Below are 55355 nucleotides of genomic sequence, written 5' to 3'. Positions count from 1 at the left end.
ACAAGACCATCCCGGAAGTCGACGTCAGCTATTTTTTCACGCCCAATTTTGCGGCTGAGCTGGTGCTGACCTATCCGCAAAAACACGATGTGATGCTCGATGGCGCCAGGATCGGCACCTTCAAGCACCTGCCGCCAAGCTTGCTGGGCCAGTACCATTTCAACCCGATCGCCCAGTTCAAGCCTTACCTCGGCGCCGGTATCAACTACACGCGCATCTCGAAGGTCAGGCTGCTGAACGGCGCCGGCGACCTGGAAAACGATAGCGTGGGACTGGCCCTGCAGGCCGGCGTGGATTACAGGATCGATAAAAACTGGTCGCTCAACCTGGATATCAAGCGCCTCGATATCCGCAGCGATGTGATGATCTCCGGCGCCAGGGTCAGCACCGTGAAGGTCGATCCGGTCCTGATCGCCGTGGGCGCCGGTTACCGCTTCTGATGTAACAGGGCGTGCCTGCCGCAGCGGGGCGCCCTTGCGGTCAGCGCAGATTGGCCTGCGGTTGTTTCGTCAGTTCCTCGACGGCCGCCAGGATCTCCGCTTCCTTGTACCCGCCGAAGCGGCGGTATCCCACATATGTGAGCGGATAGCCGCTGCCTTCGAGCGCGTTGTAGGCGATGGCGCCGGCTTCCGATGCCTCGACATCGACATCTTCGAAGGGGATCTTCTTTTCCTCGAACAGTTCACGCTGCGCCTTGCAGTAGCCGCACCACTTGGTCCCGTACAGCACCACCTTGGGCTTGTCCTGCGCGTCGAAATGGTTCGCCATGACGATCTGTTCGCGCCGGGTCAGCGCATCCTTGCCCAGCACTTCGCCGAGCATCCCGGCCAGGGCATGCACATCGTCGCCGACGGCGCGCTGCTTGCCGGTGATGACCGTTGGCAGTGCGTTCACGCGGTACTTGTTATCCGGCTCGGTGAGGACCACCTCCTGGAATGTCGGCACGCGCTTTTTCAATTCGTTGCGGATCTTGTCGCAAGGGTCGCCGCATTCGGGGCTGGTGAACAGCATCACGGTCGGCTTGCCGTCCTTGTCGAACGCGCCGCTGCCGCCGCCGGACAGGCGGCCGGTTTTGTAGGCATAGAAGGCGCCGCCGGCGATCAAGGCAAGGAACAGTATTTTTTTCATGAGGAATCTGGTGAATAACAGTGCGCGTGAAGCGTTCGCTTCACGCGCAGCCCTGCCGCCGCTCGCGCGCAGGACGCGCGGGCGGATGGAACCTTACTTGCGCCCGGCCTTGATCATGTAGTCGAGCATGGCTGCTTCGGACACCGACGCCCACATGTTCTGATCCTGGCGGAATCGCTTCCACGGCTCGTAGATGGCCTTGAACTTGGCGTTCTTGGCCGCTTCCTCGTTCATCACGTCCTGCGCCGCCTTGTAGCAGCCATCCATGATGTCTTTCGAGAAGGTGCGCAGCTTGACGCCGTTCTTGATCAGGCGTGCCAGCGCCGCCGGGTTCTTGGCGTCGTACTCGGCCTGCATGCCGATGTGCGCCTCGTACGTGGCGCATTCCAGCGCCGCCTGGTATTCCTTGGGCAGCTTTTCCCATTCCTTGATGTTCACATAGAAGGAGAAGCTCGCGCCCGCTTCCCACCAGCCCGGCGCGTAGTAATACGGCGCGACTTTGTAGAAGCCCAGTTTTTCGTCATCGTAAGGACCGACCCATTCGGCAGCATCGATCGTGCCTTTTTCCAGTGCAGGGTAAATGTCGCCACCGGCGAGCTGCTGCGGCACCAGGCCCAGGCGCTCGAGCACCTTGCCTGCGAAGCCGCCGACGCGCATCTTGGTGCCCTTCAGGTCTTCCACCGACTTGATTTCCTTGCGGAACCAGCCACCCATCTGGGTGCCGGAATTACCACCCAGGAAGTTGACGATGCCGTAGCCCTTGAAGAAGTTGCGGGTCAGTTCGCGCCCGCCGCCTTCCTGGTACCAGGCCGTGTGCTGGCGCGAAGTGAGGCCGAACGGGACCGCGCAGTCGAAGGCGAAGGTGGCGTCCTTGCCGAAGTAGTAGTAGGACGCGCTGTGGCCGATTTCCACCGTGCCGGCCTGAACCGCGTCGAGCACTTGCAGGCCCGGCACGATTTCGCCGGCCGCGAACGAGCGGATGTTGAACTTGCCGCCGGTGAGCTCGGAGACGCGCTTGGTGAGGATATCGGCCGCGCCGAAAATGGTGTCCAGGGATTTGGGAAAGCTGCTGGCAAGGCGCCAGGTGATGGTTGGATGCGACTGTGCCAGCGCCGGTGCGGCGACTGCGCCCGCTGCAGCGCCAACTGCCGCTTTTTTAATAAAGGAACGACGTTCCATATGTCTGTGTCTCCTGAAGTGTTTACGTCACGGGAAAACCACCAGTGTCATGGTGCTAGAGCTAGTGTATTTGCGTCTAGGCAAGCATGCAATGTAATTTATCTTACAGGAGTCTTACAGAGCGGAGGGGAGAATCGGGAGGGGTGTTTCGCGTGGGTACAAGGTACCCACGCGCAAGGGCATCAGCAGCGATCAGCCGCCGGCCACCACCATCTTTTCAATCAAAATCGAACCGGTCTGCTTGTTGCCACGGATGAGCACGTCATTGCCGATGGCGACGATCTGCTGGAAGATATCCTTCATGTTGCCGGCGATGGTGATTTCCTCGACCGGATACTGGATCACGCCATTCTCGACCCAGAAACCGGAGGCGCCGCGCGAATAGTCGCCGGTCACGTAGTTGGTGCCCTGGCCCATCAGTTCGGTGACCAGCAGGCCGCGGCCCATCTTCTTGATCATGCCGGCGAAGTCGTCGCCGCGTTTGGTCTGGGTCGAGCTCATGGTGAGGTTGTGCGAACCGCCCGCATTGCCCGTGGTTTTCATGCCCAGCTTGCGCGCCGAGTACGACGACAGGAAGTAACCCTGCACCACGCCATCCTTGACCACATTGCGGCGCACGGTGCGCACGCCTTCTTCATCGAACGGAGCCGAGCCGACCGCGCCGACCACGTGCGGGTCTTCCAGGATCTGGATATGCGAAGGGAATACCGATTGCCCCAGCGAATCGAGCAAGAAGGTCGACTTGCGGTACAGCGCGCCGCCCGAGGTGGCCTGCACGAAGGAGCCGAGCAGCCCTGCCGCCAGCGGCGCTTCGAACAGCACCGGGCAGGTGCGCGTATCGAGCTTGCGCGCGTTCAGGCGCGCCAGGGCGCGTTCGGCGGCATAGCGGCCAACCGCCTCGGGCTGGGCCATCTTTTTCGGGTCGCGCACCGAGGTGTACCAGTCGTCGCGCTGCATCTTGGCGCCCTTGCCGGCGATCGGCGCCACCGACAGGGTGTGGCGCGAGAACGGATAGCCGCCCGCGAAACCGCGCGAATTGGCCGACACGAAGTGCGACTGCTGCACGTGCACGCTGGCGCCCTCGCTGTTGGTGATGCGCGCATCGACGTCGAAGGCGGCCGCTTCGGCGCGCTGCGCCAGGACCACCGCTTCTTCGGTGGAGATCATCCACGGGTAGCACAGGCGCAGGTCGCGCGGCTTCATTTCGAGCATGTCGGCGTCGGCCAGGCCCGCGCAGTCGTCGTCGGCCGTGAAACGGGCGATGTTGTAGGCCGCATCGACCGTGGCGCGCAGCGCCGCCGGGGAAAAGTCGGAGGTGCTGGCATTGCCGCGTTTTTGACCGATATACACGGTCACGCCCATGCCCTTGTCTTTATTCTGCTCGATCGTCTCGATTTTGCCACGCCGGACCGACACTGACAGACCGCTGCCCTCGCTGATGTCGACGGCAGCATCGGTGCCGCCCATCTCCTTGGCAAAGGCCAAAACGTCGCGCGCCAGCTGCTGCAGCTGATCCTGGGTGTGGATAAAGACGGAGTCGTTCATGTGGTGTTTTCTTCGGCTGTCCGGTTAAACGGGTATGATAGCAGTCGTTTACAGTTTTTACTGATCGGCTTTACGCCTATCGGAACCATATCATGCCAAATCCAAACCGGGGCGCCTGCGGCTTCCAATCGTCCGAGTTCGAGCAAGAATACGAACGCCCTTCCAAGTCCGAACTCAAGCGCCAGATGAGCGAGCTGCAAAAGCTCGGCGAAGAACTGGTCGCCGAAGCGCGCGACCGCGTCAAGCGCGTTCCCATGCCCGAAGACGTGCGCGATGCGATCCTGGCCTGCCAGCTGATCACCAACCACGAGGGACGGCGTCGCCAGATGCAATTCGTCGGCAAGAAGATGCGCACCCTCGACGAGGAAGAAGTGGCCGTCATCCAGCGCACCATCGATAGCTGGAAAGGCATGTCCAAGGCCGATACCGCGGCCCTGCACGCGCTCGAACGGCGCCGCGACAAGCTGCTGGCCGACGACAAGGCCCTGACCGTGCTGCTCGAAGAAAATCCGGAACTCGATGTGCAGCACCTGCGCACCCTGATCCGCAACGCGCGCAAGGAACAGGCCGAGAACAAGCCGCCGAAGGCTTACCGCGAGATCTACCAGATCCTCAAGGATATCGACAAGAAGCGCAAGGCCGCGGCCAAGCCTGCGGACGAGGACGACGAGGACGGCGAGCCGATCGATGACGAGTCCGACGACGAGTAATCCCACCGAGCTGGTGATCGGCCTGGTGTCGGTCTCCGACCGCGCCAGCGGCGGCGTGTACGAAGACCAGGGCTTGCCGGCGCTGGCCGACTGGCTCGCCAGCGCCATCACCACTCCCTACCGCATCGAAACGCGCCTCATTCCCGACGAACGGGGGCGCATCGAAGCGACCCTGGTCGAACTGGTCGACCTGGCGCGCTGCCACCTGGTGCTGACCACGGGCGGCACCGGCCCCTCGCGGCGCGACGTCACGCCCGAGGCCACGGTCGCCATCGGCACCCGGGAAATGCCCGGCTTCGGCGAACAGATGCGCCAGATCAGCCTGCAGTTCGTGCCGACCGCGATTCTGTCGCGCCAGACCGCCGTGCTGCGCGAGATCGACGGCCATGCCGCGCTGGTGATGAACCTGCCCGGCCAGCCGAAGGCGATCAAGGAAACCCTCGAAGGTCTGAAAGATGCTGACGGCAAGCAACTGGTCGGCGGAATTTTCGCGGCCGTGCCCTACTGCGTCGACCTGATCGGCGGACCGTATATGGAAACCAACCCGGCCGTGTGCAAGGCATTCCGGCCGAAATCGGCGCTGCGTCCCGCGCCGTCTATCGAGACACAACCCATGAGCCAACTGTTAGAAAACATCGAAATCGAGACCGCCCCGAACCCGACGGTGGCGATCATCTGGATGCATGGTCTGGGCGCGGACGGCAACGACTTCGTGCCGCTGGTAAGCGAGCTGGACTTGAAAGGCTTGCCCGGCATCCGTTTCGTCTTCCCGCACGCCAACACGATGCCGGTGACGGTCAACGGCGGCTACGTGATGCGTTCGTGGTACGACATCGTCAACGCCGACATCGGCCGCCGTGAAGACGAAGCCGGCCTGCGCGCCTCGCAATTGCAGGTCGAGGCCCTGATCGCGCGCGAAAAATCGCGTGGCATTCCAGCCTCGCGCATCATCCTGGCGGGCTTCTCGCAGGGCTGCGCCATGACCTTGCAGACCGGCTTGCGCCATCCGGAAAAGCTGGCCGGGCTGATGTGTCTGTCCGGGTACGTGCCGCTGGCCGACAAGATCGCCGCCGAGCGCTCCGAAGCCAGTCTGGGCACCCCGATTTTCATGGTGCACGGGCAACACGACGGCGTGATCCCAATCGCCCGCGCCACCGCCTCGCGCGACCTGCTCAAGTCGCTGGGCTACCAGCTTGAATGGCACGACTACACGATGCAGCACTCGCTGTGCCAGGAAGAGATCGACCATATCGGCGTCTGGCTCAAGAAAGTCCTTGCCTGATGCAAACGCCGTGGTTCATCCCCCGGCGGCCAATCGTGCAACTTCAGTCCGTCTCCCCGCGGAGAGCGTAGAATGCGTTCTTTGATAGCAAAGGCAGACAATGAAAAAAACCGGCATGGCGAAGAGTGACGCCAAAAAATTGATGGGCAAGATGGTCGCCCCGGGCGCAGCCGGCTTCGGCAACGCCGACAACGCCGCCGTCGACCGCCGCGAACAGCGCAAGCGCGACCAGGCCCTCGGCCTGGTTCCCTTCGCTGTCAAGCTCAACAGCGACCTGGTGCTGCAACTGCAAACCCTGGCCAAGGAACGCGACACCGACCTCAACGAAGTCGTCGCCGACCTGCTGACCAAGGGCCTCGCGGCCTGATCGACCCAAGGTGAAAACGGTCGTTCTCGGCGGATACGGTAACTTCGGCGCCCGCATCTGCCGCGCCCTGGCGTCCAGCCCGGGCATCGAACTGATCGTCGCCGGGCGCGACCTGAACAAGGCCAGCGCCCTGGCCGGCGCCTGCGGGCACGGCGCCGCCGCGGCCCGCATCGATATCCACGATCCCCAGCTGGCGCAGACGCTGCGCGAGCTCGGCGCCAAACTCGTCATCCACACGGCAGGCCCTTTCCAGCAACAGGATTACGGTACCGCATTGGCCACGGCCGCCGCCGGCGCCCACTATATCGACCTGGCCGACGGGCGCCGCTTCGTGTGCGACTTTCCGGCCGCGCTCGATGATGCCTTCCGCCGGCAAAACCGCCTCGCCATCACGGGCGCGAGCAGCGTGCCGGCCATGTCGTCGGCCGTGGTCGACCATCTGACGGCGGGCTGGCGCAGCATTGCATCCATCGACATGTGCATCGCCCCGGCCCAGACCGCGCCGCGCGGGGTGGCCACCATGGAAGCGGTGCTGAGCTACTGCGGCGCCCCGATCCAGGTGTGGCAGGACGGCCGCTGGACAACTCAGCTGGGCTGGGCGGCTCCCAAAACGGTCGCGTACGCGCGCCTGCGCCCGCGCCTGGCGTCATTGTGCGACATTCCCGACCTCGAACTGTTCCCGGCCCATTATGCGGGCGTGCAGTCGGTGATGTTCCGCGCCGCGCTGGAAATCGGCATCAGCCAGCGCGGCATGGCGGCGCTGGCGGGCCTGCGCCGCATCGGGCTGGTGCCCCGTCCCGAACGCTTCGCCGCCCTGCTCAACCGCGCCGCCGATGGCTTCAATTTCCTCGGCTCGTCGCTGGGCGGGATGGTGGTGCGCGTGCACGGCCTCGACGCCAATGGCGTGTCCGCGCAGCGCGCCTGGCACATCGCGGCCGATCATGACCACGGTCCGGAAATCCCGTGCATGGCCGCGGTCCTGCTGGCGCGCCGGCTGGCGGCGGGCACCCTGGACAAGATCGGCGCCGTTACCAGCGTCGGCCAGCTGAGCCTGGCGGAGTTTGAACCGGAGTTTGGCAAGTGGGCGATGGTGACCGACCTGGGCGAGTGATCGGTTATCATCCGTACTCGGACAACAACGCTTGAAGAGGTAAAACCATGGCCAAGAAAGAAGAACTCGACGAAGAAACCCTGGCACTGATTCACTGGTGCATCGAGGTGGAAGGTTTCCTGGTGGCCGGCGGCGCAACCCAGAAGCAGGCGCAGGACCATATCGAGGAACAGGTCGAGTGGTTTACCCACCAGTTCTATGATGGCTTGACGCCGGAAGAAGCCGCGAAGGAAGCGCTCGCTTAACGCGGCGCTGCTGTATCGGGCGCATCCAGGGCGTCCGGGTCAGGTGGCGACGCCGACGACCAGAATGGCGCCGTGATGCGCTGACAGGCCTTGACGGTCAGGACGCGACCAGGCGCCATTCATCTCTTTCTTACCGGCCATGCCGGTGTCTGTTGCCGATGCCGGACGCAACTATTCCCGATGGCACAAATGCTACTCTTCATGGTTATGCACTTTTGAAGGCATTCGGGCGATCAGTTACTCCCGCCTACGGTTTTGAGCGAAATGATGCTATATGGGATTCCCTCGGGGATATTGCACGAGGCTTTGGAAAAGGGTTTTGCTTTAGACTTTCACGTGATGATTTGGCGGAATATGCATTTGATGATATTTGGTCGCAAATCATTGAACGAACTGCTCAAATGCGTTTGGCGCAACATGAAGTAGACTTGCTGTTAGACATGAGACACATCGATGGAGAGGATGCTGCTGTTCTAGCCGAGAGCATAATTTCGTTCCTGTTCCATAACCCGAATGTTGGTGGCTACAGATCGGTTGTCATAGCTGGTTCTTCAGCCTTGAAAAATGTTGGAAGTATCGAAAAAGAAGGGACAAGAGAGGTCGTTCGTCAAGAGCTTCATCTCTGGTCAAACTTGTGGCGTGACATGCCAGACACGGTCAAACCTACATTCGGGGACTATGGTGTCATACACCCTGATTTTAGTGATCAAGCTGCAAGTCCTAACGTCAACGCAAAGATTCGCCATACAGCAGGCGATAAAATTATTTATTATCGAGGACATGCTCTTCACAAGCCGGTGAAAGACTACGCTCAATATCACAAGCTTGCACGTCGGGTCATCGCTGATTTCCGCCATTTTAATCCGGCCCGAAGTTACGGGGATCGATACATCAGTGACTGCGCGAAGGAGGAGATAAAGCCAGGCTCTCTTGCCACATGGGTCATTGCAGATATGAATCATCATATTTGTTATACGGCACGCCAATTATTAAGGCTTACGCATGAGTTGGCGAACGCCGCTACTGAGCGTGAAGCCGATCTTGCGTTGTTGGCTGTGTAAATCAGATGGCACTATCTTCGGGACGGCTCTATAGAATTCTCAGCTTTGATCGAGTGGTTCAGATATTTGAGAAGCGCGAGTTACATTTTGCCCATCCATCAAGCTGGTCTGATCCGTATGAAGTGAGACTCCATCATGCAGGCAGTCATCAGGTATTCGGTCAGTGCTGGTGTACTAAGGGGGTCTCCGACGCAATGTGGCGAATTTATTCGTCGAATCACCTTGGTGTTCGAATCTCTACAAGCACACGTAAGCTTCGAGAAGCTTTACAGCCTTCCGCAAAAGCGCTTGGCTACACCCTCAGGCTCGGCGAAGTTAGGTACGAGAGCCAGCAAAATATCACTGAGGAATTGCGTGATATCCATAATGACCTCAAGGAAAAATTTGACGTTGCTAGAGCTGTAGATGCGCTATTCCTGAAACGAGACGCTTTTGACCATGAGTCTGAATATCGGGCCGTAATCCATAACCCTAATGTGGCAGATGGTGAAGTATTAACTGGACTGAAGCTGCCAATTGATCCATACAAATTCATTGATAGTATTTTGCTAGATCCACGGGCACCAGATGAGCTTGTGGATGCGCTTGGCTTCTACTTCAAGGAAAAAATAAAACTTAACAAACGCGTTACCCGATCGGTATTATATAAATCACCTTCACCGCTTATTGTTGCAGATCCTGATGCATAAGCCAATTCCGGCGGCACCGAAGCTTTAGCTTCGATGCCGGCCCGCTGCCGATGGTCAGATTTCGATGATCTGGTGGACGATGGCTTGCACTTCGGGGCCGCTCTTCTTCAGCAGTGAGGCGAAGCGGGCGACGATCAGGCGGTTCTTCTTCGTTTCCAGCTTATTGATCTCGCGGACGACGCTCAGGTCGAGCGGCTTGCCTGGCTTGATGTTCTCGATGGTGTTTTTGACCAATTCGGTGCGCTCAGCATCAAGGGCCTTGTTTGCTTCGCGCAGACTTTCGGAAGCGTTCTTCTCAGGTGGCGTGGAAGTGCCGGATTGGTTGGCGTCTGCCAGTGGTGAGCCAGTGTCGGAAGCGGTTGCCTTCTTGTCGAGGGTGATCGTAGGCTTTTTGTCGGTGGCTGCGTTCATTTGAATCTCCTGTGTATTTGTCAAATCGACAAGATAAATTCTATCCAGCCTTTCGGAAGTCGTACACAGATTTATTGCTTTGTTTCAATTATTTGCATGCTTGGGCGGAAACCATACGACCGACCTACTTGCGCTACCGGTGCTAACACAATGTCAATTCAGTTAAATACTAGTCAGCTTGGGTTAGCACTTTGTGGCTGATGTGGCATGATGAGTCTGCTCGCAAGGGTACATTCCGACCACTCCAGAGTGCTTGAGCAGCAGATTGCAACCAACAAACAATCGAGGTTATTAATTTGAAAAAGTCACTTTTTGATCCACATACCAGTTTGCTGGAGCTGGAAATCATTCGCGTCACCGGAGGAATTTTGCTCTTGGTAATTATTTTCTCAATTGGCGCTATTGTTTTCAATGGTGATTTTTTCTGGAAGTTAGACTATACCGGTTTTAACTTTGCGATTGAGGCTTTCCGCGTACCAATAGGAGTTGCAGCCCTCTCAATTCCTATAATGGCAATCTTGGCAGCAAATCATAGATCAGAACAGTCAAGAGAGCAAATGCGACTAACATCTCTGCAAAACATATTTGCCAACCACTATAAACATGTCGAGGAATTTGAAAAGTATTGCATTCGACATTTTGATCGGATGTTAGATGATGATAAGAGCACAAGGGAATTTTACGAGAAAAGTGGCGGGGTCATGAAGTTTATGGCTTCGGAAAGCTTTATACATACGCACGTTGATCCACAACATAGTCGACTACTGCATAAGCTAATTTATCCATACTCGGCCGCCGGTGACTTTGGAATGTCACGAGATTTCATTAAGTCGTTGGACTCATTTGTGTCGGAAATGATTGAAGGGTTTCAAGGCTTCGGCAGTGAGAATAAAGCGGATTGGTACTTTCCCATTGAGAAGTTAAATCAAATCGTAATTGAATATTCCGAAAAAAATTATGTCAACTTGCATCGAGTGAGCGGCACTAAGAATTTAAACATCAACGATATCGAAATTGCCATTCCCGGTGGGGATGTAATGAATTTTGTTCGGCGGGTTCAGGATGTTATCTATGCACTTGAACAGGTTTTATCATTTGATATTTCCTACATTCCAAGTTCGTTAGTGAAGAAGGTTGGGCGCGCTAATTTCAATGAGTTACCAAGTTGGGATGTTGACAGTGCATCCGATTGGAAGTCCGTTAATGTCTCCACCTTTCTCGCTGCCACGTCCCATGTCTGATCGTCTTCCCCCAATACCTTTTGACCAATTGAGTGCTGCTCAGCAAGTGGCCGCACAAGCCGTAATCGACGGTCCACGTGGCGCACTGTATGGGCCCTTTGTGCCGTTGATTAGAAGTCCTGAACTAATGTCGGCTACCCAGCGTTTGGGGGAGTACCTGCGCTACCGTAGCGCCATCGGTACACGGCTTTCAGAACTGGCAATTCTAGTCACAGCGAGACAATGGGACCAGCAGGTGGAATGGGCTATCCACGTTCCCATCGCACAGAAGAACGACATCTCGGATGATGTCATTAATGCAATATCGCTTCGTCAACGGCCATCGGCGATGTTGGATGATGAGGCGTTGGTACACGACTTTTGCATTGAGTTGCATCAGCAAAAGCAGGTCAGCGACCGAACGTATTTAGCCGCGCTTGAGCGGTTCGGTGAGCAGGGCGTAGTTGATATGGTGGGCATCAATGGCTACTACACGTTATTGGCGATGGTTATGAATACAGCACGGACGGCTGTTCCGCTAACGTCAGCAACACCCTTACCAGAGTAAGAGTAGCCATTGCACATGTAAGCTGGATATAGCCAACCATTACCAGCATCATGTATTGATGGCCCGGCTATTATCAGCTCCGGGCTGCGCAGCAGCGGCACGAACGGCCCGTACAGCGCCCCCCGCGGGCCGTCGATGATGGCTTGGGCGACGGCCTGCTGCTGCGGCGCGAGCTGCTCGAAGGGGATGGGGCCTAGTCTTTCTCTCATCAAAGAATGTTCCCAAAGGCAGAAATATTTCGCAAATGCATAGCAAAATTAATTTTAAATTCATCGTACTTTGTTTTGCTTTTTCGAGGTGTGCAGATTCATGAAAAAATTTCATGCCCCCCGAAAATGTGTGTTCATGGCGACGCTATACTGGACTCAGTGGCTCCGGCCGAACACCTCGTTGCCGGACCACCAGCTTCCAAGTGTAATGGATCTCGATGACAAAAATACTGAGGAGATATTGAGATGTCGAAAACGGCAAAGGCGATATGGGGCGGTATTCTGATGTTGGCGGCAGGCGGGGCATCTGCCCAGTCGTCGGTAACAATCGGTGGATTGGTCGATCAGTATGTTGGATCGTTGCAGTATAGCGGTGAACCTGCACGCCGCACGGTGGTGCAAAATGGCGGCATGTCGACCTCGTGGTTTGGCTTTCGCGGCGTCGAGGATCTGGGCGGCGGCCTGAAAGCCGAGTTTATGCTCAACGGCTTCTTCCTTGCCGACACCGGCGCCTCGGGACGCTTCGGCGGCGACAACCTGTTCTCGCGCGACGCCTTCCTCGCGCTGTCGGGCAGTTTCGGAAAAATCACGGTGGGGCGCACCAGCGCGCCGAGTTTCCTGCCTGCCGTGCTATTTAACCCCTTCGGCGATTCCTTCCAGTTTTCCCCGCTGATCCTGCACACCTACGTGCCGACCGGAACTGTCGGTGCGCGCAAATGGGTCGCCACCACGGCTGGCGATAGCGGCTGGAGCAACCAGATCCAGTATTCCACGCCGGTGGTGAATAACTTCCAGTTCAATTTCTATTATGCGCCGGGCGAGCAAGCCGGCAAGAGCAGCAACAAGAACGTCGCAGTCAACGCTTACTACAATAATGGTCCGCTCGGCTTGACCGCGGTCTACCATACCGTGCGGGTGAGTAATCCGAATGGGGGCCTGCCGATCCTCGACGCCACCAAAGCGCCAAACGATTACAGCAGCATCGAAAAGCAAACCGGCTTCTACCTGGGTGCACGCTACGATTTTTCGGTGCTTAAGGCATTCGTCACTTACCGAAAAAACAATGACGATGCCGCCGCCGCCCGCGAGATGGACGACAAGACATTTACCTTGGGGGCAAGCGTGCCGACCGCCAGCGGCGCCATCCTGGTCGGCTATGCCAATACCGAACGTGGCGGCAACTTGCTCGCGGCAGACCTCAAACGCGATACGCTCAGTGTTGGGTACGACCACAACCTGTCCAAGCGCACCGACTTATACACGATCTTCATGTCCGACAAGATCACCGCATCGTCGCGTGCCCGCAGCTTCGCGGCCGGGGTACGCCACCGGTTCTGAGTTGGGTTTGGAGCACGGCGTGGGGACCGCCGTGCTGGGATTGCCTTACTTGTAGATGCCGCAAGCGATCAGGATATCGTCGACCTTTTCAATATAGGCCGACTTCGGTTGCAGCGCTCCCGTTTGCGGATGGGGCCAGACGAAATCGACCCAGCCGCTGCCTTTCTGTTGTGCCACGTCGATGTAGCTCTTGACGGTTCGCACACCATTCTGGTCTTTCACTTCATACATATTGCGGCCAATAATTTTTGGATTGGGGCTGGCCAGGTTGATGCCCTTCATGTCGTAGGCAAAGATATACAGGCTGCCGTCGACGAACTTCCCTTTGGGGTCATTGAATGCGGCTATAGCTTTTTCACGGCCCACTTCCTTGTAATACGCAACCCCTTTTTTTACCATGGCGATTGCTTCCTCCGGCGTGCGTTTCTCTTCCGCGACGGCGCCGGCTTGCATGCCGATGGCAAGAACAAACATCGCTAACGCTTTGAAAAAAATCTTCATAATGCCCCCTCCGGTTTGGCGTCATGGAGCCCGATTCTGGCCCGGTGAACCTTGCAGGTTCTCATTAATATTAGCAGCTTTTTTTACTAGAAACGACGGGCAACAGCGATTTGTCCGTCCGGTGCGACAGCAATCCCTTACCCAATGACAGCAGCGCCGCCGCGACCAAGCCCTGGGCCTGGTGCCTTTCGCCGTCACGCTCAATAGCGAGCTGGTGGCGCACCTAGTTGGCGGCGCTGAAACGCGTCGGCGGGCAGGGCGTCATTGACCTGGCAGGCATCAACGGCTACTACACCTTTCTGGCGACGACGATTCATGCGGCGCGGACGGCTGTCCCAGTGTCGCCTGCCAAGCCGTTACCTGAGTAGACCTCCTTGCGCTTGGACTGGGAGCGATGGTCGCCAAGTAAATCATGTATTGATGGCCCGTCTATTATCAGCTCCGGACTGCGCAGCAGCGGCACGAACGGCCCGTACAGCGAGCCGCGCGGCCGGTCGATGATCGCCTGCGCCGCCGCCTGCTGCGCGGCAGTAAGTTGCTCCGGTGCCAGGGGCCCGAGTCGGTCCGTCATGGTGCCTGCCTTTCGTGTGTTGCGTTTATTGCTGTGGGTAAAAATATTCGCACAGCCCCGGGGATAAATCAAAAGAATCGGGACGTTCTCCGTTTATTGTCAAGCATCAACAATTTCAGCGATGAGGAAGCCATGAGTCACATGATGCACCGCAATCTCGGGCAAACCCCGCCGGTTGCCGTCAGCGCCCAGGGAATGCTGGTGCGCGACAGCGAGGGAAAGACCTATATCGATGCCTGCGGCGGCGCGGCGGTGTCCTCGCTCGGGCACGGCCATCCGGACATCCTGAGCGCGATGCACCGCCAGATCGACCGCAACGCCTACGCCCACACCGCCTTCTTCACCACCGACGTGGCCGAGGAACTGGCCGACCGCCTCATCGCTGGCGCGCCCGACGGCTTGAGCCAAGTGTACCTCGTCTCGGGCGGCTCGGAAGCGATGGAAACGGCGATGAAGCTGGCGCGCCAGTATTTCGTCGAAACCGGCCAGACCCAGCGCACCAAGTTCATCGGGCGCCGCCAGAGCTACCACGGCAACACCCTCGGCGCGCTGGCCGTGGGCGGCAACGAGTGGCGGCGCCGCCATTTCGCGCCCCTGCTGATCGACGTGGCGCGCGTGGCGCCCTGCTACGAATACCGCGACCGCCTGCCCGACCAGACCCAGGACCAGTACACCAGCGCCCTGCTGCGCGAACTCGACGAGCAGATCCACGCGAGCGGCCCGCAGAATATCATCGCCTTCGTGGCCGAACCGGTGGTGGGCGCGACCGGCGGCGCGATTCCGCCCACGCCCGGTTACTTTCGCGGCGTGCGCAGCCTGTGCGACCGCTACGGCATCCTGTTCATCGCCGATGAAGTCATGTGCGGCATGGGCCGCACCGGCACCATGTACTCGATCGAGCAGGATGGCGTTGCGCCCGACATCGTCACCATCGCCAAGGGACTCGGGGCCGGCTACCAGCCGATCGGCGCGGTGCTGGCCCAGCGCGCGCTGGTCGACCAGCTGCGCAAGGGCAGCGGCGCGTTCCAGCACGGGCATACCTACATCGGCCATCCGGTGGCCGCCGCCGCCGCGCTGGCAGTGCAAAAGGTGATCGAGCGCGACGACCTGCTGGCCGCGGTCCGGCTGCGCGGCGAATCGCTGCGCCGCATGCTGCAGGCCGAATTCGGCTCGCACCCGAACGTGGGCGACATCCGCGGGCGCGGGCTGCTGATGGCGCTCGAACTGGTGAAGGAGCGCGACAGCAAGCAGCCGTTCGACCCGGCGCGCAAGCTGCACGCATCGGTCAAGACCAAGGCCATGGCCAATGGCCTGATGGTGTACCCGATGGGCGGCACCATCGATGGCGTGCACGGCGACCATATCCTGCTGGCGCCGCCGTTCATCGCGACCGAAACGGACCTGTCGGAGATCGTGTCGCGCCTGTCCGATTCCATCGCCGCCGCGCTCGACTGAACCGGGCGGGCAAGCGGCCGGTGCCCGCCACGGCGCCGGCCGCTGTGCCAGCCAGCCTAGTCGGCCGGCGTCTTGACGATCATGTCGACGATGGTCCACGAGAAGTCGGAGCGCAGCGTGCCGTCGAAGATCGGATCGGTAATACTCATGTAAAAGTCGCTGGCGTACGGCATCACGGGTTTCGGCTCCGGCGCGTACGCCGCCATGTTGTGGCACGTCATGCAGTTCGACTGGATCCCCGTGTTGGCATTGATCGTGCCATTGATCGGGCGGCTGATGTCGGCAAACACCTCCGGTCCGAAACCGGCCTCCAGATACGGATTGTAGCCATACACCGGCGCGCCGACATTCTTGCCGCCGGTAATCGGCTGCGCGGGCGAGACCGTGGAATACGCCAACGCCATCGCATAATGCCGGGATGCGCTGTCCAGATACGCCATCGGCCGCGCACCGGCGATGGTAGCGGAGCTGGGCGCGAACGGACGGTCGGCATTGGCGGACCACCAGTAGGTTTGCCAGGTCCACATCCTGTTTTCGCGCGTGGTGACGTGCATGCCGATCAGGATCGCGATGTCGCCGGCGGCGACCGGCCTGTTGAGCTGGGCCGACAGGAAGGCCGCATTGTCGTGGGTGACCCGGCTATGGATGAAGTCGCTCAGATAGAAGGTGCTGGCCGGCGTGCGGCCTTTGCATCCGATATCGTTGCTATTGCCGCTGATGCCGAGGGGACGGCTGGTGTCCACGTACACGCAGCTGTTCCAGTCCGCTTCGCCGAAGCCCGTGTCCGGCTTGGCGGCGCCCGGCCCGGGCCAGCCGGGGAAGGTGTAGATACCGCGCGGCGAGTGCTTGGGAATGATCTTGTACACCGGCTTGATGGCGATCGCATTCGTCGGGAAGTTCGGCAGCTCCGTGTAGCCTTGTGCCATCAGCTGCTTGAGCGTGCTTTCATAGAACAGACGGTGGCTGATCGCATGCTGCGCGGCCGGCGGGTTGTAGGCCACCGACACCAGGATGGCCGTGTCCGGCGCGGCGGGAGGGGTGGCGGAACGTGCGCCGGGGCGCTCGGCGGAAGGGGCGGCCGCCGGCGCCAGCGGTTTGTTCTTGCCCGGCCGCCGGTGGCCATGCTGGAACTGGCGCGGCCGGTGCAGGTCGAGCGTGGGACGCGGAATCGGGCCGCGCTTGCCATCTTCACGCGGGCGCTGGGGCGCGCTGCGGAAAATGATGCTCGACGGCGTAGTCCAGGTCTCGAAAGCGCGCACCGCCGCCCCGTCGACCGTGCCGACGGGTTGGGTCAGTCCGGCCCACAGCCCCCATGCGTGCTGGTGGATATGGCTCTCCTGGCCGCCGAAAATCCATTGGTTCAGCTGGGTCTCGGGCTTGGGAAAGACAAACGCCGGGTTGGGCCGCGGCAAGTCCGGCAGGCACACCAGGTTGCCGTCGATATTGCCGATGTCGCCGTACTGGCGGATCGCGTTCAGGCAGGCATCGACCTTGTCGAGGGTGCTCATCTGCTGGGCGCCGCTGAGTTTCCTGCAACTGGCCTTGAGCGAATCGCCGTGGACCATAATATGATTGCAAGAAAGTTGATAGCTGCCGTGGGGAATGACCTGGGCGACGCCGGGCAATGGAATCGCCCAGCTCGCCAAGGCAAACAGGATGGGGGTGCGATAGCTGGTCATAGTCTCTTTCTTCTGTCAGTTGAAAGGAGAAAGACCGGCATGGCTGGAACGACGTCATGCAGGCCGCGCACGCCGGTTTTCAGGCGTGCTGGTCTGCATGGTGTGCCTGAATTCGCAACCGAATATAACGAAATGTCACGCTTGCGCGATGCTATGTCTTTACGCAATAGAAGCGTCGCCCAGGCCCGGGGCTGGCGAAGATCAGCCTGTCCGGTTCAGGTGCTGGCGTAGGCGATGACATCCTGCTGCTGTTCGCCAAGGCCGGCAATGCCCAGGCGCAAGGTGTCGCCTTTTTTCAGGAAGCGCTGCGGGCTGCGCGCCATGCCCACGCCCGGCGGCGTGCCGGTGGCGATGATGTCGCCCGGTTCGAGCGTCATGAAGCGCGACAGGTAGCTGACGATCTGCGCCACGGTGAAGATCATGGTCTCGGTGCAGCCGGTCTGCATGCGCTTGCCGTTCAGTTCCAGGTACAGGTCGAGGCGCTGCACGTCGATCACTTCATCGCGCGTGACCAGCCACGGGCCGACCGGACCGAAGGTGTCGCAGCCCTTGCCCTTGTCCCACTGCGGACCGCGTTCGAGCTGGAACGAGCGCTCCGAAACGTCGTTGACGACGCAGTAGCCGGCCACGTAATTGAGCGCGTCTTCTTCCGTCACGTACTGCGCGCGGGTGCCGATCACCACCCCCAGTTCGACTTCCCAGTCGGTCTTTTTGGACCCCTGCGGCAGCATCACCGGGTCGTCCGGGCCGGACAGGCAGGTCACCGCCTTCATGAACACGATGGGTTCCGCCGGCGGGGTGGCGCCGGTTTCGGCGGCATGGTCGGCGTAATTGAGGCCGATGCCGATGAATTTTCCCACGCCCTTGATTGGCACGCCCAGGCGCGGCGTGCCGCGCACCAGCGGCAGCGTTTTGTAATCGATCTTGGCCAGCTTGCGCAGCGCCTTGTCCGACAGCAGCGAGGCATCGATGTCGGCAACGACGCCGGACAGGTCGCGCAGGCGGCCTTCTTCATCGAACAAGCCGGGTTTTTCCTTGCCGGGACGGCCGTAACGGACCAGTTTCATGTGTATTCCTTCAGATGGGGGACAGCGCAAAGTCGCCCGCGATTGTAGCGCAGGCCGGCAATGCGTATCAGCGCAGGGTCAGGAGATAGGCGCTGATGTCGACCGCGTCGGCCTCGCTCACGTCCTGCACCGGCATGGCGGTGAGCGGATCGATGGCGTGCGGATCGCGGATCCACCGCACCAGGTTTTCCTGCGTGTTGGGCAGATGGCCGGCGATGAAGCGGCGCTTGCCAAGGCCGCCCAGCGGCCGCCCGACATAGGTCTCGGGACCGGTCACGCCAGGCACCACGTGACAGGCGTTGCAGGCGTACTGGGTCAGCGCGATGCGTCCGCGCGCAGGGTTGCCCGGCCAGCGCGCCGGCGCCGCACTCGCCACCGGCGCCGACGCGGACGACGCGGTCATGGCGGCGTACGCGGGCGGCGCCAGTTCCGGCAGCTTGACCATGAAGGCCACCACCGACCAGATATCGTCATCGGCCAGATGAAATTCCCAGGCCGGCATGCCGCTCATCTTGATGCCGTTCTTGGTGATCCAGTACAGTTCCGCCGCCTGCCAGCGGCGCGCCGCATCGACCAGCGGCCCGGGCACCGGCTGCATGCTCTTGCCGAAGTCCTGTTGCGCCACGCCCGGCGCGCCGTGGCACTGCACGCAGTGGTCGCGGTACAGCAGCGCGCCCTGGGCGATGCGCGCGGCGTCGAGCTTCGGCACCGCCACGCCGCGCGCGTGAAAGCGCACCGAGTCGCGCATGCCCTGTTCTAACAGCGTGTGGACGAACTGGAAGTGCTGGTCGGTCGAGGCCACGTTGTACCAGCCGCTTTTGAGCACGAGCGCCGTTCCGGCGGCAGCGGCCAGCGCGGCGCAGGCGAGGGTTGCGGCAGCGGTCTTGAGGATGAGGCGGACGCGGTTGGAAGGCATGGTCGGGCACCGCCAGGGGCGCGTTCTGTTGGAAAAAAGCCATCAATGATTTCTTGTATTATATCGATCCAAGTCGCTTTCGCAGGATCGTAACGTGCGCGTGTTCCCCTTCCAGATCGCCGTGGCGGCCGTGCTGTGCGCCGCGCTGGCCGGCTGCGACAACCGCGCCGAACCCGTGCCCGTGACCGGCGGCGACGCCACCCTGGGCAAGCGCCTGATGGAGCAGTACCAGTGCGGCTCCTGCCACGCCATCCCCGGCGTGGGCGCGGCCACCGGCACCGCCGGTCCCCCTCTCGACAAATTCGGCCGGCGCAGCTACATCGCCGGGCGCATTCCCAATTTGCCAGGGCCGCTGGCCGACTGGCTGGTCGATCCGCCCGCCATGAAGCCCGGCACCATGATGCCCGGCATCGGCGTGTCCAGGGCCGAAGCGCGCCACATGGCGGCCTACCTTTACACCTTGCGATGAGCGGGATTTCACTGCAATCCGTGCTGCACCCGGCCGGCCCGGACGCGGCCATCATCAGCCAGTTCGCCTGGGTGCTGTTCGGCGGCGGCGCGCTGGTGTTCGCGCTGGTGATGGGGCTCACCGCCCTGGGGCTGGGGCGGCGCGCGCGCACGGTGCGGCCGATGTTCTGGATCGCCGGCGCCGGGGTGGCCTTTCCGGTGACGGTGCTCACCGTGCTGCTGGCGTGGAGCACCTGGCGCAGCGGCCAGATGGCGGCCCAGACCTCGCAGCACGCAACGCGGGTGGCGGTCAGCGCCAACATGTGGTGGTGGGAAGTGCGCTACCCCGACCCCGGCGGCGGGCCGGATATCGTCAGCGCCAATGAAATCCATATTCCAACCGGGCGTCCGGTGTACCTGGGCCTGACCGCCAGCGACGTCATTCACAGCCTGTGGGTGCCCGCGCTGGGCGGCAAGATGGACATGGTGCCCGGGCGCGTCACCGGCCTGACCCTGCAGGCGGACCAACCCGGCGTGTACCGCGGCCAGTGCGCCGAATACTGCGGGGAACAGCACGCGCGCATGGCGCTGCATGTCGTTGCCCACACCCCGGCCGATTACGCCGCGTGGCTGGCGCGCGAGGCCAGGCCGGCCGCCACGCCATCGGAAAGCGCCGGTGGGACCATCCTTGCACGCGGACGGCAAGCCTTCATCGACCAGCGCTGCGTGGCCTGCCACACGATTCGCGGCGTGAGCGAGGTAACGAGTCTGGGGCCGGACCTGACCCACGTCGGCGCTCGCCTGCACATCGCCGCCGGCACGTTGCGCACGCATCGCGGCACCCTGGCCGGCTGGATCGCCGACCCGCAAAGCATCAAGCCGGGCGCGCGCATGCCGCCGGCCAGCATGGACGGCGACACCTTGAGCGCGCTGGCCGCCTATCTTGAGCAGCTCAAATGACCAGTAGCGCACTTCCCAACACCCTGCCGCGTCCTCCCGGCGAACTCGAACGGCTTGAAGCGGCATGGAAGACGCCGCGCGGCTGGCGCTATCTGACCACCGTCAACAACACTAATATCGGGCTGCTGTACATCGGCACCTCGCTGCTGTTTTTCCTGCTGGCCGGCGTGCTTGGCCTGCTGATGCGCATGCAGCTCGCGGTCCCCGAAAACACGTTTCTGAGCGCCTCGACCTACAACCAGGTGTTCACCATGCACGGCACGGTGATGATGTTCCTGTTCGCCATTCCCGTGGTCGAAGCCATCGCCGTCTACCTGCTGCCCAACATGCTGGGCGCGCGCGACCTGCCATTCCCGCGCCTGTCGGCCTACGCCTTCTGGGCTTACGCCATCGGCGGCCTGGCATTCTTCTGCACCCTGTTCGTGGGCCTGGCGCCCGACGGCGGCTGGTTCATGTATCCGCCGCTGACGGGCAAGGCGTATTCGCCCGGGCTGAACGCCGATTTCTGGCTGCTCGGAATCGGCTTCATCGAAATTTCGGCCATCGCCGGCGCGATTGAACTGATCGTCGGCATTTTGTTTACGCGCGCGCCCGGCATGACGCTGGGCCGCATGCCGGTGTACGCCTGGGCCATGCTGGTGGTGGGCGTGATGATCGTGTTTGCCTTCCCGGCGATCATCGCCGGCACGGCGCTGCTCGAACTCGAACGCGCCTACGACTGGCCATTCTTCATCGCCGACCGTGGCGGCGACCCGATCCTGTGGCAGCACCTGTTCTGGTTCTTCGGCCATCCCGAGGTGTACATCATCTTCCTGCCGGCCGCCGGCATGGTCTCGACCATGATCCCGACGATTGCCGGCGTACCGCTGGTGGGACGGCGCGCGATCATCGTGGCGCTGGTGGCGGTGGGCTTTTTCAGCTTTGCGCTGTGGGCCCACCACATGTTCACGGCCGGCCTGGGCGTGCTGAAAATGAGCTTCGTGTCGGCCGCCAGCATGGCCGTCGCGGTGCCGACCGCGATCCAGGTATTCGCCTGGATCGCCACCATGTGGCGCGGGCGCGTGACCATGTCGGCGCCGGCGCTGTTCCTGCTCGGCTTCATGTTCATTTTTGTCCTCGGCGGGCTCACCGGCGTGATGGTCGCCGTGCTGCCGTTCGACTGGCAGGTGCACGACACCCATTTCATCGTCGCCCACCTGCACTACGTGCTCATTGGCGGCATGCTGTTTCCGGTGTTCGCGGCGCTGTATTACTGGATCCCGCTTATCAACGGCAACCAGCTCTCGGAGCGCCTGGCACGCTGGGTATTCGGCTTGATGTTCGGCGGCTTCAACGTGGCCTTCTTCCCGATGCATATCAGCGGCCTGCTCGGCATGCCGCGCCGCGTCTACACCTACAGCAGCGAGATGGGCTGGGATGGTCTGAACCTGCTCTCTTCCGTGGGCGCCTTCGTGTTTGCCTTCGGGGTGCTGCTGTTCCTGTTCGACCTGGCGCGCACGCTGCGCCTGCCCGCAAAAGACATCGGCAACCCGTGGAACGCGGCCACGCTCGAATGGCTGCCGTCGGAAGACTATGGCAACCGCAGCATCGCGCGCATTACCTCGGCCGATCCGCTGTGGGAGCAGCCGACGCTCGCGCGCGAGGTCGAGGCGGGCCAGCATTACCTGCCCGGCACCGTCAGCGGACGGCGCGAAACGATTGCCACCAGCGCGCTGGGCGCCGTGCCGCGCTATCTGATGATCCTGCCCGGAGACAGCTGGTGGCCACTGATTGCCGCCGCCGGCACCGCGGGCTTCTTCCTGCTGCTGACGGTCAAGCTGACCTGGACCGCCTGGGCTTGCGGCATCGCGGCCATTGTCGGCATCGTGGCGTGGCTGTGGCAGTCGGACCGCCCGCCGCCGCTGGCGCACGCCAAGGTCGCCGACGACCTGACCCTGCCGGTGGGCGCACGCGGCACGGCCTCGCACTCGTGGTGGGCCACCCTGATCATGCTGGTGGTCGATGCGACCATTTTCGCGTCCTTCGTGTTCGCCTACATCCACATCTCGATGCGCCTGACCGTGTGCCCGCCGCCGCAGGCCGCGCTGGCCGCGCCGCTTTGGCCGCTACTTTCCATCGCCCTGCTGCTGGCCAGTTCGGCCCTGTTCTGGCTGGCCAGCCGCGCGGTGCAGCGCCGCCGCCTCACGCCCCTGGTGCTGGCGGCGCTGGTGTGCATGCTGGCCGCTTTTGCCTGCGACTTCAACGGCCAGCGCCTGGCCGGACTCGAACCCACGGCGCAAGCCTGGAGCGCGACGGTGGCGACCCTGCTCGCTTACCAGGGGCTGCATGTGATCGTGCTGGTATTGGCGGCGCTGTATTTGTGCGCGCGCGCCTGGCGCGGCCACCTCACCAGCGCCAGCCGGGCGACTTTGGATAACACAGCGCTGATGTGGCACTACACCAGCATGCAGGGCATCGCGGCGGCGGCGGCGATCCACCTCGTGCCATGGCTGATGGACTGATATGCGCGAACACCTTTTCAGCAAACTCCTGCACGCCTGCGCACCGCTGCTGGTGTGGGCGCTGCATTTTTTCTTTTGCTATGTGTGGGTGGCGGCGCTGTGCGCGCCCGGCATGATTGACGGCGAGGCGCCGCGCCGGTGGGTGGTGGGGATGGCGTCGGCGCTGGCGCTGGGAGTGTGTTTGTGGCTGGCGTGGCGCGCGCGCCATGTGCTGGCCAATGCGTCGGAGGCGACGCGCCTGCTGGACTGGGCCAGCGCTGGCAGTGCCGTGCTGGCCGTTGCCGGGGTGGCGTGGACCAGTTTGCCGGCGTTGATGCTGGATGGTTGCGGCTAAGCTGCACGTCGTTCCAGCGCTAAGGCGACACTCGGTGGGAATCCAAGCTCATTGAGCCGCCCGTGGCTGCGGTACGAAATTGGATTCCCGCCTTCGCGGGAAAGACGGTTTTGCGGCTAGTTGGTCACCGCTGGAACCGCGGCGGGCGCGCTTACGGGCGCTGGCGCCGTCGGCGTCACCCGCCAAACCACATTACCCACATCATCGGCCACCAGCAGCGCGCCGGCCTTGTCGACCGCCACGCCAACGGGACGGCCGTAGGCGTCGCCGTCCTCGTTCACAAAGCCGGTCAGGATCTCGATCGGTTTCCCTTTCGGCATACCTTTGTCGAAAGGCACGAACACCACGTTATAGCCGCTCAGCGGTTCGCGGTTCCACGAGCCATGCTGGCCGATGAACGCGCCACCCGCGTACTGCGCCGGGAACAAACTGGCTTCATAAAACACCATGCCCAGCGGCGCCACGTGGCTGCCCAGCGCGTAGTCGGGCATGATGGCCTTGGCCACCAGCTCCGGCTTGGGCGGCTTGACCCGCTCGTCGACGTGCTTGCCGTAGTAGCTGTATGGCCAGCCGTAAAACCCGCCATCCTTCACCGAAGTCAGGTAATCGGGCACCAGGTCGCTGCCCAGCTCGTCGCGTTCATTGACCACCGTCCACAGGGCGCCGCTCTGCGGCTGCCAGCCCATGCCGTTCGGATTGCGCAGACCAGAGGCGAACAGGCGCGTGGCCTTGCTGGCCAGGTCGACTTCCAGGATCGCGGCGCGGTTGACCTCGTTCTCCATGCCGTTCTCGGCCACATTGCTGTTGGAGCCGACGGTCGCGTACAGCTTGCTGCCATCCTTGCTGGCGATGATGTTCTTGGTCCAGTGATGATTGATCGGCCCGCCCGGCAGGGCGGCCACCGTTTCGGGCGCGGCACTGATCGCCGTCTCGCCGCTGCGGTAGGGGAACTTCACGATGGCGTCGGCATTGGCGATGTACAGCACATCGCCCACCAGCGCCATGCCGAACGGCGAATTGAGACCCTTCAAAAATTCGGTGCGCATGTCGGCCACGCCGTCGCCATCGGCGTCGCGCAGCAGGGTGATGCGGTTGGCGCTGGGCACGCCGGCGCCAGCCTTGGCCATCACCTTCTTCATCACGAAACCCTTGATGCCCTTGCCATCTTCAGGCTTGGGCGGCGCATTGGTTTCGGCCACCAGCACGTCGCCATTGGGCAGCACGTACAGCCAGCGCGGGTGGTCCAGGCCGCTGACCAGGGCCTTGACGGCAAAGCCGGGCGCGGCGCGCGGGACCACGCCCGCGGGCCAGCCCTTGGCGGGCGCGATATTGACAGTCGGAATGAGGGTCTTGTTCGGCGCGGGAATGACTGGCGCCGGGCCGACGCCATCGCTGGCCGGCAGGATGGACTTTTCGCCGCAGGCCGCAAGGCCCAGCAGCATGCAGCCTGCGAGCAGGCGAACGGACGGATGGTCGCGCATGGGAAATCTCCTTGGATTGGACGGAAAGCGGTCCCGGGGATTCTAGACGAATCATCCAAGCCGGCTCGCCCGTTACGCCACCGCGCCCTCCGCCTGTGCCTGCACGGCTGCCGTGGCCGGTGCACGTCCGCGCCGCCGCACGTACAGCACCAGCCCCGGCAACTGCAGCAGCACCAGAATGCCGAACGCAGCCTGGTAGGCGCTGACCGGATACTGGTGCAGCACATTGGCTTGCCACAAGCCCAGCACCTGGCCAAAGCCGGCCTGCACCAGGAAGGCGCCGATGAAGATCAGCAAGTTGAGGCAGGTAGCGGCGCGCCCGGTCAGGGCGGCGGGCATGCTCTGGGCCACGATCGCATACTCGATGCCGGTAATGGTGCCGATCAGGGTAAACAGTACCGAGAGCGTCTGGAAGCTCGGTTTGAAATTGAGCACGATGCCGATCTGCACCAGCAGGAACAGGCCGATGCCGGCCGCCGCCACGTCGAGCAACTTGACGCCGCGCCGTCCGGCCCACTCGGTCAGCATGCCGACCGCGATGGCGCCGAAAATGACGGCGGCCATGCTCAGGTACAGCAGGTACGCCACGGCGGCGTCGGAAAAATGCGCCACGTCGGACAGCCAGCGCCCTATCCACAAGCCCTGCAGACCGAAGAACACGGCATGCGGAATGAGCATGAGCGAAATGGTCTTGCGAAACGCCGGATCGCGGTAGACATCGAGGATCGATTGCAAGGTCGGCGCCGGCGTCTTGGGCGCGGCGGCGGCGGCGCGCGGGGTCACCAGCCAGATCAGCAAGCCAACGCAGGCGGCCAGCGCGCCGAGCAGGATGAACAGGCCGCGCCAGTCGGTGAACTGCAGCGCCAGGCGCACCGGCAGGGTGGCCGAGGCCGCGCCCAGCCCGCCCACCGCGATCAGGTAGCCGTGTACCGACGGCAAGCGGTCCGGTGCGATCCAGCCGGAAATCGACTTGACGGCCGACATGAAGCAGCCGCCCAGCCCGAAACCGATGACGGCGCGCGCCACCACCAGTTCCGCAAAGCTGTTGCCATGGGCGAACATGAGGGCGCCGCTGCCGGCCAGCAGCATCAGCACCAGTTGCACCTTGCGCGGTCCGTAGCGGTCGAGCGCGATGCCGACCGGCAGCTGCACCAGCGCGAAGGAAAAGAAAAAGGCACTGGTGAGCAGCCCCAGCTGCCCGGAGGTGAGCGAGAGCGATTGCACCAGGTTGGGCGCCAGCACGGCGTTGACGGTACGCAGCAGCGAGGACAGGTAATGCCCCAGCGCAAACGGCAGGAACACGGAGAAAAAAATGGCCAGACCGGACAATCCCTTGTGCTGCTGCGCGCCTCCCATCATGCTTCTCCCCGGCCTCAGGCGGCGTCAGTCTGTTTGCTGCAGCCGCCCGCGCCGGCCCGCTGCGCCGTCGTGATCGGAATGACCTTGCCGGTCGGCGCATGCACGGCGCCATCGTCCTCGCTTTCAAAGAAGAATTTGCTCTTGCCGAAGGCCGGCACCAGGTGGTCCATCCAGGTTGCCTTCTCGTCGAACTTGGCGAAGAAGGGCTTGCGCACCCAGTCCGGATTACGCGCCTGCAAAAATTGCAGGGCGAACAGTTTTTCGCCATTGATGGTGACCACGCCATCGATCACGACCTTGCCGGGGAAGGCGCTCATGGATGGGCCGCGCACCGTGCGCGACAGGCCCGACACCATCTGGTAAGCCGACTGGAAGATGTCATGGGCGCGCGCCAGCGGCAGGGAAAAATACTCGCTGGGGCCGGTGTCGCGTTCGACAAACATATAGTAGGGAATCGCGCCCAGGCGCACGCCGGTGGTCCACAGCTCGGCCCAGCTGGCGGGGTCTTCGTTGATGTGGCGGATCAGCGGGCCTTGCATGCGCAGGGTGGCGCCGGTCGAGACGATCCGTTTGACCGCCTTTTGCGCCATCTCGTTGCGCAGTTCGACGGCGTGGCTGTAGTGGCCCATGATGGCCAGGTTCTTGCCGGAGGCGACCACTTTCTCGAACAGGCGCATCAGGTCGTCGGCATCGCGGTCGGTGACGAAACGCTGCGGCCAGTACGCCACCGCCTTGGTGCCGATGCGGATGTTCTGGATGTGCGCCAGCTCGGGTACCAGCAGCGATTCGAGGAAGCCGGCCAGCGAACGGGTATTCATGATCATCGGGTCGCCCCCCGTGATGAGCACGTCGGTCACATCCGGATGGGTGGCCAGATAGGCAACCAGTTCGGTCGTCTCGCGCGCATCGAACTTCATGTCGTCCATGCCGACGAATTGCGGCCAGCGGAAGCAGAAAGTGCAGTAGGCGTGGCAGGTCTGGCCGGCGCTGGGGAAGAACAGCACCGTTTCCTTGTACTTGTGCTGCAGGCCGCGCAACGGAGCGTCGTTCACGCGCGGCACGTTGTGGGTCATCTGCCCGGCCGGATGGGGATTCATGCGCATCCGGATCGTGTGCACCAGCTGGTTGATGGCCGTTTCATCCTTCTTGTACAGCACCAGCTCGCGCAGCCGGGCGTATTCCTGGGGCTGCAGCATGTCGCGGTGCGGAAACACCAGGCGGTAGATCGGATCGTCCGGAATATTGCTCCAGTCGATCAACTGGTCCATCACATATTCATTGGTGCGAAACGGCAGCACCCGCGAGACCACTTCCACCGCTTCCTGCAGCTCGGGCGACATGAATTGCCACTGACGCGCATTGGCGATCGACTGGCGGGTGTAGGGCTTGAATTTGGGGGACGAAAGATCGGTCACGACGGGCTCCTGAACAGGGTGGGAAGGCAGAAAATCATCATATGCTTGCCTTCAAGAATCAAATTGCCCTACATCAATATGACGAAGCAACGTTGTTCTTGTGCCCGCACAAACGGCCTGGAGTGTGGCGTGCGCGCATCCTTCGCCTCGGCCTTGACATTGCGCAATCGGCGCCGGGAGCGGGGGCGTAGATTACGCAATGCACCTAAGCAACAGCCCTCCATTCCTGAAAGGATCTGCCATGAAATTGCTGCTGACCGCCACCGCCCTGTGCTTCACCTTTGCCGCCGGCGCCGCCTGCGCCGCCGAACCCACCGAAAAAGACGCGATTGCCATGGTCGAGCGCGGCGTTGCGCTGATCAAATCCAAGGGCAAGGAAGAAATGGTCAAACGCATCAACGCCAAGGACAAGGATTTCGTCCAGGGCGAGCTGTACATCGACATGCGCGACCTGCAGACCGGCATCGTGCTGGCCCACCCGATCAACCCATCGATCGTGGGCAAGGACCTGACCGACGTGCCCGATGCGAGCGGCAAGAAATATCGCCGTGAAATCATCAACCTGGGCCAGTCGAAGGGCAAGGGCTGGGTCGACTACCAGTACAAGAACCCCACCAACGGCAAGATCGAGCCGAAAACCACCTACATCCAGCGGGTCGACGATGTGGTGCTGGAAGCGGGCATTTACAAGAATTGATGCACTTGGAAAGCGGGCGGCATCTGCCGTCCGCGCAACGTACTATCGGGAGTAAGGCATGCTGAACAAACTGCGTATTGGGCCCAAGCTGCTGCTGGCCCCCGCTCTGGTGCTGATTTTGCTGATGCTGGTGGCCGCGGGAGCCTGGTACGGCATGGTGCGCCAGAATGCTTCCCTGGAAAAAATGGTGCAGGTGCACGCCACGCGCCAGAAAGCCGCGGCCGACGTCGCCGGCGACGCCAAGCATGCGCACGCCAATATCTATCAATTGCTGGCCTGGATCAACGGCAGCTTCGCCCAGTCGCGCGTCGATGCGCTGACCGCCGACATCGGCAAGAAGCACCGCGCCATCGCCGACCAGCTGACGGCGCTGGGGCAGATGGCCGAGCCATCCGAGAAAAAGCTGATCGAGGCGTCCGGCGTCACGCTGGCGGCCTACCGCAAGGGTGTGCTGGAAACCATCGAAATGGCGCAGATGGACCAGTCGATCGCCACCAACTCGATGCAAAAGGCCGAAAAGGAATTCGTTACCCTCAGCGCCAGCCTGGGCCAGCTGGCGACCCTGGAAAAGACCCGGGCCGAGCACGCCTACGCCGAGGCGCGCGAAGAATTCCGTTCGCTGGTGGGGGCGATGGCGGCCCTGGTGCTGCTCTCGATCGGCCTGTCGCTGCTGGCCACGATGCTGGTGCGGCGCGGCATGCTGGCCGACATCCGCGCCATTGCCGGGGTGGTGGGCGACCTGGCCGAGGGGCGCCTGACGGTGGGCACGCCGAACCGCGGCCGCGATGAAATCGCCGACACCTCGCGCGCGCTGGACCACACCATCGCCAACCTGAACCAGACCTTGCGCACGGTGCTGACCTCGGTACACTCGATCGACACAGCCTCGAAGGAAATCGCCACCGGTAACCTGGACCTGTCGAGCCGCACCGAAATGCAGGCCGGCTCGCTGGAACAGACCGCCAGCGCGATGGAAACGCTGACCCTGGCGGTGAAGGAAAACGCCAGTAATGCGCGCCGCGCCAACGATCTGGCGTCCAGCGCCGCCACCCTGGCCGCGAGCGGCGGGCAAGCGGTCGAACGGGCGGTGACGACCATGGCCCAGATCAAGGCCAGCTCGGGCAAGATCGTCGACATCATCGGCGTGATCGACGGTATTTCGTTCCAGACCAATATATTGGCGCTGAACGCGGCGGTGGAAGCGGCGCGCGCCGGCGAGCAGGGCCGCGGCTTTGCCGTGGTGGCGGCCGAGGTGCGCACCCTGGCGCAGCGCTCGGCGGCGGCAGCCAAGGAAATCAAGACCCTGATCGCGGCCTCGGTCGCCATCATCGACGGCGGCAGCGCCTCGGTCAATGAAGCGGGCAGCAGCATGGGCAATATCGTCGCCTCGGTCAAGCAGGTTAACGAGATCATCGAGCGCATCAGCCTGGCCAGCTCCGAGCAGGCCGAAGGCATTGCCGAAGTCAATATGGCGGTCGGCCAGATGGATTCCATGACCCAGCAGAACGCGGCGCTGGTGGAGCAAGCCGCGGCCGCGGCCGAGAGCCTGCACGAGCAGACGGTGAACCTGTCGCGGGCGGTATCGATCTTCCAGATCGATGCCGATCCGGAAGACGAGGAGCAGGACTTCGAGCAGGCCGACCTGCATGGCGACCCGGATGCCGACTACCGCGAACCGGCCGAGCGGCGCGCGGCGTCGAGCAAGATGCGGGCGGTGGGTGCGCGCGGACTGTCGTCGGCGGCGCGCGAGGCGGCCGGACGGCGCGCACTCTGACGTTGGCCCGGCTCAGCGGAACGGCTTGCTCACGAAGCGCGAGCCGGCCAGGCCGAAGCGCCAGGGCACGTCCATGGCCTTGGAAATGCCGATCCGCGGCCCGGCCACCACCACGACCGGATCGCCCGGTGCGCTAAGGGCGAACGGCGGCGCATCCAGCGCCAGCGCGTTGTGGGCGCGCGTCACGCCCAGCGCCTGGCATAGCTTGCCGGGTCCGGAACACAACAGGCGCACATCGTCCAGAGCGCGCCGCTCGCGCATCACGTCGATGCCCGCCAAAGGCTCGAGCGCGCGGATCAGTACCCCGGCGCCATGGCCATGGTCACGGCAGACGAAGTTGAGGCACCAGTGAATTCCGTAGGAGCGGTACACATAGGCATGCCCGGGCGGACCGAACATGGCCAGATTGCGTTCGCTCGGGCCGGAAAAGCTGTGCGAGGCCGGGTCGTCGCGGTCGTAAGCCTCGGTTTCGACGATGCGCCCGCCCACGCCATCGACCAGCAGCACCACGCCGATGAGCTGGCGCGCCACCTCCTGCGACGGCGCATGAAAATCGATACCCGCCAACTGTGTCTTTGTCTGCATTTTCATAAGAAACAATATTACCTTGCCAAACTGGCGCGCAATGTGCGGCCGGGCACCAAACAGATCCGTCCGGTGTGACGGTGCCCCAACACTGAAGAAAGATTCTTTTTTGAATGCGACAAGATCAGCCGCAGCCAGGCAGACTGGTTTATAGTGATCCATTGCAAGAGATTCCACACGGAAATTAATCTTCGATATCATATGAGCAACCCAGCCGCCCTAGCCACCTCCTCCGACGACCCGGTCGACGCCCTGATCAAGTCGATCCGGATTCCGCCGCGTCCGAGCCTGCTGGCCGATCTGCAGCGCGAACTGATGTCGGAAGACCCGTCGCCGGCCACCATCGGGCGCATCATCGCCAGCGACGTGGGCATGTCCGGGGCACTGCTCAAGCTGGCCAATTCCTCCTTCTACGGCGGCAAGCGCAAGGCCAAGTCGATCGAGCAAGCGATTTTGTTTCTTGGAATCAACCAGGTGGCCGCCCTGATGACCGGCCTGCTGGCGCGCCGCACCATCGGCGCCGACCACGCCTCGCTGGCCAGCTTCTGGGACCTGTCGACCCGGCGCGCCCAGGCCATGGTCTACCTGTCGCGCCGCCTGGGCATCGGCGAAGCCGACGTGGCCCATACCTTCGGCCTGTTTTGCGACACCGGCGTGCCGCTGCTGATGCAGCGCTTTCCCGGCTACGCCGCCACCTTCGCCGACGCCGCCAACGACCCCGTACGACCCTTCACCGCGCTCGAAGATGAACGCCACAGCACCAACCACGCCGCCATCGGCTGCCTGCTGGCGCGCAACTGGGGCCTGTCGAGCGAGGTAGTCTGGGCCATCCTGCACCACCAGGACTACAGCGTGCTCGAAGACGAAGCCACCGACGACGCCGTGCGCGCCCTGGTGGCGCTGTCGCTGCTGGCCGAAAGCGCCATCCAGCAGTACCAGGGCCACGGCGGCTCGCTCGAATGGGACAAGGGCGGCGCACGCGCCAGCGCCTACCTGGGCCTGTCGGACGACGACATCACCGACCTGCTCGACGAACTGCACGATTCCTTCCACGGCGAGCACTAGACTTTCGTGCGCGCGGCGACGATACTGAAAGCCAGACTTCAGGAGGCGACGATGAAACGACTTGCCAGCTTGGTCATCTGTACCCTTTCCTTGCTGGGCAGTGGCTGCGCAGGCCTGCGCGTGCCGGCCCCGCTGCCGCTGCCGGCGGTGTTCAGCGATGCCTCGTTCGCGCTGCCGCCGGCCGCGGTCGGCCCGGAACAGCTGTTCGTGCTCAGTCCCGCCATGCGCGCCTACATCGAGAGTCCGGAATTTACCACCGTGATGCGCAAGCTGGGACCGGAGCGCGGCCTGGTCGAGGCGCTCTACACCAAGGGCGAACTGAAACTCGAATACGACGCCAGCGTCACCCGCAACGCCGCCGAAACGTTCGACGCGCGCATGGGCAACTGCCTGTCGCTGGTGCTGATGACGGCCGCTTTCGCCAAGCACCTGGGACTGGAGGTGCAGTACCAGGACGTGATGACCGAGGAAGTCTGGAGCCGCAACGCCGGCCTGTATTTCGCCAGCACCCACGTCAACCTCTCCATGGGCAAGCGCCGCACGGCGCAGGCGCGCGGCGTGGCCGCCGACGAACGCATGCTGACCATCGACTTTTTGCCGCCCGAAGACAGCGCGCGCTACAACACGCACACGATCGAGGAGCGCATGATCGAAGCGATGTTCATGAATAACCGCGCGGCCGAGGCGCTGTCCGAGAAGCGCCTCGACGAAGCCTACTGGTGGGCGCGCGCGGCGGTAACGCACCTGCCCACCTTCGCCACCCCATACAACACGCTGGGCGTGATCTACCAGCGCCATGGCGACGTTGCGCTGGCCGAACGCGCGTTCAAGGCCGCCCTGACCCTGGAACCGGAAAGCACGATCGCCATGCACAACCTCGTGCCGGTGCTGTCGACACTGGGCAAGGCCGAGGAATCGAAGGTGCTGGCGGCGCGCCTGGCCGCGCTCGAACCGACCCCGCCCTTCCACTACTTCCACCTGGCGATGAAGGCCATGCAAGAGGCGCGCTATGGCGAGGCGCGCGACCTGCTGCACAAGGAAGTGCGGCGCGCGCCCTTCAACCACGAGTTCCACTTCTGGCTGGCGATCGCGCACTGGCGCCTGGGCGAAGGCAGCGCGGCGCGCGACGAACTGGCGCTGGCGCTCGACAACAGCACCACGCGCGCGGCCACCGAGCGCTATTCGGCCAAACTGGCCTTCCTGCGCTCCCAGATCGGCAACCGCCAGCGCGCTTACTGAGCGCCGCTTCCTGTACGTAGAAGTCGCAGCTGGCGCGCCCGGCGAGCGCCGGCCTATAATCGGTGTTCGTCCATTCTTAGCGAGCCTCCATGCGCAGCGACCTGCCCGCCCTGATCATCATCGACATGCAAAAAGCCATGGCCAATCCGGCCGCGGGCCAGCGTAACAACCCCGATGCCGCGGAGCGCACCGCGCGCCTGCTGGCAGCCTGGCGCGCCGCCGACGCGCCGGTGGTCCACGTGCGCCATATCTCGCGCACGCCGGGCAGCCTGTTCTGGCCCGGCCAGGCCGGCGTGCAATTCCAGGATGCGCTCGCGCCCCTGCCATCCGAACACGTGGTCGAGAAAAACGTACCCGACGCCTTTATCCATTCCACGCTCGAACGCTGGCTGCGGGTGCGCGGCATCGGCCGCATCGTCATGGCGGGTGTGAGCACCAACAATTCGGTCGAAGGTAGCGCACGCAGCGCCGGCAACCTGGGATTTCACACCACCGTGGTGGCCGACGCCTGCTTCGCCTTCGCCTGCACCGACTACGCCGGCCAGGCGCGCAGCGCCGACGAGGTGCACGCGATGGCGCTGGCCAACCTGAACGGCGAATACGCCACCATCAGCGACAGCGCCAGCGTGCTGCGCGCCCTCACTGGCATGTGACGATTCCCCGCCAATTCATCAATAGGTCATAAACAGGCTCTAGACTTCCAGCCATCGTTCACTGGAGCCTTCATGACCTCAACACTTTCACGCCGCGGTTTTCTCACGCGCGGCGGCATCCTCGCCGGCGGCACGGCGCTCAATGGTTCGCTGCTGCTCTCGGCCTGCGGCGGTTCGGATTCGCCCGCCCCTTCCGTGATCCCGAGCGACGCCGAACGGCCCAAGCTGCCCTCCGGAATCCAGTTCGGCGACGTGACCGGCGAGCGCGCCGTCATCTGGAGCCGCAGCGACCGCAACGCGCAAATGATCGTCGAATACGATACGAGCGAACGCTTCACCAACGCCAGCCGCATTGTCGGCCCGTACGCCACCGAAGCCACCGACTTCACTTCGCGCGTCGACTTGTCCGGCCTGCCCGCCGGCCAGACCGTGTTCGTGCGCGTCAAGTACATCGACCCGGCCAATGGCCGCATCGAGAGCGAAGCGGTGGCGGGCCAGTTCCGCACCATGCCGCAGGCCGACGGCAAGCGCGCTATCCGCTTTCACTGGAGCGGCGACCAGGCCGGCCAGGGCTGGGGCATCAACCCCGACTTCGGCGGCGTGCGCATGTACGAATCGATGCGCAAGCGCGATCCGGATTTCTTCATCCACAATGGCGATACCGTCTACGCGGACGGCCCGATCGCGGCCGAAACGAAGGCCGAAAACGGCCAGATCTGGAAAAGCCTGGTCACCGAGGAAGTGAGCAAGGTCGCCGAAACGCTCAAGGAATTCCGCGGGCGCCATGCGTACAACACGCTGGACCTGAACTTTCGCAAATTCGCCGCGCAGGTGCCGCAGATCTGGCAGTGGGACGACCACGAGGTCACCAACAACTACAGCGGCGCCAAGAACCTCTCGGCCGACGCGCGCTACAAGGAAAAGAACGTCGCCACCCTGGCCGAACGGGGCCGCCGCGCGTTCCTGGAATACGCGCCGATGCGCTATTACAAACAGGCCGAACCCCAGCGCATCTACCGCAGCATTTCGTACGGCCCGCTGCTGGACGTGTTCGTGATCGACATGCGCAGCTACCGTGGTCCCAACAGCACCAACCTGCAGACCGAGGAAAACGCCAGCTCGGCGCTTCTGGGCTCGGCGCAGGTGGACTGGCTGATCGCCGAACTGACTGCCTCGAAGGCCACCTGGAAGGTCATTGCGTCGGACATGCCGATCGGGCTGGAGGTAGCCGACGGCAAGGACGCCAAGGGCGTGGCGATGTGGGAAGCAGTGGCCAATGGCGTGAGCGGCCCGGCGTCGGGACGCGAGCTGGAAATGGCGCGCCTGCTCAAGGGCATCAAGGCGGTGCCGAACGTGGTCTGGATCACGACCGACGTGCATTACTGCGCGGCCCATTACTACGATCCGGCCAAGGCGCATTTCACCGACTTTGCGCCGTTCTGGGAGTTCGTGGCCGGCCCGATGAATGCCGGCGCCTTCGGCCCGGGCAAACTCGATACGACATTCGGCCCGACCGAAGTGTTTTCCAAATCGCCGCCAGTCCAGAATGCGTCGCCGTTCGCCGGCTACCAGTTCTTCGGCGAAGTCAATATCGACCCGCAGTCGAAAGCGATGAAGGTCGAACTGCTGGACCTGAACGGCGTGACGCAGTTCAGCAAAACCCTGCCGGCGGCCGGCATTTAAGCCGCCACTGGCTGCGCGCGCGCGAGCTGGTGGCGCATCAGGTGGAAATACAAGCCATCCTGCTGGGCCACCAGCTGCGCGTGCGTGCCCTGCTGTGCCAGCCGGCCCTGATCGAGCACCAGGATGCGGTCGGCCTTGACGATGGTGGAAAAGCGGTGCGCGATGATGATCGTGGTGCGCCCTTCCATTAGCGTGTCGAGGGCGCGCTGGACCTGCAGTTCGCTGGCCGAATCGAGCGCGCTGGTCGCTTCGTCGAGAATCAGGATGCGCGGATCGCGCAACAGGGCGCGCGCAATCGCGATGCGCTGTTTCTGCCCGCCCGACAGTTGTGCGCCGCGCTCGCCGACCACGGTATCGTAGCCGTCGGGGAAGCCGCTGATGAAATCGTGGGCGAAGGCCAACGCCGCCGCTGCCTTCACCTCGTCCAGCGTCACGTCGCGTTCGGCGACCGCAAACGCGATATTCTCAAAAATACTGCCTGAAAAGAGCGACGGCTCCTGCTCCACGATCGCGAGCTTGCTGCGGATGCCGGCCAGCGGCATGGCGCCCGCCTCGATGCCATCGAAGGCGATGCTGCCGCTGTCGGGCTGGTAAAAGCCCAGGATCAGGCTCGCGATGGTCGATTTGCCGGCGCCGGACGCGCCCACCAGCGCAATGGTTTCGCCGGCGGCGATCGAAAAACCGATGCCTTTGAGCGCTTGCGCGTCGGGCCGCTCGGGATACGAGAACACCACATCGTTAAAGGCCAGATTGCCCTGCAAGAGCACCGCGCTGTGTGTTTCCGCTTGCGCCGCCGTCTCCGGTGCGCGGTCCGAGTTGATGACCTCGAAAATCCACTCGGTGGCGCCGATGGTCCGCATCCACGCGTTCCAGAATTCACCGATGGCGCCGGCCGCTTCCGTCACCATGCTGGCGTACAGGATGAAGGCGGTCAGGTCCCCCACCGACAGCACGCCCTGGCCGATCAGGCGCGCGCCGAACCACAAGGTGCCCAGCAGCGCCAGGTATACGAGGAAGGACGAGCCGCCCCGAAACAGCGCAAACAGCGCGCTGCTCGACACCGACAGCGACAGCGCGCGTTCGGTGGCGCCGGCATAACGGGCGCGCGCGGTGCGCTGCTGGCTGAAGGCGTGCACCAGGCGGATGTTGGAAAAATGTTCGTGCGCGACCTTGCCGCATGCAGCCTGCCCATCCTGCATCAGGCGCGCGCGCTTGCGGTATACCTTGCCCGTCATTTTGCCGATGATGAGGGTGGCCGGCAGAAAGAACACCAGCATCAGGCACAGCGCCGGCGAAATCGTCAGCAGCATCACCACCCCGCCGATGAACACGCACAGGCAGCGCAGCGACACCGCCATTCCCATGGTCAGGGTGTCGTGCAGGACTTCGACATCGGCCGTGAGGCGGTTATTCAGTTCGCCGACATGGTGCTTGTCGAAGAAGCGGATCGGCTGGTTGATCAGCGCCGCGTACAACTGGCGCCGGATGCGCGTGACGATCATGTAGCCGGTCGACTCGAAAATGTAATAGCGCGCGGTGGCCGCCACGGCCTGGATCGCGAGCACGGCCAGCATGATCAGCGCCAGTGAGCTGAACCAGGCCATGTCCTTCTGCACATTGATGTTATCGATGAAGTACGACAGCGCCTTGGGATAAGCCAGCTGGATCAGCACCGTGACGGCCATGCACACAATCCCGGCGCACAGGCGCGCGGCAAAGGGGCGCAAAAGACGCAGGCGGTCGAGGTGGGGCGACGGCCGGCTCACGCGCTTGCCTCGCTGGCGATGCGTACCTCGTCCATCTGTTCGGAAAAACTGCGCCAGTCGTCGTCGCCGATCATGCCGCGCGCGTCCAGAGTGCCGGCCTGGCTGATGAACAGATACGACGGCGACGACATCACGGGATTGAGCATCTCGTAGTCGGTGGCGGCCACGCGCAAGGTGCTGCCAGCCAGCGAGCTCGCCTGCAGGAAGCGGCGCAGGCGCCATGCCGGTTCCAGGCTGACCAGCCAGATCGCCACACCGGCGTCGCGCGCCAGCGGCGCCAGGCGCTCGATGCCGGGCAGCTTCTGGCGGCATTTGGGGCAGGCGCTGGACAGGAACAGCAAGACCGCCGGCTGGCCGTCGCCGCCAACCGTAAGCGGCGCGCCACCGGCCAGCGGCTTGCCGGTGAAGGCGGGAACCGGTTCGCCCACCGGCAGCATCGACGCCGCCCTGGCGGCCGCGCTCAGGCTATGGACGACTTTCGACAGATGCAGCGACAGCTTGAGGTTCAGCGCCACGCTCAGGGCCAGCAGCAGCAGGATGAGAGCCAGGACGTCGCTGTCCATCATGTGCTCCGCTGCATGGCGCGGGCCAGATCGTGAAAGCCGATGGCGCCGATCGTGCCGATGAGTGCCAGCGCGGCGGCCAGCACGCTCTCTTTCTTGCCGAAAGCCGCATCGCCGGAAAGGGCAAGGCCGGCGCCGATGCTGGCGATGATCAAGCCGTTGCGCAGCAAATCGTAGCCGGAGACCGGCCGTTCGCTCTCGCCGAAGCAGCTGCATTTGACGCTGCCTTCGACCACGTAGCGATAGCCCACCAGCGCCGTCACCAGCACGAACAGCACCAGGGCGCCGGCCATCCCCGCGCGCCCGATGCCGCCGCCGGCGAGAATGAGGGTGGCGAGCAGCGCTTCGGCCGCGACCACCGCGGGCGCCAGGATCGTTGCCGCCTGCCGGGGCAGGCCGAAGGAGTCGGACAGGTTATGTGCGAAAGCGGCCAGCGTGCGTAATTTGCCGAGGGCGGCGCAAGCGAGCAAAAAGGCGGTGAAGAAGCGGATGATCTCCGCGAGGTAGGGCGCGGCGCTCATACGGCTCTCTGGCTCCAGCGCGGCAAAAAGCCGCCGCTGCGGTGCTCGCGCAGCATGCCGCCGTCGCGTGTGGCCAGCAGCACATCGTTCCACGGCGCCTCGGCCGATTCGCGCAGCCCGCCGCCGACCAGCGCTTGCAGCGCGCGCGAGATCGCCCAGGCGCGTTCCTCCACTTCCGGATCGCGCCGGATCGTCAAGCCGAGTTTTGCAAGCTCCTCGCGGGTCAGCGCATAGTTATGCGAGTAGTAGCCGAACATCAGTTCCTTGATGACGTCCCGACGGAACGTCTCGGTTTTGTCGGGCAGCTGGAAGCGCAGCAGCTCTTCGCCGATCTGCATGACTTCCTGCGTGGTGCGGTAGAACGCGGTGAGGGTCGGCGGGAAGATGCTGTTGCACAGAAGGCCCAGCGACTGCAGGCGCGCCTCGTCGGAGCTGACCCCAAACCATTCCTCGCCCATGGCGCCGAACATCTTGATGTCCTGGCACGAGAACGAGGAAGCGGCGCTGTCGTCCCCGGTGCCGCCATGCAGGTGCGGATCGATCGGCGAGAACATGGCCAGGTCGCCGGCGATGATTTCGTCGGCCGCCAGCGCCAGGATGGTGGCCGAGGACTCGCAGTGATAGGGCACGATGATGCCCAGGTGGTCCGTGAACTGGCGCAGCAGCAGGGCAATGCGGCGCGCTGCGTTGACGATGCCGCCGCGGCACTGCAGCACCACGTCCAGGCGCGGCACGCGACCGATGGCGCGGCACTGTTCATACAAGGCAGGCAGGATCTCCAAGTCCAGATTCGACGCCGCGAACACCAGCACGCGGCTGGTGCGCAGCGATTCGATCTCCTTGATGTGGTCACGCACGGGAAAGCGGGCCGGCTGGGTCATGCGCACTCCTGAATGAGTCGGTCGGCCAGGGCGTCGAGCATCGCGAATTCGGGAATCAACTGCTCGACATAGAGAAACTGGCCGACGGGATTATTTTCGAGAAAAACGTAGTCCTGGTCGGGCGTGACGATCAGGTCCAGCGCGCTGTAAGGCAGGTCGTAGCTGCGCGCGAACGCCAGACAGCGCTCGCGCACCGCATCCGGCAAGATGGTCGCCTCGTACAGGATATCGGCCGACATATCGCGCGAATCGATGGCGGTGCGTTGGTCGTCCTGCGAATGAATCTTGGCGGAGAACACGCGCTCGCCGATGATCGTCACGCGCAGTTCGTATTGCTTGGGGATGTACTGCTGAAAATGGCAGGCCAGTTCGCCGACCGATTCGAGCTGTTCAAGCATGGCATCGTCGACCAGCGTGGTGCCGATGCCGGATGCGACGCGCTCGCCGTCGGCCAGGTCTTCGCCGCCGAGGTTGGGACTGGACAGGGCCTTGAAAATCATGGGGCCGTCAAAACTGGCGCGGAAGGCTTTGACCTCGGCCGGCGAATTGGTCGTCAGCGAGGCGGGAATGCGAAACCCCATGCGCGCGGCGCGCTGCAATTGCTCGCCCTTCCACATGGCGCCGCGCAGGGCCAGCGGATGGCTCATCCAGAAGCAGTCGAGCGTGTAGAACATGCCGAACAGGGCCTGCTCGGTTTCCCCCTTCGCGTAGATGCGCTCCTGGATGCCGAGGTCGGGACTGAGAAAGGAGAATTCGGCCGGCTTGCGGCTCCAGACCGCACCCACGTCGGCCAGATCGAGCGTCACGCCCGACGGCAGGTGGCGTATCGACTGGCGCAGGGAGCCGGCGGCAAACCATTGGGACGTCTGGTAATCGCGCGGGAAGGCGTCCAGATCGAGGCGGAAGGCCGCATATCCCTTGGCCTGCAAAATGGGAATGAGCAGGTCGACGTGCAGGTCCGAGCTATTACTGACAATTAAAACCTTTTTCGGCATATGCCACTTTGAAGAGGTCCACGGAAACAGCCCTGCCCGCAGGGGGCAGGGCTGGGCACATTCAATCGCTTAGCACCATACGCCCAGATCGCGGCCCCAATAACCGTCTGCACGCTGATCTTCGCCGGAGCAGCCGGCACTGGCGACGCCGTCGCGCAATTTCCATTGCGGCGCCGGTTTGGCTTCCTTGGCTTTCTTTTCTGCCAGCGTTTCCGCGAGTCTGAATGCAAACAGTTTGGTGTTCTCGTGCTTTTCCATTGACCGATCTTTCAAAGAATAGTGAAGGAGACGACAACGCTGCGGATAAAAAAAGCCCTGCAATGAGCAAGGCTTTTTATCCGTCGAATCTGTCAGCAATAGATGCCGTTGTCGCGGCCCCACAGGCGGTCGCCGCGTGCATCCGGACCGGAGCAGCCGGCGGTGGACACGCCTTCGCGCGCCTGCCACTGCGGTGCAGGTTTTGTTTCTTTATTTTTTTTCTCGGCCAGCTTGAACGCGAACGTTTTCATTCCATTTTGATTTTTCATTTTCGTATCTTTCTAAAAATAGCGAAATTCAATCCAACGGTGTACCACTTCTAGTGGCAGAGAAATGCTAGTCGCATGCAAACCTTGCGTCAAGATAAATATTATTCTTTGTTTAATGCAAATTGCATATATTCACGCCAAACGCCCACGAGGGAAACACCATTGCGGTCCATGCGGCTCAGGTCTAGCATAGGTGTATCTGACCAATCGAGACCGTCATGCGAACTAGCATTGTGATTGATGACAAATTGATGGAGGACACGCTCCGTTTGACTGGCCTGAAGTCCAAACGTGAGGTAGTGGAACTAGGATTACGAACGATTCTGCGTCTTCATCAACAGGAAAAGATACGCCAGCTTCGAGGCAAGCTGATGTGGGAGGGTGATCTTGATGCCATGCAGACCGACCGGTGACCATCGACACTGTGATTGCGACTGGCTGCATCATGGATGACTACGAACTGCTGTACAGCCACAGGGATTTTGATCCATTCGTAGCGCACTTCGGCCTACGCTCGGCGATTCCGTCATCGACTGCATATCGCGCAGCTGGTTTGCAACCGGAAGAAGGTGCGCTCGCGCTTGCACTGCTCTCGCACCGGCTTGCATTAGCCAAAGGCCCTGCCGGGATATCCTTGGTGCCGCCGTGTGAAATGCGCTCTCAACATGCCAAATCTTCACCCAACGTTTTCCACACCAACAATTTCTCTGCATACGGCGCCGTGTACGCCGGGCTGCTCGACGGCAAGGGCACGATACGGTAGCGCTGCGCGTGTTCGCCCAAGGCTTTCATGCCCAGCCGCGCGGCCGTGCCGCCATTGAACGCAATCGTCCTGAGCTGCGGCAAGCTGTCAACCAGCCCCACCAGATCGTTACCGACATGGCCGCGAATCTGGCTGTCGAGACTGCCTTCGCGTTTGGCTTGCGCCACCACATCCCACAGGCCGATTGCATGCGCCAGCAAGGCCTGCAGACGCGCCTCGTAATCCAGCGCCACCAGATCGACGCCGGTGATCTCGGACATCAGCGTCCAGAAACGGTTCTGGCGGTTGCCATAATATTGCTGCTGCGCGAGCGAGCGCTCTCCCGGCAGGCTACCGAGCACCAGGATGCGGGTGCGCGCGTCGACCACCGGCGCGAAACAGCGCTTGAGCGCCGCCGCGTCCGCGTCGTCCGTGGAAGGCAAGAATTCGTTCATGGCAGCGATTCTAGCAGCCCGCCGGACAGGTGTAGAATCGACCGGCAAGCCAACCACAACAACAAAATCGGAGACTCCCATGGACCAAGCTGACCAGCCGCGCGCCATCGATATCTTGCTCGCCAAATATAGCGAGAGCCACCTGAACCATACCAACGAACTGATTCACTTCGTCTGCGTGCCCGTGATCGTGTTCACCCTGCTCGGCATTGTCTGGTGGATACACCCGTTCGCGGCCGTGGCCGTCACACTGCTGTCGCTGTGCTATTACTTCAAGCTGTCCAAGCCGTTCGCGGCCGGCATGCTGGCGATGTCGGCCGTGATGCTGGGCCTGCTCAGCTTGATGCCGCCGGCCGCCGTGCTGCCGCTGTCGCTGGCCATCTTCGTGCTGGCCTGGATCGGCCAGTTCATCGGCCACAAGATCGAGGGCAAAAAACCATCGTTCTTCGATGACCTGCGCTTCCTGCTGATCGGCCCGCTTTTCGTGCTGAGCTTCCTGTACCGGCGCCTGCACCTCGCGTGGTAAGTCTTTTCGCGCCCTGACGGATTTATGGCGATGACGGGCAGGAAGTCGCGAATGCACATATACTTTCCGCATGTCATCCCCACTCCTCTTCGCGATCGCGGCCCTGATCTGGGGCTCCACCTTTTTTGCCATCACCTTGCAGCTGGGCGAAGTCGCGCCGGCGGTATCGGTGGTATACCGCTTCGGCCTGGCGTCGGCCACCCTGTTTGCCTGGTGCGTGCTGCGCGGCGACAGGCTGCGCCTTCCGTGGCGCGCCCAGCGCTGGTTGATGCTGCAGGGGTTCTTCACCTTTGCCCTGTCGTATGTGTGCACTTACGGTTCCGAGCAATACCTGGTGTCCGGACTGGTGGCGGTACTGTTCGCGCTGATGGTGTTCTGGACCCCGATCTGCAGCCGCATCGCTTTCGGCACGCCGATTTCCTGGCGCACCTGGGCCGCCGGCATGATCGCCTTCGTCGGCGTGACGATGCTGTTCTACCACTCGATTGCGGGCGCCTGGAAAGAGATCGTGGGTGGCGGCACCGGCCACTTCCTGCTTGGGCTGGTGCTGGCCCTGGTCGCCACCATTGCCAGCTCGGCCGGTACAGTGGTGGTGGCCAAGGTGCGCGAGCAATCGTCGAACCTGTTGCTGACCATGGCCTGGTCGATGTTCTGGGGCACCTCGATGGTCATCGTCTGGGTGCTCGCGACCGGGCAGCCATTCGTGCTGCCGAGCGCGCCGCGCTACTGGATGGCACTGCTGTACCTGTCGCTGTTCGGCTCGGTCATTGCCTTCCACGCCTATTTCACCCTGATTAACCGCATCGGCTCGCAGAAGGCCGTCTACATCGGCGTGGTCACGCCCGTCATTTCGGTATTGCTGTCGATCCAGCTTGAACATTACCGGCCCGGCCCGGTCGAATGGCTGGGCATGGCCGTTTGCCTTGCCAGTGTTGCCTGGGCGCTGCGCTCACCTGGCCCCGCCGCTGCATCTTCGTCTTCCACCACACCCGCGCCGGACGCCAGCCTGGCCGCCATTCCCGAGGTTCCATGAATACCGACAACACCTTCACCATCCGCCCGGCGCAAGCGTCCGACGTTACCCATATTTACGGCATGATCGTCGAACTGGCCGTGTTCGAGAAACTGGAACACCTGGTCGTGGCCACCGAAGCGCAGCTGCACGACGCACTGTTCGGCGCCCGTCCCTCCTGCGAAGCGCTGGTCGGCGTGGAAAATGGCGAGGTAGCCTGCTTCGCCTTGTTCTTCCACAATTTCTCTACCTTCCTCACGCGCAAGGGCCTGTATCTGGAAGACCTGTACGTGAAGCAAGTGCACCGTGGAAAAGGTTACGGCAAGCAAATGCTCGCCGCGCTGGCGCAACTGGCGGTGGAACGTCAGTGCGGCCGCTTCGAATGGTCGGTGCTGGACTGGAATGAAAACGCCATCAACTTTTACAAAAACGTGGGCGCGCAAATCTTGCCGGACTGGCGTATCTGCCGCGTCGACGGCGACGCGCTGGGCAAGCTTGCGGCGTCCTGAAAAGAAAAAGCCCACGGGATAAATTCACCGTGGGCAAACCCATTTTTTTAGAATGGGGAGGGGAGACTGGAGTCAATCTACGGCTTCACTATAGTTGCCGGTTGCCGTAAATTCCTGTGCCTTTACAATTGCTTACCTCTGTTTAAAGCGGTAACTTGTTGTAAGCAATTATTATCCTCCTGAAAACGGCGCGTTTGACGCGGCGCAAACGATGGCACGCGCGTCCGCGCCGCGCAACGCTAGCGGCGGCGCGCGATCAAGCGTTCTCCTGCTTCAAACAGCCCCTGTGTCAGCAAAGCCAGCAGCGCTGCCGGAATTGCGCCGGCCAGCAACATATCGTTATCGTTGAGTGCGAGGCCAATCGTGATGCGCTCGCCGAAACCGCCCGCCCCGATAAAGGCCGCAATCGTGGCCGTTCCCACGCTCATCACCGCCGCTGTCTTGATGCCCGCCAGAATCACGGGCAGCGCCAGCGGCAGCTCTACATCGACCAGCGTCGCGCGCCGCCCCAGCCCCAGCGCCTGCGCGGCCGTGCGCAAGCCCGGCGGCACGCCGAGCAGGCCGGTGCAGGTATTGCGCACGATCGGCAGCAGCGCGTAGACGAACAGCGCCACCAGCGCAGGCACGGTGCCGATCATGCCCAGCAGCGGAATCAGGATTGCCAGCAAGGCCAGCGACGGCACCGTCTGCAGCACGCCGGCCAGCGCCAGCACCGTTTGCCGCAGGCGCGGTACGAAGGCGGCGACGATCCCGAGCGGAATACCCACCAGGCAGGCCAGCACCACCGATACCAGCACCAGCACCACATGCTGGCGCGTCAGGCTCCACAGGCTGGCGTCGAACATCTTGCTCATCAGGCCAGTGCGCGCTGGCCCTTTCGCAGCCGCGACCGGGGTCAGCCAGTTTTTGGCCACGGCCGCGAAACTCTTCCCTTCCAGTTCGGCTTGCGCGTTCATGGCGATCATCTGTTCGGCCGTGATGCGCCCTTCCAGTTGTGCGATGGCCGCCCACGCCTTCGGAAAGCGCTGAGGCGCATCGAGCCGGTACAGCAGCATGGCGTCGTAGCGCGGAAAATAGCCCAGGTCGTCCTTGAGCACGCGCAAGCCGTATTGGCCAATCTTGGCGTCGGTCGAGTAAATGTCGATCACGTCCACCTGGCGCTGCGCCAGGGCCTCGTAGGCGATGCCGTGATCGAGGCCGCGCGGCGTATGCGGCAGGCCGTAGCGCTGCTTCAGACCCGGCCAGCCATCGGCGCGGCCGATGAATTCGTGCGACAGGCCGAACTTGAGAGCGCCCTGGCGCGCCAGGTCCGACAGGCTGTCGACATCCTTGCTGTCGGCCCGCATGGCCAGCGCATAGGTATTGTTAAAGCCCAGCGGCACCGCCACGCCCAGCCCCATCGGTTTCAGGGCCGCGCGCATCTGTTCGAGCGAACTGGCGCTGGTGTTCTTGAGGATTTCGAGATCGATCGTGCCCATATATTCGGGATACACATCGATGCTGCCCGCCTGCAGCGCGGCCAGCACGATGGCCGTATTGCCCAGGCCCTGGCGGTGCTCGGCCCGGCCGTGGGCGGCCGCGGTCTGGGTCAGCACCTCGCCCAGGATATACGACTCGGTAAAGCGCTTGGAACCCACGCGCAGGGGTTCGCTGCCGGCCGCCGTGGCGGCGCCTCCGAGGACCAGCGTAAAGACAGATAGCCAGCGCAAGGCCGTGGCAAAAAAGGTGCGCACGGCACTCTCCCGAAAATTTAGTCGGGCAAGCTTACCACCGGTTTGCGCAGCACGCCCGCATTGACCACCGCGCGGCAGGGATTGAAACCGATGGCGTACGACAGGTCGGCCGGACGGGCAATGTCCCACAGCGCGAAGTCGGCGCGCTTGCCGACCGCCAGCGAGCCGATGTCGGCAGCGCGGCCGAGCGCGCGCGCGGCGTGGATGGTGGCGCCGGCAAGCGCCTCCTGCGGCGTCACGCGCCACAGGGTGCAGGCCATGTTCAGCGCCAGCAGGATCGACGTCATCGGCGAGGTGCCGGGGTTGCAGTCGGTGGCCACCGCCATCGGCACGCCGGCCGCGCGCAGGGCCGCCACCGGCGGCGGCACGGTATCGCGCAGGAAGTAGTAAGCGCCCGGCAGCAGTACCGCCACCGTGCCGGCGGCCGCCATCGCATCGATGCCGGCGGGGCTGAGGTGTTCCAGGTGATCTGCCGAGAGCCCTTTGAAGCGCGCAACCAGTTCGGCCCCGCCCTGGTCCGACAACTGCTCCGCGTGCAGCTTGACCGGCAGGCCGTGGCGCCGCGCCGCCTCGAAAATACGCTCGGTCTGGGCATTGGAAAAGCCGATGCGCTCGCAAAAGGCGTCGACCGCGTCGGCCAGGCCCAGCGCCGCCAGCTGCGGCAGCATGCGCTGGCAGATCTCGTCGACGTAGTCGTCGGCGCGGCCCGCGAATTCCGGCGGCAGCGCGTGCGCGCCGAGGAAGGTGGTCGCCACGCTCACCGGCAGCACCTGCCCCACGCGGCGCGCGACGCGCAGCATCTTGGCCTCGTCCTCCAGGCTCAAGCCGTAGCCGGACTTGATTTCGAGCGTGGTCACGCCTTCGGCCAGCAGGCTGGCCACGCGAGGAAGGCTCTGGCGCAGCAGTTCGTCTTCCGACGCGGCGCGGGTGGCGCGCACGGTGGACATGATGCCGCCGCCGGCCTTGGCGATGTCTTCATAGGTGGCGCCATTGAGGCGCGCCTCGAATTCGTCGCTGCGGTTGCCGGCGTGGACGATGTGGGTGTGGCAGTCGACCAGGCCGGGGGTAAGCCAGCAGCCGCCGCCATCGTGCACGGTGGACGCCGAAGGCGCCTTGCCGCGCGGCCCGAGCCAGGCGATGCGCCCGTCGGTCACCGCGATCGCGCCGTCACGCAGTTCGCCGTAGCCGTTCTCCATGGTGGCCAGGTGCACATTGGTAAAGAGCGCGTCGCATCGCGCGTCGCAAATCGTCATCGGCTAGTCCCGGTCAAAGTAAATATCGACGATGAAGATCGTCGCCTGGCCCGCTTCCAGCGTCCAGATGGAGTCGCCCTCGAACAGCACCGCGTCGTAGCGCACCATGCCGATCCGTTCGTCGTCGCTGCTCACTTCCAGGCTGTCGCCTTCGGCCAGGAACAATACCGTCACGTCGGCGCGTGTGGCAAAGCCGGACATGCCCGACAGGCTGCGCCTGCCCATCTGGTGATGGCAGCGCTCGCGCCGCGTCATGACATTAAAATCCGTGGTGGGCTGCGCCCCGGCGGTGGCAATCACCTGCGATTCGCCGGCAAACTCCACTACCGGCTCGTCGTCGCCGAGCACGAAGCGGCCGTCGCCATCGATATCGAGCGTCACGCCCGGGCCGTCGACCAGCGCCAGAGTGCGGTCGATGCCGGGAAAGACCGAGAACGGTCCGCTGCCGGCAATGGTGGCGAGACTGATGCGCCAATCAAAAGTGTCGAGCCCCGCCTGCGGCGGCGAGATCGCGATTTCGGTGGTACTGCCGCCGCCGTTTTTCCACGGCGACGCTTCCAGGCTGGCAAAAGGAATCAGGACGGTCATGGTCGTAGCTTGCGCAGTTCGGCGATGGTCTGTTTGTAGCGCTGCGCAATCGCCGTTTGCGCAATGTGCTCGTGATGGCGCACGACCCAGCGGCCGCCCACCATCACATCCCGGACAAGATTGTCGTTACCGCAGAAAACCAGGCTGCCCAGCACATCGTCCGCGCCGATGCCGGCCAGATTCGCCGAATCGCTGTCGAGCACCAGCAGGTCGGCCCGTTTGCCTGCCGCCAGCGCGCCCACCGGGCGCCCGCTGGCCAGCGCGCCGCCCTGCAAGGCGCCCTGCCACAAAAAATCGCCAACCCGGCGCTGGGCCGGCGACGACGCCACATTGCGCTTCTGGTGCAGCAGGCGCTGGCCGTATTCGAGCCAGCGCAGTTCCTCCACCGGCGACTGCGACACGTGGCTGTCGCTGCCGATGCCGATACGCCCGCCGGCGGCCAGGAATGGGGCGAGCGGGAACAGGCCGTCGCCCAGGTTCGCCTCCGTGGTCGGGCACAGGCCCGCCACGGCGCCGCTGGCGGCCAGCGCGGCCACCTCGCCATCGTCCAGATGGGTGGCGTGCACCAGGCACCAGCGCGCGTCCAGCGCAACTTGCTCCATCAGATGCCGCACCGGGCGCTGCCCGGTCAACGCCAGGCACTGCTCCACTTCGCCCTGCTGCTCGGCGATGTGGATGTGCAGCGGGCGACTGGCCGGCAGCGCCGCCAGCACCTCGCGGATCTGCCCGAGCGAAGCGGCGCGCAGCGAATGCGGTGCCACGCCGACTTCGACCTGGCCGCTGCGCAAAGGTTCAAGCGCGTCGACAATGCGCAGCACGTCGGCGGCATCGGTACGGAAGCGCTGCTGCTCCGGCGCCAGCGGTTTTTCTCCAAAGCCGGCGTAGCTGTACAACACCGGCAGCATGGTCACGCCGATGCCGGCCATTTGCGCGGCGGCGACGACGCGTTCGGCCGTTTCGGCCGGCCGCGCATACATCGCGCCGTCCTGGTCGCGCTGCACGTAATGAAACTCGCACACCGAGGTGTAACCGTGGCGCAGGCATTCGGAAAACAGCTGCGCGGCGATGGCCTCGATATGTTCTGGGGTGATATTGCGCGCGAAGCGGTACATCAGCTGGCGCCAGGTCCAGAAACTGTCCGGCCCCTCCCCTGCGGTTTCGGTCAGCCCGCCAAGGGCGCGCTGGAAAGCGTGCGAATGCAGGTTGACCATGCCCGGCAAGACCAGGTCGGCCAGCGGCTCGCCGTCGTGCTGCGCGCCGGGCGTGACGGACAGCAGCGTGCCGCCGCCATCCCACTCGAGGCGCACATCCGCCTGCCAGCCCTGCGCCAGCAATGCCTGGCGCGCGAACAGGACGCGCGGCTCGCTCATGAGCGCACCCAGCCCACTGCGGCTTCGGTGAGTTTGCGCAGCAGCGGCTGGACCTCGGCCGCAATCTCGGGACGGTATGCGAACGGCGCGCTTTCATCCATGTACAGGACCTGGCACATTTCGAGCTGGATCGCATGCACGTTCACGTCCGGCTGGCCGTAGTGGCGCGTGATGTAGCCGCCCTTGAAGCGCCCGTTGACGGCGACCGAAAAACGGTCCTGCGCCTGCGCCACGCCCACCACCGCCTGCTCCAGAGCCGGCGCGCACGAGGTGCCCTGGGCAGTACCGAAATTGAGGTCCGGCAGGCGCCCCTCGAAAAAGCGCGGCACCACCGAGGCGATTGAATGGGCGTCCCACAGCACCACCCTGCCGTGCAGCGCCAGCAGGCGGTCGATTTCCGAACGCAGCTGGCGGTGATACGGCTGCCAATAGCGGATCAGGCGTCCGCGCACGTCGTTCTCGTCGGGCGCCTGGCCTTCCTGGTACAGCGCCGTGTTGGCGAAGGTGTCGACCGGACAAAGTCCGGTCGTGTCCAGGCCCGGATACAGGTTGGTGTCTTCCGGCGGGCGATTGACGTCGATCACATAGCGCGACCAGCGCGCCGCCAGGGTTGACGCGCCCATGTCTTTCAAAAAGCCGTACAGCTGCGCCAGGTGCCAGTCGGTGTCGGGACGGGCCAGCGCGTCGGGCGACAGGCGCGCGGCGATGTCGTCCGGGATGTCGGTACCCACATGCGGCATCGACACCAGCAAAGGAATACTGCCCGCCTTGAACTCAAAATCCATGATCACCCACCTTTACCTTTTTTACATTATGGCCCGATTATCCATTCGAGGGCACAGCGGTGTACAGCGCCGCGAACAGCGGCTTGCAGGACGCACTCAACTCGCCGTCCAGCACCATCTGGCGCGCGGCCTCGATATCCGGGGCAAAAAAGCGGTCGGCGTCGAAGAACGGCACCTTCTGGCGCAACTGCTGATGCACGTGCTCCAGGTGCGGCGAGGAGGTGAGCGGACGGTGGAAATCGATCCCCTGCGCCGCGGCCAGCAGCTCGATGGCGACAATCACCGCCGTATTTTGCGCCATGTCGTCCAGACGGCGCGCCGCAAAGGTGGCCATGCTCACATGGTCTTCCTGGTTGGCGGACGTGGGCAGGCTGTCCACGCTGGCCGGATGGGCCAGCGACTTGTTTTCCGACGCCAGCGCGGCGGCGGTGACGTGGGCGATCATGAAGCCCGAATTGACGCCCGGCTCGCGCACCAGGAATGGCGGAAGTCCCGACAAGGTGGCGTCGATCAGCAGCGCGATGCGGCGCTCGGCCAGGCCGCCGATTTCGGCGATCGCCAGCGCCAGCGTGTCGGCCGCAAAGGCGACCGGCTCGGCGTGGAAATTGCCACCCGAGATAATCTCGCCGGTGTCGGCGAAAATGAGCGGATTGTCGGTCACGGCATTCGCTTCGATCAGCAGGGTGCGCGACACGTTCGCGATCAGGTCCATGATCGCGCCCATGACTTGCGGCTGGCAACGCAGGCTGTAAGGGTCCTGCACGCGCTCGTCGCCGACCAGGTGCGAGGCGCGGATCGCGCTCGAGGCCACCAGCTGGCGGTAGATGGCGGCGGCCGCGATCTGGCCCGGCTGGCCGCGCACTTCGTGCACGCGGGCGTCGAACGGCGCGTCGCTGCCCTTGGCCGCGTCCAGCGACAGGGAACCGGCCACCATGGCCGCTTCCAGCAGGCGCTCGGTCATGAACAGGCCATGCAGCGCCAGCGCGGTCGAGACCTGGGTGCCGTTGATCAGCGCCAGCCCTTCCTTGGGGCCCAGCACCACCGGTTCGATGCCGGCCGCCTTGAGCGCGTCCGCCGCCTCGAGCAGTTCGCCGTTCACGCGCACCTGGCCCACGCCCAGCATGGCCAGGGTCATGTGCGCCAGCGGCGCCAGGTCGCCCGAGGCGCCGACCGAGCCCTTGGCCGGAATGGCGGGCATGATGCCGGCGTTGTACAGCGCGATCAGGGTGTCGATGATGAGCGGACGCACGCCCGAAAAGCCGCGCGCCAGGCTGCCGATTTTCATCAAGACGATCAGGCGCACCACCGCGTCCGACAGCAGCGCGCCGGTGCCGACCGAGTGCGACAGGATCAGGTTGCGCTGCAGCTCTTCCAGTTTTTCGTCCGGAATGCGGGTCTTGGCCAGGATGCCGAAACCGGTGTTGATGCCGTAGGCGGCGTCGCCCTTGGCGACGATGGCGTCGACCGCCGCGGCCGAAGCCTTGATGACCGGGTAAGCCGAAGGCGCCAGCGTCAGCGTGCCTGGCGCGGCCCAGACGGCGCGCAGGTCGGCCATGCTCATCGCGCCGGGAGTGAGGGTCCAGCCCTTGTTCGAAGTCGTGTTCATGTTTGCTCTGGTTAGATTGTGCGTGGAGGTTACGGAACCATCGGCAGGTTCAGGCCATTGCGCTTGGCGCAGGCGACCGCCGTCTCGTAGCCGGCGTCGGCGTGGCGCATGACGCCGGACCCGCTGTCGTTGACCAGCACCCGTGCCAGCCGCTTGGCGGCGGCCTCGGTGCCGTCGGCCACGATGACCACGCCCGAATGCTGCGAGTAGCCCATGCCGACGCCGCCGCCGTGATGCAGCGACACCCAGGTGGCGCCGCCCGCGGTATTGAGCAGTGCGTTCAGGAGCGGCCAGTCGGAGACCGCGTCGGTGCCGTCGCGCATGGCTTCGGTTTCGCGGTTCGGGCTGGCGACCGAGCCGGTATCGAGGTGGTCACGGCCGATGACGATGGGCGCTTTCAGCTCCCCCGTGCGCACCATTTCATTGAAGGCCAGGCCGGCGATATGACGCTCGCCCAGGCCCAGCCAGCAGATCCGCGCCGGCAAGCCCTGGAAGGCGATGCGCTCGCGCGCCATGTCGAGCCAGTGGTGCACCTGCTTCTGCTCCGGGAACAGCTCCTTGATCTTGGCATCGGTCTTGTAGATATCTTCCGGGTCGCCCGACAGCGCCACCCAGCGGAACGGGCCACGGCCCTCGCAGAACTGCGGCCGGATATACGCCGGCACGAAGCCGGGGAAGGCGAAGGCATTCGCCACGCCCTGGTCCTTGGCCACCTGACGGATGTTATTGCCGTAGTCGACGGCCTTCACGCCCATGGCGTGGAAGTCGAGGATGGCCTGCACATGCACCGCGCACGATGCCGCCGCCTCGGCGGTCAGGCGCGCATGCTGGGACGGATCCTTCTGCGCCGCCTTCCACTGCTCCACCGTCCAGCCGCGCGGCAGGTAGCCGTTGATCAGGTCATGCGCCGAGGTCTGGTCGGTCACCATGTCCGGCATCAGGCCGCCCGCCCTGGCGCGCCGCACCAGCTCCGGCAGCACGTCGGCAGCGTTGCCCAGCAAGCCAATCGATACCGCTTCGCGCGCGGCCGTGTGCTGCTTGATCAGGGCGATGGCGTCGTCGATATCCCTGGCCTGCTTGTCCAGGTAGCGGGTGCGCAGGCGGAAGTCGATGCTGCTTTGCTGGCACTCGATATTGAGCGAGACCGCGCCGGCGAAAGTGGCTGCCAGCGGCTGCGCGCCGCCCATGCCGCCCAGGCCAGCGGTGAGAATCCAGCGTCCGCCCCAGTCGCCGCCGAAATGCTGGCGGCCTGCCTCGGCGAAGGTTTCGTACGTACCCTGCACGATGCCCTGGGTGCCGATGTAGATCCAGCTGCCGGCCGTCATCTGGCCGTACATGAACAGGCCCTTGCGATCGAGTTCATTGAAGTGTTCCCAGTTGGCCCACTTGGGCACCAGGTTCGAATTGGCGATCAGCACGCGCGGCGCGTCCGGGTGGGTCTGGAACACGCCGACCGGTTTGCCGGACTGGATCAGCAAGGTCTGATCGTCTTCCAGTTCGCGCAGCGATGCCAGAATCTGGTCGTAACAGGCCCAGTTGCGGGCCGCCCGGCCGATACCGCCGTAGACCACCAGGTGCTTCGGGTTTTCCGCCACCTCCGCGTCCAGATTATTCTGGATCATGCGGTAGGCCGCCTCCGTCAGCCAGCTTTTGCAAGCCAGTTCGGTGCCGCGCGGGGCGCGGATCGTGCGGCTGTCGTCGAAGCGGGGATCGTCATCGAAACTGGTCGGATCGGTGGTCATGGCATCTCCTTCAAGAGTTTAGGGGCAGGCGCGTGCGCAAGCGGCACGCGCCCCGTGCAGTTTCAAAGTCTAAGTTGTATATACAACCAAGTCAAATCATTTATGCGCCCCTTCGGGCTTACTCTTTTTTGAACACCAGGCGCCCTGCGACCCAGGTTTGCAGCACGCCGACCTTGTGGATATCGGCCGCCGGCATGGTGAACAGGTCCTGGTCGACGACGATGAAATCGGCCCATTTGCCCTTCTCCAGCGAGCCGGTGGTTTTTTCCTGATGGCCGGCCCATGCCGCGTCCAAGGTAAAACAGCGCAGCGCTTCCTTGAGCGTCATCGCCTCGTTGGCGTACCAGCCGGCGGCCGGCTGGCCCGCCGCATCCTGGCGCGTGACGGCCGCGTGGATGCCGAAGAAGGGGTTGGACGACTCCACCGGAAAGTCCGATCCGCAGGCGATGCGCGAGCCTTGCTTGAGAAAAGTGCGCCAGGCGTAAGCGCCCTTGATGCGCTCCGGGCCGACGCGCTGTTCGGCCATGTTCATGTCGGACGTGGCGTGGGTCGGCTGCATCGACGGCACGATGCCGATGGTCTTGAAGCGCGCGATATCGGACGGCGCGACAACCTGCGCGTGCTCGACCCGGTGGCGCAGCGCGGCGCCGCCTTTGCTCTTATAGCGCGCGATCAGCTGCTGGTAGCCATCGAGGATCTGGCGGTTGCCGGCGTCGCCGATGGCGTGCACGTTGACCTGGTAGCCGCGCCGCATGGCCTTGTCCATCATTGCGTGGATGTCCGCGTTCTGGCGGAACAGCAGGCCGTGCGACTTCGGTTCGTCGCTGTAGGGCGCGATGAGTGCCGCGCCGCGGCTGCCCAGGGCGCCGTCCGCATACAGCTTGACCGCGCGCAGTGCATACAGCTCGTTGGCGTAGGTCTTGAGCGGGCCCTTGGCCGAGAGCTGGTCGAAGTCGGCGCCGACGTCGCCGATCATGCCGTACACGCGCGCCGTCAGCTTGCCCTGATCGGCGTAGCTGCGGTAGAGGGCATCCTGGCCCACGTTGACGCCCGCATCGTGCACGCTGGTCAGGCCCATTTGCGCGATCTGCTTGAGGGCGCGGTCGAGGACGACGCGAGCCTGGGCCTCGGACTGCTTTGGCAGGACCTTGGCGACCAGGTCCTGGGCGGCGTCGATCAGCACGCCGGTGGCGTTGCCGTCGGCGTCGCGCACGATCTTGCCGCCGGCCGGGTCGGGGGTATCCCTGGTGATGCCGGCCAGTTGCATGGCACGCGTGTTGGCCCAGCCGGCGTGGCCATCGACCCGTTCGAGCCAGATGGGGCGGTCGGCGACGGCGCCATCGAGTTCGGCGGCGGTGGGGAAGCGGCCCAGCTTCCAGATCTCCTGGTTCCAGCCGCGTCCGCGCAGCCAGGCGTGCAAGGGATTGGCGCGCGCGTAGTCGGTAGCTGCTTTCAGGGCGTCGGCCAGGGTGGCGCTGCCGGCCAGGTCGAGCTGGGTGAGCATCTCGCCCAGGCCGAACACGTGGCCGTGGGCGTCGATCAGGCCGGGGAGGACGGTTTTTCCCTGCAGGTCGATATGGCGCGCCTTGGGCGCCTTGGCACGGGCCCGGGCGGCGCTGCCGACGGCCAGGATGCGGCCCTTGTCATCGAACGCCAGGGACGTGAAGCGCAGCAGCTCGTTGCGGCTGTTGAGGGTATAGCCGTTGGCGTTATCGAGGACGGTGTCCGCCTGCGCCGGCGCGGCCGCCCCGAAGGCGGCGAGGATGGCGAGGCAGCACTGCAAAGGGATCGGACGCATCATTTCTCCATTCGTTGGGCAAGCCCAAAGTGTAGCGCGCTTTGCCTCCTCGTCAACTTGTTGCTTAACCGGGGTCAGAGCTCTGACTAGCAATTAAATTCCCAATCACACGCTGTTACAACACTGGTGCAACATCGGGGTCAGAGCTCTGATTAGCAATAAAACGCACGCAATTGATGCAGCACCATGATCACACCGTCTAAGGCGTTACGCTGACGCAGGTTGTTTATGCCCACCATTTTTCCGGAGCACCTTATGCCCCGCCGAACCCGCTTGATTATCCCCGACATTCCTCTTCATATTATTCAACGAGGCAATAACCGCACGCCCTGTTTTTTTGCTGAAGCGGACTATCTCGTGTATCTCGATATGCTTCGACTATCAGCTCAACAGGCAGGATGTCGCGTGCATGCGTATGTGCTGATGACGAACCACGTGCACTTACTGATATCTCCGCAGTCTTGCTCATCACCAGCGACCATGATGAAGACGCTGGGAGAGCGCTACGTTCCGTATGTCAACCGGCGGCGCAACCGAA

General features: G+C 63.4%; 56 protein-coding genes and 1 pseudogene (2 of these 57 cut by a window edge). 28 read left to right on the top strand and 29 right to left on the bottom strand.

Annotated features, from left to right (window positions below; all coding sequences use genetic code 11):
* On the top strand, positions 1 to 440 hold the 3' portion of the coding sequence (locus tag RBA40_RS05400; RefSeq protein WP_306646574.1) for an OmpW/AlkL family protein. 172 nt of this gene lie to the left of the window's left edge; 440 of the gene's 612 nt are visible here — the last part of the coding sequence; the start codon falls outside the window, past its left edge; it ends in the stop codon at positions 438 to 440.
* Between the two features lie 40 nt (positions 441 to 480).
* Here RBA40_RS05400 and RBA40_RS05395 read toward each other — a convergent pair whose 3' ends face one another.
* The 3 genes from RBA40_RS05395 to pmbA form a co-directional block, all read right to left on the bottom strand.
* Positions 481 to 1128: a glutaredoxin domain-containing protein gene (locus RBA40_RS05395; protein WP_306646572.1), complete on the bottom strand. Its 648-nt coding sequence runs from the start codon at positions 1126 to 1128 to the stop codon at positions 481 to 483.
* Between the two features lie 93 nt (positions 1129 to 1221).
* Positions 1222 to 2307 (bottom strand): TRAP transporter substrate-binding protein, encoded by a 1086-nt coding sequence (locus RBA40_RS05390; RefSeq protein WP_099875121.1) that lies wholly within the window; start codon positions 2305 to 2307, stop codon positions 1222 to 1224.
* Positions 2308 to 2499: 192 nt separating this feature from the next.
* On the bottom strand, positions 2500 to 3852 hold the full coding sequence (pmbA, locus tag RBA40_RS05385) for a metalloprotease PmbA (RefSeq protein ID WP_306646570.1): 1353 nt from the start codon (positions 3850 to 3852) through the stop codon (positions 2500 to 2502).
* Positions 3853 to 3944: 92 nt separating this feature from the next.
* On the opposite strand from pmbA, the gene yjgA reads away from it, so the two are divergent.
* The 8 genes and pseudogenes from yjgA to RBA40_RS05345 all read left to right on the top strand — a co-directional run bounded on the left by yjgA (position 3945) and on the right by RBA40_RS05345 (position 9317).
* The gene (yjgA, locus tag RBA40_RS05380; RefSeq protein WP_306646568.1) at positions 3945 to 4562 is read left to right on the top strand and encodes a ribosome biogenesis factor YjgA; all 618 of its coding nucleotides are present in this window, start codon (positions 3945 to 3947) and stop codon (positions 4560 to 4562) included.
* A pseudogene (gene mog, locus RBA40_RS05375) lies at positions 4540 to 5157 on the top strand (molybdopterin adenylyltransferase); the annotation flags it as partial. The gene yjgA and the pseudogene mog, both read left to right, overlap by 23 nt.
* An 18-nt stretch (positions 5158 to 5175) precedes the next feature.
* Positions 5176 to 5844: an alpha/beta hydrolase gene (locus RBA40_RS05370; protein WP_306646787.1), complete on the top strand. Its 669-nt coding sequence runs from the start codon at positions 5176 to 5178 to the stop codon at positions 5842 to 5844.
* Positions 5845 to 5944: 100 nt separating this feature from the next.
* Positions 5945 to 6211: a hypothetical protein gene (locus RBA40_RS05365; RefSeq protein ID WP_306646566.1), complete on the top strand. Its 267-nt coding sequence runs from the start codon at positions 5945 to 5947 to the stop codon at positions 6209 to 6211.
* Between the two features lie 10 nt (positions 6212 to 6221).
* Complete coding sequence (locus RBA40_RS05360) at positions 6222 to 7322, top strand: saccharopine dehydrogenase family protein (protein WP_306646565.1); 1101 nt, start codon at positions 6222 to 6224, stop codon at positions 7320 to 7322.
* Positions 7323 to 7369: 47 nt separating this feature from the next.
* Positions 7370 to 7567 (top strand): hypothetical protein, encoded by a 198-nt coding sequence (locus RBA40_RS05355; protein ID WP_306646564.1) that lies wholly within the window; start codon positions 7370 to 7372, stop codon positions 7565 to 7567.
* Positions 7568 to 7725: 158 nt separating this feature from the next.
* Positions 7726 to 8628: a beta family protein gene (locus tag RBA40_RS05350; RefSeq protein ID WP_306646562.1), complete on the top strand. Its 903-nt coding sequence runs from the start codon at positions 7726 to 7728 to the stop codon at positions 8626 to 8628.
* Between the two features lie 5 nt (positions 8629 to 8633).
* On the top strand, positions 8634 to 9317 hold the full coding sequence (locus RBA40_RS05345; RefSeq protein ID WP_306646560.1) for a DUF2971 domain-containing protein: 684 nt from the start codon (positions 8634 to 8636) through the stop codon (positions 9315 to 9317).
* A 54-nt stretch (positions 9318 to 9371) separates the two neighbouring features.
* On the opposite strand, the gene RBA40_RS05340 is transcribed toward RBA40_RS05345, so the two are convergent.
* Positions 9372 to 9728, bottom strand: coding sequence for a hypothetical protein (locus tag RBA40_RS05340; protein ID WP_306646558.1), 357 nt, complete (start codon positions 9726 to 9728; stop codon positions 9372 to 9374).
* A 296-nt stretch (positions 9729 to 10024) separates the two neighbouring features.
* Between RBA40_RS05340 and RBA40_RS05335 the strand changes: the two genes are divergently transcribed.
* The 3 genes from RBA40_RS05335 to RBA40_RS05325 all read left to right on the top strand — a co-directional run bounded on the left by RBA40_RS05335 (position 10025) and on the right by RBA40_RS05325 (position 13063).
* Complete coding sequence (locus tag RBA40_RS05335) at positions 10025 to 10969, top strand: hypothetical protein (RefSeq protein WP_306646557.1); 945 nt, start codon at positions 10025 to 10027, stop codon at positions 10967 to 10969.
* Positions 10962 to 11516, top strand: a complete 555-nt coding sequence (locus tag RBA40_RS05330) for a carboxymuconolactone decarboxylase family protein (protein ID WP_306646555.1) — start codon at positions 10962 to 10964, stop codon at positions 11514 to 11516. Before RBA40_RS05335 ends, RBA40_RS05330 begins: the two co-directional genes overlap by 8 nt.
* Positions 11517 to 11971: 455 nt before the next feature.
* Positions 11972 to 13063: a porin gene (locus RBA40_RS05325; protein ID WP_206090393.1), complete on the top strand. Its 1092-nt coding sequence runs from the start codon at positions 11972 to 11974 to the stop codon at positions 13061 to 13063.
* 45 nt (positions 13064 to 13108) lie between these two features.
* On the opposite strand, the gene RBA40_RS05320 is transcribed toward RBA40_RS05325, so the two are convergent.
* A complete protein-coding gene (locus RBA40_RS05320) occupies positions 13109 to 13564 on the bottom strand; it encodes a cache domain-containing protein (protein ID WP_306646553.1) in 456 nt (151 codons plus the stop codon).
* A 313-nt stretch (positions 13565 to 13877) separates the two neighbouring features.
* A complete protein-coding gene (locus RBA40_RS05315; RefSeq protein WP_306646551.1) occupies positions 13878 to 14135 on the bottom strand; it encodes a hypothetical protein in 258 nt (85 codons plus the stop codon).
* Positions 14136 to 14267: 132 nt separating this feature from the next.
* Here RBA40_RS05315 and RBA40_RS05310 point away from each other — a divergent pair, with 132 nt between their 5' ends.
* Complete coding sequence (locus RBA40_RS05310; protein ID WP_306646549.1) at positions 14268 to 15590, top strand: aspartate aminotransferase family protein; 1323 nt, start codon at positions 14268 to 14270, stop codon at positions 15588 to 15590.
* Positions 15591 to 15646: 56 nt separating this feature from the next.
* Here the strand turns inward: RBA40_RS05310 and RBA40_RS05305 are convergent, their stop codons facing one another.
* The 3 genes from RBA40_RS05305 to RBA40_RS05295 form a co-directional block, all read right to left on the bottom strand.
* Positions 15647 to 17269, bottom strand: a complete 1623-nt coding sequence (locus RBA40_RS05305) for a hypothetical protein (RefSeq protein ID WP_306646547.1) — start codon at positions 17267 to 17269, stop codon at positions 15647 to 15649.
* Between the two features lie 215 nt (positions 17270 to 17484).
* Positions 17485 to 18336, bottom strand: coding sequence for a fumarylacetoacetate hydrolase family protein (locus tag RBA40_RS05300; protein ID WP_306646546.1), 852 nt, complete (start codon positions 18334 to 18336; stop codon positions 17485 to 17487).
* Between the two features lie 67 nt (positions 18337 to 18403).
* The gene (locus RBA40_RS05295) at positions 18404 to 19252 is read right to left on the bottom strand and encodes a c-type cytochrome (RefSeq protein ID WP_306646545.1); all 849 of its coding nucleotides are present in this window, start codon (positions 19250 to 19252) and stop codon (positions 18404 to 18406) included.
* 94 nt (positions 19253 to 19346) lie between these two features.
* Here RBA40_RS05295 and RBA40_RS05290 point away from each other — a divergent pair, with 94 nt between their 5' ends.
* The 4 genes from RBA40_RS05290 to RBA40_RS05275 are packed head-to-tail and all read left to right on the top strand — an operon-like array spanning position 19347 to position 23494.
* Positions 19347 to 19721, top strand: coding sequence for a c-type cytochrome (locus RBA40_RS05290; RefSeq protein ID WP_306646543.1), 375 nt, complete (start codon positions 19347 to 19349; stop codon positions 19719 to 19721).
* Positions 19718 to 20659, top strand: a complete 942-nt coding sequence (locus RBA40_RS05285; protein ID WP_306646542.1) for a cytochrome c oxidase subunit II — start codon at positions 19718 to 19720, stop codon at positions 20657 to 20659. The genes RBA40_RS05290 and RBA40_RS05285 overlap by 4 nt, the downstream gene beginning before the upstream one ends.
* Positions 20656 to 23160 carry a cytochrome c oxidase subunit I gene (gene ctaD, locus RBA40_RS05280; protein ID WP_306646540.1) on the top strand — a complete coding sequence of 835 codons (2505 nt, stop codon included), beginning with the start codon at positions 20656 to 20658 and terminating at the stop codon, positions 23158 to 23160. Before RBA40_RS05285 ends, ctaD begins: the two co-directional genes overlap by 4 nt.
* Position 23161: 1 nt before the next feature.
* Complete coding sequence (locus RBA40_RS05275) at positions 23162 to 23494, top strand: hypothetical protein (RefSeq protein WP_306646538.1); 333 nt, start codon at positions 23162 to 23164, stop codon at positions 23492 to 23494.
* Positions 23495 to 23610: 116 nt separating this feature from the next.
* On the opposite strand, the gene RBA40_RS05270 is transcribed toward RBA40_RS05275, so the two are convergent.
* The 3 genes from RBA40_RS05270 to RBA40_RS05260 form a co-directional block, all read right to left on the bottom strand.
* Positions 23611 to 24975: a PQQ-dependent sugar dehydrogenase gene (locus RBA40_RS05270; RefSeq protein WP_306646537.1), complete on the bottom strand. Its 1365-nt coding sequence runs from the start codon at positions 24973 to 24975 to the stop codon at positions 23611 to 23613.
* A gap of 72 nt (positions 24976 to 25047) precedes the next feature.
* On the bottom strand, positions 25048 to 26334 hold the full coding sequence (locus RBA40_RS05265; RefSeq protein ID WP_306646535.1) for an MFS transporter: 1287 nt from the start codon (positions 26332 to 26334) through the stop codon (positions 25048 to 25050).
* Between the two features lie 14 nt (positions 26335 to 26348).
* Positions 26349 to 27749: a KamA family radical SAM protein gene (locus RBA40_RS05260; protein WP_306646533.1), complete on the bottom strand. Its 1401-nt coding sequence runs from the start codon at positions 27747 to 27749 to the stop codon at positions 26349 to 26351.
* 241 nt (positions 27750 to 27990) lie between these two features.
* Here RBA40_RS05260 and RBA40_RS05255 point away from each other — a divergent pair, with 241 nt between their 5' ends.
* Together RBA40_RS05255 and RBA40_RS05250 are read left to right on the top strand one after the other, a co-directional pair.
* Positions 27991 to 28446 (top strand): cache domain-containing protein, encoded by a 456-nt coding sequence (locus RBA40_RS05255; RefSeq protein WP_306646532.1) that lies wholly within the window; start codon positions 27991 to 27993, stop codon positions 28444 to 28446.
* 58 nt (positions 28447 to 28504) lie between these two features.
* Complete coding sequence (locus RBA40_RS05250; RefSeq protein ID WP_306646530.1) at positions 28505 to 30220, top strand: methyl-accepting chemotaxis protein; 1716 nt, start codon at positions 28505 to 28507, stop codon at positions 30218 to 30220.
* 12 nt (positions 30221 to 30232) lie between these two features.
* Here the strand turns inward: RBA40_RS05250 and RBA40_RS05245 are convergent, their stop codons facing one another.
* Positions 30233 to 30805 carry a DNA-3-methyladenine glycosylase gene (locus RBA40_RS05245; protein WP_306646528.1) on the bottom strand — a complete coding sequence of 191 codons (573 nt, stop codon included), beginning with the start codon at positions 30803 to 30805 and terminating at the stop codon, positions 30233 to 30235.
* A 201-nt stretch (positions 30806 to 31006) separates the two neighbouring features.
* Between RBA40_RS05245 and RBA40_RS05240 the strand changes: the two genes are divergently transcribed.
* The 4 genes from RBA40_RS05240 to RBA40_RS05225 all read left to right on the top strand — a co-directional run bounded on the left by RBA40_RS05240 (position 31007) and on the right by RBA40_RS05225 (position 35445).
* The gene (locus RBA40_RS05240; protein ID WP_306646526.1) at positions 31007 to 31870 is read left to right on the top strand and encodes an HDOD domain-containing protein; all 864 of its coding nucleotides are present in this window, start codon (positions 31007 to 31009) and stop codon (positions 31868 to 31870) included.
* A 51-nt stretch (positions 31871 to 31921) separates the two neighbouring features.
* On the top strand, positions 31922 to 33109 hold the full coding sequence (locus RBA40_RS05235; RefSeq protein ID WP_306646525.1) for a tetratricopeptide repeat protein: 1188 nt from the start codon (positions 31922 to 31924) through the stop codon (positions 33107 to 33109).
* Positions 33110 to 33198: 89 nt separating this feature from the next.
* Complete coding sequence (locus RBA40_RS05230) at positions 33199 to 33762, top strand: cysteine hydrolase family protein (protein ID WP_306646523.1); 564 nt, start codon at positions 33199 to 33201, stop codon at positions 33760 to 33762.
* 72 nt (positions 33763 to 33834) lie between these two features.
* Positions 33835 to 35445, top strand: coding sequence for an alkaline phosphatase D family protein (locus tag RBA40_RS05225; protein WP_306646522.1), 1611 nt, complete (start codon positions 33835 to 33837; stop codon positions 35443 to 35445).
* Here the strand turns inward: RBA40_RS05225 and RBA40_RS05220 are convergent.
* The 7 genes from RBA40_RS05220 to RBA40_RS05190 all read right to left on the bottom strand — a co-directional run bounded on the left by RBA40_RS05220 (position 35442) and on the right by RBA40_RS05190 (position 40698).
* A complete protein-coding gene (locus tag RBA40_RS05220) occupies positions 35442 to 37211 on the bottom strand; it encodes an ABC transporter ATP-binding protein (protein ID WP_306646521.1) in 1770 nt (589 codons plus the stop codon). The genes RBA40_RS05225 and RBA40_RS05220 overlap by 4 nt on opposite strands.
* Positions 37208 to 37777: a TlpA family protein disulfide reductase gene (locus RBA40_RS05215; RefSeq protein ID WP_306646520.1), complete on the bottom strand. Its 570-nt coding sequence runs from the start codon at positions 37775 to 37777 to the stop codon at positions 37208 to 37210. The genes RBA40_RS05220 and RBA40_RS05215 overlap by 4 nt, the downstream gene beginning before the upstream one ends.
* Positions 37774 to 38295 carry a MauE/DoxX family redox-associated membrane protein gene (locus RBA40_RS05210; RefSeq protein WP_306646518.1) on the bottom strand — a complete coding sequence of 174 codons (522 nt, stop codon included), beginning with the start codon at positions 38293 to 38295 and terminating at the stop codon, positions 37774 to 37776. The genes RBA40_RS05215 and RBA40_RS05210 overlap by 4 nt, the downstream gene beginning before the upstream one ends.
* Positions 38292 to 39176: an SDH family Clp fold serine proteinase gene (locus tag RBA40_RS05205; protein WP_306646517.1), complete on the bottom strand. Its 885-nt coding sequence runs from the start codon at positions 39174 to 39176 to the stop codon at positions 38292 to 38294. The genes RBA40_RS05210 and RBA40_RS05205 overlap by 4 nt, the downstream gene beginning before the upstream one ends.
* Complete coding sequence (locus tag RBA40_RS05200) at positions 39173 to 40171, bottom strand: ATP-grasp domain-containing protein (RefSeq protein ID WP_306646515.1); 999 nt, start codon at positions 40169 to 40171, stop codon at positions 39173 to 39175. The genes RBA40_RS05205 and RBA40_RS05200 overlap by 4 nt, the downstream gene beginning before the upstream one ends.
* 69 nt (positions 40172 to 40240) lie before the next feature.
* Positions 40241 to 40429, bottom strand: coding sequence for a hypothetical protein (locus tag RBA40_RS05195; protein ID WP_306646514.1), 189 nt, complete (start codon positions 40427 to 40429; stop codon positions 40241 to 40243).
* A gap of 92 nt (positions 40430 to 40521) precedes the next feature.
* Positions 40522 to 40698: a hypothetical protein gene (locus RBA40_RS05190; RefSeq protein WP_306646513.1), complete on the bottom strand. Its 177-nt coding sequence runs from the start codon at positions 40696 to 40698 to the stop codon at positions 40522 to 40524.
* A gap of 218 nt (positions 40699 to 40916) precedes the next feature.
* Here RBA40_RS05190 and RBA40_RS05185 point away from each other — a divergent pair, with 218 nt between their 5' ends.
* The gene (locus RBA40_RS05185; protein WP_306646512.1) at positions 40917 to 41111 is read left to right on the top strand and encodes a type II toxin-antitoxin system VapB family antitoxin; all 195 of its coding nucleotides are present in this window, start codon (positions 40917 to 40919) and stop codon (positions 41109 to 41111) included.
* A 247-nt stretch (positions 41112 to 41358) separates the two neighbouring features.
* Here RBA40_RS05185 and RBA40_RS05180 read toward each other — a convergent pair whose 3' ends face one another.
* Positions 41359 to 41895, bottom strand: a complete 537-nt coding sequence (locus tag RBA40_RS05180; protein WP_306646510.1) for a DNA-deoxyinosine glycosylase — start codon at positions 41893 to 41895, stop codon at positions 41359 to 41361.
* A 79-nt stretch (positions 41896 to 41974) separates the two neighbouring features.
* Here RBA40_RS05180 and RBA40_RS05175 point away from each other — a divergent pair, with 79 nt between their 5' ends.
* The 3 genes from RBA40_RS05175 to RBA40_RS05165 all read left to right on the top strand — a co-directional run bounded on the left by RBA40_RS05175 (position 41975) and on the right by RBA40_RS05165 (position 43942).
* Entirely contained in the window at positions 41975 to 42421 is a 447-nt protein-coding gene (locus RBA40_RS05175) for an Mpo1 family 2-hydroxy fatty acid dioxygenase (RefSeq protein WP_306646509.1), read from the top strand.
* Positions 42422 to 42491: 70 nt separating this feature from the next.
* The gene (locus tag RBA40_RS05170; RefSeq protein ID WP_306646508.1) at positions 42492 to 43454 is read left to right on the top strand and encodes a DMT family transporter; all 963 of its coding nucleotides are present in this window, start codon (positions 42492 to 42494) and stop codon (positions 43452 to 43454) included.
* Positions 43451 to 43942, top strand: coding sequence for a GNAT family N-acetyltransferase (locus tag RBA40_RS05165; RefSeq protein ID WP_306646507.1), 492 nt, complete (start codon positions 43451 to 43453; stop codon positions 43940 to 43942). Before RBA40_RS05170 ends, RBA40_RS05165 begins: the two co-directional genes overlap by 4 nt.
* Before the next feature lie 239 nt (positions 43943 to 44181).
* Here the strand turns inward: RBA40_RS05165 and RBA40_RS05160 are convergent, their stop codons facing one another.
* From RBA40_RS05160 to RBA40_RS05125, 8 genes are all read right to left on the bottom strand, one after another.
* Complete coding sequence (locus tag RBA40_RS05160) at positions 44182 to 45675, bottom strand: ABC transporter permease/substrate-binding protein (protein ID WP_374710454.1); 1494 nt, start codon at positions 45673 to 45675, stop codon at positions 44182 to 44184.
* A 17-nt stretch (positions 45676 to 45692) separates the two neighbouring features.
* Entirely contained in the window at positions 45693 to 46928 is a 1236-nt protein-coding gene (hutI, locus tag RBA40_RS05155; RefSeq protein ID WP_306646506.1) for an imidazolonepropionase, read from the bottom strand.
* Between the two features lie 3 nt (positions 46929 to 46931).
* Entirely contained in the window at positions 46932 to 47516 is a 585-nt protein-coding gene (locus tag RBA40_RS05150; protein ID WP_306646504.1) for a HutD/Ves family protein, read from the bottom strand.
* The gene (locus RBA40_RS05145; protein WP_306646502.1) at positions 47513 to 48886 is read right to left on the bottom strand and encodes a formimidoylglutamate deiminase; all 1374 of its coding nucleotides are present in this window, start codon (positions 48884 to 48886) and stop codon (positions 47513 to 47515) included. The genes RBA40_RS05150 and RBA40_RS05145 overlap by 4 nt, the downstream gene beginning before the upstream one ends.
* Complete coding sequence (hutG, locus tag RBA40_RS05140; RefSeq protein WP_306646501.1) at positions 48883 to 49671, bottom strand: N-formylglutamate deformylase; 789 nt, start codon at positions 49669 to 49671, stop codon at positions 48883 to 48885. Before hutG ends, RBA40_RS05145 begins: the two co-directional genes overlap by 4 nt.
* Positions 49672 to 49708: 37 nt before the next feature.
* Positions 49709 to 51277: a histidine ammonia-lyase gene (hutH, locus tag RBA40_RS05135; protein WP_306646499.1), complete on the bottom strand. Its 1569-nt coding sequence runs from the start codon at positions 51275 to 51277 to the stop codon at positions 49709 to 49711.
* 29 nt (positions 51278 to 51306) lie between these two features.
* Entirely contained in the window at positions 51307 to 53019 is a 1713-nt protein-coding gene (gene hutU / locus RBA40_RS05130; RefSeq protein ID WP_306646497.1) for a urocanate hydratase, read from the bottom strand.
* Positions 53020 to 53137: 118 nt separating this feature from the next.
* A complete protein-coding gene (locus RBA40_RS05125) occupies positions 53138 to 54817 on the bottom strand; it encodes an amidohydrolase (protein ID WP_306646783.1) in 1680 nt (559 codons plus the stop codon).
* Positions 54818 to 55072: 255 nt separating this feature from the next.
* On the opposite strand from RBA40_RS05125, the gene RBA40_RS05120 reads away from it, so the two are divergent.
* A protein-coding gene (locus RBA40_RS05120) for a transposase (protein ID WP_306646495.1) crosses the window boundary here: on the top strand, positions 55073 to 55355 show its start. The gene runs 401 nt beyond the window's last position; the window shows 283 of its 684 coding nt (coding positions 1–283); it begins with the start codon at positions 55073 to 55075; its stop codon lies beyond the right edge, outside the window.

The sequence above is a fragment of the Massilia pseudoviolaceinigra genome (assembly GCF_030846505.1).
GTDB lineage: Bacteria > Pseudomonadota > Gammaproteobacteria > Burkholderiales > Burkholderiaceae_D > Telluria_A > Telluria_A violaceinigra.
Note: the sequence above shows the minus strand (reverse complement) of the source record. Positions and strands in the feature narration are given on the sequence as shown.

Coding starts and splice junctions, on each gene's coding strand:
- RBA40_RS05255 (WP_306646532.1), top strand. CDS start 27,991: ATGAAATTGCTGCTGACCGCCACCGCCCTGTGCTTCACCTTTGCCGCC.
- RBA40_RS05225 (WP_306646522.1), top strand. CDS start 33,835: ATGACCTCAACACTTTCACGCCGCGGTTTTCTCACGCGCGGCGGCATC.
- RBA40_RS05325 (WP_206090393.1), top strand. CDS start 11,972: ATGTCGAAAACGGCAAAGGCGATATGGGGCGGTATTCTGATGTTGGCG.
- RBA40_RS05300 (WP_306646546.1), bottom strand. CDS start 18,336: ATGAAACTGGTCCGTTACGGCCGTCCCGGCAAGGAAAAACCCGGCTTG.
- hutI (WP_306646506.1), bottom strand. CDS start 46,928: ATGACGATTTGCGACGCGCGATGCGACGCGCTCTTTACCAATGTGCAC.
- hutU (WP_306646497.1), bottom strand. CDS start 53,019: ATGACCACCGATCCGACCAGTTTCGATGACGATCCCCGCTTCGACGAC.
- RBA40_RS05310 (WP_306646549.1), top strand. CDS start 14,268: ATGAGTCACATGATGCACCGCAATCTCGGGCAAACCCCGCCGGTTGCC.
- RBA40_RS05210 (WP_306646518.1), bottom strand. CDS start 38,295: ATGAGCGCCGCGCCCTACCTCGCGGAGATCATCCGCTTCTTCACCGCC.
- RBA40_RS05195 (WP_306646514.1), bottom strand. CDS start 40,429: ATGGAAAAGCACGAGAACACCAAACTGTTTGCATTCAGACTCGCGGAA.
- hutG (WP_306646501.1), bottom strand. CDS start 49,671: ATGGATTTTGAGTTCAAGGCGGGCAGTATTCCTTTGCTGGTGTCGATG.
- RBA40_RS05350 (WP_306646562.1), top strand. CDS start 7,726: ATGCCGGACGCAACTATTCCCGATGGCACAAATGCTACTCTTCATGGT.
- RBA40_RS05390 (WP_099875121.1), bottom strand. CDS start 2,307: ATGGAACGTCGTTCCTTTATTAAAAAAGCGGCAGTTGGCGCTGCAGCG.
- RBA40_RS05200 (WP_306646515.1), bottom strand. CDS start 40,171: ATGCCGAAAAAGGTTTTAATTGTCAGTAATAGCTCGGACCTGCACGTC.
- ctaD (WP_306646540.1), top strand. CDS start 20,656: ATGACCAGTAGCGCACTTCCCAACACCCTGCCGCGTCCTCCCGGCGAA.
- RBA40_RS05150 (WP_306646504.1), bottom strand. CDS start 47,516: ATGACCGTCCTGATTCCTTTTGCCAGCCTGGAAGCGTCGCCGTGGAAA.
- RBA40_RS05305 (WP_306646547.1), bottom strand. CDS start 17,269: ATGACCAGCTATCGCACCCCCATCCTGTTTGCCTTGGCGAGCTGGGCG.
- RBA40_RS05230 (WP_306646523.1), top strand. CDS start 33,199: ATGCGCAGCGACCTGCCCGCCCTGATCATCATCGACATGCAAAAAGCC.
- RBA40_RS05345 (WP_306646560.1), top strand. CDS start 8,634: ATGGCACTATCTTCGGGACGGCTCTATAGAATTCTCAGCTTTGATCGA.
- RBA40_RS05365 (WP_306646566.1), top strand. CDS start 5,945: ATGAAAAAAACCGGCATGGCGAAGAGTGACGCCAAAAAATTGATGGGC.
- RBA40_RS05250 (WP_306646530.1), top strand. CDS start 28,505: ATGCTGAACAAACTGCGTATTGGGCCCAAGCTGCTGCTGGCCCCCGCT.
- RBA40_RS05315 (WP_306646551.1), bottom strand. CDS start 14,135: ATGACGGACCGACTCGGGCCCCTGGCACCGGAGCAACTTACTGCCGCG.
- RBA40_RS05215 (WP_306646520.1), bottom strand. CDS start 37,777: ATGATGGACAGCGACGTCCTGGCTCTCATCCTGCTGCTGCTGGCCCTG.
- RBA40_RS05330 (WP_306646555.1), top strand. CDS start 10,962: ATGTCTGATCGTCTTCCCCCAATACCTTTTGACCAATTGAGTGCTGCT.
- pmbA (WP_306646570.1), bottom strand. CDS start 3,852: ATGAACGACTCCGTCTTTATCCACACCCAGGATCAGCTGCAGCAGCTG.
- RBA40_RS05180 (WP_306646510.1), bottom strand. CDS start 41,895: ATGAACGAATTCTTGCCTTCCACGGACGACGCGGACGCGGCGGCGCTC.
- RBA40_RS05275 (WP_306646538.1), top strand. CDS start 23,162: ATGCGCGAACACCTTTTCAGCAAACTCCTGCACGCCTGCGCACCGCTG.
- RBA40_RS05245 (WP_306646528.1), bottom strand. CDS start 30,805: ATGCAGACAAAGACACAGTTGGCGGGTATCGATTTTCATGCGCCGTCG.
- RBA40_RS05285 (WP_306646542.1), top strand. CDS start 19,718: ATGAGCGGGATTTCACTGCAATCCGTGCTGCACCCGGCCGGCCCGGAC.
- yjgA (WP_306646568.1), top strand. CDS start 3,945: ATGCCAAATCCAAACCGGGGCGCCTGCGGCTTCCAATCGTCCGAGTTC.
- RBA40_RS05125 (WP_306646783.1), bottom strand. CDS start 54,817: ATGCGTCCGATCCCTTTGCAGTGCTGCCTCGCCATCCTCGCCGCCTTC.
- RBA40_RS05295 (WP_306646545.1), bottom strand. CDS start 19,252: ATGCCTTCCAACCGCGTCCGCCTCATCCTCAAGACCGCTGCCGCAACC.
- RBA40_RS05270 (WP_306646537.1), bottom strand. CDS start 24,975: ATGCGCGACCATCCGTCCGTTCGCCTGCTCGCAGGCTGCATGCTGCTG.
- RBA40_RS05145 (WP_306646502.1), bottom strand. CDS start 48,886: ATGAGCGAGCCGCGCGTCCTGTTCGCGCGCCAGGCATTGCTGGCGCAG.
- RBA40_RS05355 (WP_306646564.1), top strand. CDS start 7,370: ATGGCCAAGAAAGAAGAACTCGACGAAGAAACCCTGGCACTGATTCAC.
- RBA40_RS05370 (WP_306646787.1), top strand. CDS start 5,176: ATGAGCCAACTGTTAGAAAACATCGAAATCGAGACCGCCCCGAACCCG.
- RBA40_RS05170 (WP_306646508.1), top strand. CDS start 42,492: ATGTCATCCCCACTCCTCTTCGCGATCGCGGCCCTGATCTGGGGCTCC.
- RBA40_RS05320 (WP_306646553.1), bottom strand. CDS start 13,564: ATGAAGATTTTTTTCAAAGCGTTAGCGATGTTTGTTCTTGCCATCGGC.
- RBA40_RS05205 (WP_306646517.1), bottom strand. CDS start 39,176: ATGACCCAGCCGGCCCGCTTTCCCGTGCGTGACCACATCAAGGAGATC.
- RBA40_RS05265 (WP_306646535.1), bottom strand. CDS start 26,334: ATGATGGGAGGCGCGCAGCAGCACAAGGGATTGTCCGGTCTGGCCATT.
- RBA40_RS05175 (WP_306646509.1), top strand. CDS start 41,975: ATGGACCAAGCTGACCAGCCGCGCGCCATCGATATCTTGCTCGCCAAA.
- RBA40_RS05395 (WP_306646572.1), bottom strand. CDS start 1,128: ATGAAAAAAATACTGTTCCTTGCCTTGATCGCCGGCGGCGCCTTCTAT.
- RBA40_RS05190 (WP_306646513.1), bottom strand. CDS start 40,698: ATGAAAAATCAAAATGGAATGAAAACGTTCGCGTTCAAGCTGGCCGAG.
- hutH (WP_306646499.1), bottom strand. CDS start 51,277: ATGAACACGACTTCGAACAAGGGCTGGACCCTCACTCCCGGCGCGATG.
- RBA40_RS05340 (WP_306646558.1), bottom strand. CDS start 9,728: ATGAACGCAGCCACCGACAAAAAGCCTACGATCACCCTCGACAAGAAG.
- RBA40_RS05235 (WP_306646525.1), top strand. CDS start 31,922: ATGAAACGACTTGCCAGCTTGGTCATCTGTACCCTTTCCTTGCTGGGC.
- RBA40_RS05165 (WP_306646507.1), top strand. CDS start 43,451: ATGAATACCGACAACACCTTCACCATCCGCCCGGCGCAAGCGTCCGAC.
- RBA40_RS05185 (WP_306646512.1), top strand. CDS start 40,917: ATGCGAACTAGCATTGTGATTGATGACAAATTGATGGAGGACACGCTC.
- RBA40_RS05240 (WP_306646526.1), top strand. CDS start 31,007: ATGAGCAACCCAGCCGCCCTAGCCACCTCCTCCGACGACCCGGTCGAC.